Annotated in this window: 52 protein-coding genes; 7 read left to right on the forward strand and 45 right to left on the reverse strand. The window is 65.6% G+C overall.

Going from position 1 to position 44,966, the window contains the following annotated elements:
- Nucleotides 1-72: 72 nt before the first annotated feature.
- The 15 genes from DES43_RS18355 to DES43_RS18425 all read right to left on the reverse strand — a co-directional run bounded on the left by DES43_RS18355 (nucleotide 73) and on the right by DES43_RS18425 (nucleotide 13,356).
- Nucleotides 73-912 (reverse strand): hypothetical protein, encoded by an 840-nt coding sequence (locus tag DES43_RS18355; protein ID WP_245514600.1) that lies wholly within the window; start codon nucleotides 910-912, stop codon nucleotides 73-75.
- Nucleotides 909-1,136, reverse strand: coding sequence for an ABC-three component system middle component 6 (locus DES43_RS18360; protein WP_082206179.1), 228 nt, complete (start codon nucleotides 1,134-1,136; stop codon nucleotides 909-911). Before DES43_RS18360 ends, DES43_RS18355 begins: the two co-directional genes overlap by 4 nt.
- Entirely contained in the window at nucleotides 1,133-1,882 is a 750-nt protein-coding gene (locus DES43_RS18365) for an HNH endonuclease (protein ID WP_245514601.1), read from the reverse strand. Before DES43_RS18365 ends, DES43_RS18360 begins: the two co-directional genes overlap by 4 nt.
- Nucleotides 1,883-2,011: 129 nt before the next feature.
- Nucleotides 2,012-2,206, reverse strand: coding sequence for a type II toxin-antitoxin system Phd/YefM family antitoxin (locus tag DES43_RS18370; RefSeq protein ID WP_050475404.1), 195 nt, complete (start codon nucleotides 2,204-2,206; stop codon nucleotides 2,012-2,014).
- 231 nt (nucleotides 2,207-2,437) lie between these two features.
- Nucleotides 2,438-2,695 (reverse strand): hypothetical protein, encoded by a 258-nt coding sequence (locus DES43_RS18380; protein WP_133675910.1) that lies wholly within the window; start codon nucleotides 2,693-2,695, stop codon nucleotides 2,438-2,440.
- A gap of 121 nt (nucleotides 2,696-2,816) precedes the next feature.
- Nucleotides 2,817-3,893: a DUF2793 domain-containing protein gene (locus tag DES43_RS18385; protein WP_133675912.1), complete on the reverse strand. Its 1,077-nt coding sequence runs from the start codon at nucleotides 3,891-3,893 to the stop codon at nucleotides 2,817-2,819.
- An 8-nt stretch (nucleotides 3,894-3,901) separates the two neighbouring features.
- On the reverse strand, nucleotides 3,902-7,867 hold the full coding sequence (locus DES43_RS18390) for a baseplate multidomain protein megatron (protein WP_133675914.1): 3,966 nt from the start codon (nucleotides 7,865-7,867) through the stop codon (nucleotides 3,902-3,904).
- A 2-nt stretch (nucleotides 7,868-7,869) separates the two neighbouring features.
- Nucleotides 7,870-8,346: an NlpC/P60 family protein gene (locus tag DES43_RS18395; protein WP_133675916.1), complete on the reverse strand. Its 477-nt coding sequence runs from the start codon at nucleotides 8,344-8,346 to the stop codon at nucleotides 7,870-7,872.
- Entirely contained in the window at nucleotides 8,343-9,227 is an 885-nt protein-coding gene (locus DES43_RS18400) for a DUF2163 domain-containing protein (RefSeq protein WP_133675918.1), read from the reverse strand. Before DES43_RS18400 ends, DES43_RS18395 begins: the two co-directional genes overlap by 4 nt.
- Nucleotides 9,224-9,433, reverse strand: coding sequence for a hypothetical protein (locus DES43_RS18405; RefSeq protein ID WP_055456531.1), 210 nt, complete (start codon nucleotides 9,431-9,433; stop codon nucleotides 9,224-9,226). The genes DES43_RS18400 and DES43_RS18405 overlap by 4 nt, the downstream gene beginning before the upstream one ends.
- Nucleotides 9,430-10,104 (reverse strand): lysozyme, encoded by a 675-nt coding sequence (locus tag DES43_RS18410; RefSeq protein WP_133675920.1) that lies wholly within the window; start codon nucleotides 10,102-10,104, stop codon nucleotides 9,430-9,432. The genes DES43_RS18405 and DES43_RS18410 overlap by 4 nt, the downstream gene beginning before the upstream one ends.
- A gap of 4 nt (nucleotides 10,105-10,108) precedes the next feature.
- Entirely contained in the window at nucleotides 10,109-10,240 is a 132-nt protein-coding gene (locus DES43_RS23230) for a hypothetical protein (protein ID WP_280960265.1), read from the reverse strand.
- Nucleotides 10,233-10,583 carry a hypothetical protein gene (locus DES43_RS18415; protein ID WP_133675922.1) on the reverse strand — a complete coding sequence of 117 codons (351 nt, stop codon included), beginning with the start codon at nucleotides 10,581-10,583 and terminating at the stop codon, nucleotides 10,233-10,235. The genes DES43_RS23230 and DES43_RS18415 overlap by 8 nt, the downstream gene beginning before the upstream one ends.
- A complete protein-coding gene (locus tag DES43_RS18420) occupies nucleotides 10,580-11,206 on the reverse strand; it encodes a DUF2460 domain-containing protein (protein WP_133675924.1) in 627 nt (208 codons plus the stop codon). The genes DES43_RS18415 and DES43_RS18420 overlap by 4 nt, the downstream gene beginning before the upstream one ends.
- Nucleotides 11,206-13,356 carry a tape measure protein gene (locus DES43_RS18425; protein WP_133675926.1) on the reverse strand — a complete coding sequence of 717 codons (2,151 nt, stop codon included), beginning with the start codon at nucleotides 13,354-13,356 and terminating at the stop codon, nucleotides 11,206-11,208. Before DES43_RS18425 ends, DES43_RS18420 begins: the two co-directional genes overlap by 1 nt.
- Before the next feature lie 70 nt (nucleotides 13,357-13,426).
- Here DES43_RS18425 and DES43_RS18430 point away from each other — a divergent pair, with 70 nt between their 5' ends.
- Nucleotides 13,427-13,567, forward strand: coding sequence for an AbrB/MazE/SpoVT family DNA-binding domain-containing protein (locus DES43_RS18430; RefSeq protein WP_245514602.1), 141 nt, complete (start codon nucleotides 13,427-13,429; stop codon nucleotides 13,565-13,567).
- Between the two features lie 44 nt (nucleotides 13,568-13,611).
- On the opposite strand, the gene DES43_RS18435 is transcribed toward DES43_RS18430, so the two are convergent.
- From DES43_RS18435 to DES43_RS18500, 14 genes are all read right to left on the reverse strand, one after another.
- Complete coding sequence (locus DES43_RS18435) at nucleotides 13,612-13,809, reverse strand: DUF7697 family protein (protein WP_166647780.1); 198 nt, start codon at nucleotides 13,807-13,809, stop codon at nucleotides 13,612-13,614.
- Nucleotides 13,810-13,889: 80 nt separating this feature from the next.
- The gene (locus DES43_RS18440) at nucleotides 13,890-14,327 is read right to left on the reverse strand and encodes a hypothetical protein (RefSeq protein WP_133675930.1); all 438 of its coding nucleotides are present in this window, start codon (nucleotides 14,325-14,327) and stop codon (nucleotides 13,890-13,892) included.
- A 2-nt stretch (nucleotides 14,328-14,329) separates the two neighbouring features.
- Nucleotides 14,330-15,274 carry a phage tail tube protein gene (locus DES43_RS18445; protein WP_133675932.1) on the reverse strand — a complete coding sequence of 315 codons (945 nt, stop codon included), beginning with the start codon at nucleotides 15,272-15,274 and terminating at the stop codon, nucleotides 14,330-14,332.
- A gap of 23 nt (nucleotides 15,275-15,297) precedes the next feature.
- Nucleotides 15,298-15,717: a hypothetical protein gene (locus DES43_RS18450; protein WP_055456523.1), complete on the reverse strand. Its 420-nt coding sequence runs from the start codon at nucleotides 15,715-15,717 to the stop codon at nucleotides 15,298-15,300.
- A 31-nt stretch (nucleotides 15,718-15,748) separates the two neighbouring features.
- Nucleotides 15,749-16,093: a type II toxin-antitoxin system RelE/ParE family toxin gene (locus tag DES43_RS18455; RefSeq protein ID WP_113453635.1), complete on the reverse strand. Its 345-nt coding sequence runs from the start codon at nucleotides 16,091-16,093 to the stop codon at nucleotides 15,749-15,751.
- Nucleotides 16,093-16,350 carry a type II toxin-antitoxin system ParD family antitoxin gene (locus DES43_RS18460; protein ID WP_113439575.1) on the reverse strand — a complete coding sequence of 86 codons (258 nt, stop codon included), beginning with the start codon at nucleotides 16,348-16,350 and terminating at the stop codon, nucleotides 16,093-16,095. Before DES43_RS18460 ends, DES43_RS18455 begins: the two co-directional genes overlap by 1 nt.
- A gap of 65 nt (nucleotides 16,351-16,415) precedes the next feature.
- Nucleotides 16,416-17,045 carry a DUF6441 family protein gene (locus DES43_RS18465; protein ID WP_113439574.1) on the reverse strand — a complete coding sequence of 210 codons (630 nt, stop codon included), beginning with the start codon at nucleotides 17,043-17,045 and terminating at the stop codon, nucleotides 16,416-16,418.
- Nucleotides 17,042-17,353 carry a head-tail joining protein gene (locus tag DES43_RS18470; protein WP_055456520.1) on the reverse strand — a complete coding sequence of 104 codons (312 nt, stop codon included), beginning with the start codon at nucleotides 17,351-17,353 and terminating at the stop codon, nucleotides 17,042-17,044. The genes DES43_RS18465 and DES43_RS18470 overlap by 4 nt, the downstream gene beginning before the upstream one ends.
- Entirely contained in the window at nucleotides 17,353-17,688 is a 336-nt protein-coding gene (locus tag DES43_RS18475) for a DUF2190 family protein (protein WP_055456519.1), read from the reverse strand. The genes DES43_RS18470 and DES43_RS18475 overlap by 1 nt, the downstream gene beginning before the upstream one ends.
- A gap of 77 nt (nucleotides 17,689-17,765) precedes the next feature.
- Nucleotides 17,766-19,820 carry a prohead protease/major capsid protein fusion protein gene (locus DES43_RS18480; RefSeq protein ID WP_133675934.1) on the reverse strand — a complete coding sequence of 685 codons (2,055 nt, stop codon included), beginning with the start codon at nucleotides 19,818-19,820 and terminating at the stop codon, nucleotides 17,766-17,768.
- Between the two features lie 4 nt (nucleotides 19,821-19,824).
- The gene (locus DES43_RS18485; protein ID WP_133675936.1) at nucleotides 19,825-21,345 is read right to left on the reverse strand and encodes a phage portal protein; all 1,521 of its coding nucleotides are present in this window, start codon (nucleotides 21,343-21,345) and stop codon (nucleotides 19,825-19,827) included.
- Nucleotides 21,345-21,554 (reverse strand): phage head-tail joining protein, encoded by a 210-nt coding sequence (locus DES43_RS18490; protein ID WP_055456516.1) that lies wholly within the window; start codon nucleotides 21,552-21,554, stop codon nucleotides 21,345-21,347. The genes DES43_RS18485 and DES43_RS18490 overlap by 1 nt, the downstream gene beginning before the upstream one ends.
- Before the next feature lie 43 nt (nucleotides 21,555-21,597).
- Complete coding sequence (locus tag DES43_RS18495; RefSeq protein WP_208110851.1) at nucleotides 21,598-23,604, reverse strand: phage terminase large subunit family protein; 2,007 nt, start codon at nucleotides 23,602-23,604, stop codon at nucleotides 21,598-21,600.
- Nucleotides 23,552-24,112, reverse strand: coding sequence for a hypothetical protein (locus tag DES43_RS18500; protein WP_113439569.1), 561 nt, complete (start codon nucleotides 24,110-24,112; stop codon nucleotides 23,552-23,554). Before DES43_RS18500 ends, DES43_RS18495 begins: the two co-directional genes overlap by 53 nt.
- Before the next feature lie 114 nt (nucleotides 24,113-24,226).
- On the opposite strand from DES43_RS18500, the gene DES43_RS18505 reads away from it, so the two are divergent.
- Both DES43_RS18505 and DES43_RS18510 read left to right on the forward strand, forming a co-directional pair.
- Nucleotides 24,227-24,451: a hypothetical protein gene (locus DES43_RS18505; RefSeq protein ID WP_045449885.1), complete on the forward strand. Its 225-nt coding sequence runs from the start codon at nucleotides 24,227-24,229 to the stop codon at nucleotides 24,449-24,451.
- A 99-nt stretch (nucleotides 24,452-24,550) separates the two neighbouring features.
- Nucleotides 24,551-25,096: a DUF3489 domain-containing protein gene (locus DES43_RS18510; RefSeq protein WP_113439567.1), complete on the forward strand. Its 546-nt coding sequence runs from the start codon at nucleotides 24,551-24,553 to the stop codon at nucleotides 25,094-25,096.
- Nucleotides 25,097-25,148: 52 nt separating this feature from the next.
- Here DES43_RS18510 and DES43_RS18515 read toward each other — a convergent pair whose 3' ends face one another.
- The 16 genes from DES43_RS18515 to DES43_RS18590 all read right to left on the reverse strand — a co-directional run bounded on the left by DES43_RS18515 (nucleotide 25,149) and on the right by DES43_RS18590 (nucleotide 39,026).
- A complete protein-coding gene (locus tag DES43_RS18515) occupies nucleotides 25,149-25,373 on the reverse strand; it encodes a DUF7220 family protein (RefSeq protein WP_133675938.1) in 225 nt (74 codons plus the stop codon).
- Nucleotides 25,370-26,695 (reverse strand): site-specific DNA-methyltransferase, encoded by a 1,326-nt coding sequence (locus tag DES43_RS18520; protein ID WP_133675940.1) that lies wholly within the window; start codon nucleotides 26,693-26,695, stop codon nucleotides 25,370-25,372. Before DES43_RS18520 ends, DES43_RS18515 begins: the two co-directional genes overlap by 4 nt.
- A gap of 392 nt (nucleotides 26,696-27,087) precedes the next feature.
- Complete coding sequence (locus DES43_RS18525; RefSeq protein WP_133675941.1) at nucleotides 27,088-27,519, reverse strand: DUF6362 family protein; 432 nt, start codon at nucleotides 27,517-27,519, stop codon at nucleotides 27,088-27,090.
- A complete protein-coding gene (locus DES43_RS18530) occupies nucleotides 27,516-28,049 on the reverse strand; it encodes a crossover junction endodeoxyribonuclease RuvC (protein ID WP_245514603.1) in 534 nt (177 codons plus the stop codon). Before DES43_RS18530 ends, DES43_RS18525 begins: the two co-directional genes overlap by 4 nt.
- Nucleotides 28,050-28,483: 434 nt before the next feature.
- Nucleotides 28,484-30,772, reverse strand: a complete 2,289-nt coding sequence (locus tag DES43_RS18535) for an AAA family ATPase (RefSeq protein ID WP_208110853.1) — start codon at nucleotides 30,770-30,772, stop codon at nucleotides 28,484-28,486.
- Nucleotides 30,769-31,551 carry a hypothetical protein gene (locus DES43_RS18540; protein ID WP_133675945.1) on the reverse strand — a complete coding sequence of 261 codons (783 nt, stop codon included), beginning with the start codon at nucleotides 31,549-31,551 and terminating at the stop codon, nucleotides 30,769-30,771. The genes DES43_RS18535 and DES43_RS18540 overlap by 4 nt, the downstream gene beginning before the upstream one ends.
- A complete protein-coding gene (locus DES43_RS18545) occupies nucleotides 31,551-31,757 on the reverse strand; it encodes a DUF6511 domain-containing protein (protein WP_045449869.1) in 207 nt (68 codons plus the stop codon). Before DES43_RS18545 ends, DES43_RS18540 begins: the two co-directional genes overlap by 1 nt.
- The gene (locus DES43_RS18550) at nucleotides 31,750-31,968 is read right to left on the reverse strand and encodes a hypothetical protein (protein ID WP_133675947.1); all 219 of its coding nucleotides are present in this window, start codon (nucleotides 31,966-31,968) and stop codon (nucleotides 31,750-31,752) included. Before DES43_RS18550 ends, DES43_RS18545 begins: the two co-directional genes overlap by 8 nt.
- Nucleotides 31,965-33,668, reverse strand: a complete 1,704-nt coding sequence (locus DES43_RS18555; protein WP_133675949.1) for a DEAD/DEAH box helicase — start codon at nucleotides 33,666-33,668, stop codon at nucleotides 31,965-31,967. Before DES43_RS18555 ends, DES43_RS18550 begins: the two co-directional genes overlap by 4 nt.
- 7 nt (nucleotides 33,669-33,675) lie before the next feature.
- On the reverse strand, nucleotides 33,676-34,266 hold the full coding sequence (locus DES43_RS18560; protein ID WP_133675951.1) for a hypothetical protein: 591 nt from the start codon (nucleotides 34,264-34,266) through the stop codon (nucleotides 33,676-33,678).
- Between the two features lie 17 nt (nucleotides 34,267-34,283).
- Nucleotides 34,284-35,171, reverse strand: a complete 888-nt coding sequence (locus DES43_RS18565; RefSeq protein ID WP_133675953.1) for an ATP-binding protein — start codon at nucleotides 35,169-35,171, stop codon at nucleotides 34,284-34,286.
- A complete protein-coding gene (locus DES43_RS18570; RefSeq protein ID WP_133675955.1) occupies nucleotides 35,171-35,467 on the reverse strand; it encodes a hypothetical protein in 297 nt (98 codons plus the stop codon). The genes DES43_RS18565 and DES43_RS18570 overlap by 1 nt, the downstream gene beginning before the upstream one ends.
- Nucleotides 35,464-35,952, reverse strand: a complete 489-nt coding sequence (locus tag DES43_RS18575; RefSeq protein ID WP_133675957.1) for a hypothetical protein — start codon at nucleotides 35,950-35,952, stop codon at nucleotides 35,464-35,466. Before DES43_RS18575 ends, DES43_RS18570 begins: the two co-directional genes overlap by 4 nt.
- 10 nt (nucleotides 35,953-35,962) lie before the next feature.
- Complete coding sequence (locus tag DES43_RS18580) at nucleotides 35,963-36,172, reverse strand: helix-turn-helix transcriptional regulator (protein ID WP_133675959.1); 210 nt, start codon at nucleotides 36,170-36,172, stop codon at nucleotides 35,963-35,965.
- A 206-nt stretch (nucleotides 36,173-36,378) separates the two neighbouring features.
- Nucleotides 36,379-38,241 (reverse strand): 7-cyano-7-deazaguanine synthase, encoded by a 1,863-nt coding sequence (locus tag DES43_RS18585; RefSeq protein WP_133675961.1) that lies wholly within the window; start codon nucleotides 38,239-38,241, stop codon nucleotides 36,379-36,381.
- A complete protein-coding gene (locus DES43_RS18590) occupies nucleotides 38,238-39,026 on the reverse strand; it encodes a hypothetical protein (protein ID WP_133675963.1) in 789 nt (262 codons plus the stop codon). The genes DES43_RS18585 and DES43_RS18590 overlap by 4 nt, the downstream gene beginning before the upstream one ends.
- A gap of 160 nt (nucleotides 39,027-39,186) precedes the next feature.
- On the opposite strand from DES43_RS18590, the gene DES43_RS18595 reads away from it, so the two are divergent.
- The 4 genes from DES43_RS18595 to DES43_RS18610 all read left to right on the forward strand — a co-directional run bounded on the left by DES43_RS18595 (nucleotide 39,187) and on the right by DES43_RS18610 (nucleotide 44,877).
- Nucleotides 39,187-40,350: a Fic family protein gene (locus DES43_RS18595; protein WP_133675965.1), complete on the forward strand. Its 1,164-nt coding sequence runs from the start codon at nucleotides 39,187-39,189 to the stop codon at nucleotides 40,348-40,350.
- Between the two features lie 220 nt (nucleotides 40,351-40,570).
- Complete coding sequence (locus tag DES43_RS18600) at nucleotides 40,571-44,209, forward strand: AAA family ATPase (RefSeq protein ID WP_166647781.1); 3,639 nt, start codon at nucleotides 40,571-40,573, stop codon at nucleotides 44,207-44,209.
- A gap of 90 nt (nucleotides 44,210-44,299) precedes the next feature.
- The gene (locus DES43_RS18605; protein ID WP_133675969.1) at nucleotides 44,300-44,584 is read left to right on the forward strand and encodes a hypothetical protein; all 285 of its coding nucleotides are present in this window, start codon (nucleotides 44,300-44,302) and stop codon (nucleotides 44,582-44,584) included.
- Entirely contained in the window at nucleotides 44,581-44,877 is a 297-nt protein-coding gene (locus tag DES43_RS18610; protein WP_245514604.1) for a DUF2924 domain-containing protein, read from the forward strand. The genes DES43_RS18605 and DES43_RS18610 overlap by 4 nt, the downstream gene beginning before the upstream one ends.
- Nucleotides 44,878-44,966 lie beyond the last annotated feature (89 nt).

The raw sequence follows: 44,966 nt of genomic DNA on the forward strand, positions 1-44,966 counted from the left end.
GCCGCCCCTTGACCAAAACCTAAGACCCAAACCATACATGAAGGCGGGTCACTTCTCGGCGAAAATCCCGGGTCAGCTCTCAGCGGAAATCAACAGACTATGGATCTGAGTCGTGAGCGCATTCGCCTGCCCTTCGATTTCCCGGTACTGCGGAAGCACTTGAAAGTTCGAAAGAGCCGAGCGCTCACGCTCGAGCTGGGTAGCCAGCCGCAAACGCTCCGCTTCGAGCTCGCCCAGCGATCCGAGTTCGCCATCGACGGCACCGGTTTTGATTGCCTGCTTGAGCGCGACTAACGCGTTCTTCTGATCCTTGAGCTGCTGCCAAGTCGCGGCCTTTTCCCAATCCAAGCCGAGAAGGAAGGCGTTGTGAACTTGAATGTCCCAGGTCTTCTGGTTGTCGAAATGCTTGAAAGGTGTGTTGTATGCGGCCGCTTGGTTGCGCACGAAATAGGAAAGCAGCGATCGCACGGATGGTTTGTAGCCGGTTTCAGAAGCCGGTTCGCTGAGACCAAACAACGCCCAACCGAGCACTGACCTCCATTTCTTTGTGTCGAGGCCGATGATGCCTTCCTTGTTGGCGGCAGGCTGGACGGGCCAGCCAATGGTCGGGCCTTCGATGGCAAAGAAACCGGGCTCATCGGTGGACCGGGTGACCGCGACATCGTTGCCACCGACGGCCAACTCAAGCGTAAAAGCCCATCCCTCTAAGGCTTCTATGCGAAGGCCCTTTCCAGCAGGCGCATTGCTACCCAAGCAGTAGTCGATGATTTCTATGAGGGTGGATTTGCCCAGGGCGTTGGTCGTGTCTTTATCACCCGCTTTGGTAGAGCGATCCGCAAGCAAAAGGTTCACGCCCGCTGTGAACGTTGTGTTGTGGAAGCCTCTCCGGCTTGCGCATACAGCTCGAATCATGTGTCGCGCCGGGTGATGAGCCCGTCTCTGATGTCGACAGCGCCGATGAGGAAGAGGAGATTGGTCGCGAGGACGAATCGTTCGAACGTGCCAACATTGCGCTCCGAACGAAGACGCTCCCAAAGACCGGAGACGGTCATTGGTCCGCTGAGGTGGGCAAGCACGGTTGCGCCGACACCGATCAGCGCTTCATTTTGCGGGATGTGTTTAGTCGGTAGGATCATTTTTCGAACACATCGCAAATTTCGAAGAGATAGATCAACACGGCGATCCCGGCGGTCCTATCAGCCTGACGCCGCATACCTCGTTGTGCGAAATCGCACATCAGTTCGAATAACTCATCCCCTTTATGACCCTGTTTCCGCAGACCATAATATTGCTCAAGAAAACCTGCCTTGAGGCGCTCGGGAAAATCAGAGTCCAGCTGTGCTTCCGCTTCGACATAAGCCGCGACCGTTGCACGCGAGGTCAGCCCAGCCGCGATGATGTGCCGAGCGCCATTTGAAAGCTCGTTCTTCTTGATCTTCTCGTCCGGAGCCGTGAGATCAAACGATCCGTTTCCGGCGGGCGTTTGGTTAGAAACCCAAGACACAGCTGTCTGAAGCTCGGGGAAGGCAACGTCTGCGAAAGCCTCTTCCATTGCCTGGCGCACCTGCTTCTCGTGTGACTCCTTGAGGGCCTGAAGCTCCGAGACAGGCCAGTCAGCCTCAACCTTGTCGATAATGGTGTGATGATCGGTGCACAGGTAGATGAGGTTGCGCACATTATCGCGCTGTTCGTCCGTCATCGACGCGTCGTAGCGTGCCGCTCCGGGTTTCTCACCGCAGATGTGCGCGGCTTCGCCGATATGGGCGTCATCTCCCACTTTCGCGTCGTACGTAAGGTGCTTGCCGCATTTCGGGAACGCGCAAATGCCTCCACTCCGAAAGGCCAGGATGATTTTTGTCGGATAACTAGCGCCCACGGCCACCACCGATCTGCTTGAGGCTTTGGAAGCGGGGTGTCAGCTTCGCAGTCATAATCTGGAAGTTTGCAAGCTGGTGATTGCTCAGCCTCGGGCACTCCAGCAGTTTGACAGTCACTTTGAGCCCCCGCCGCGTTATTGCCTTTCGATTGAACCGCGCGCTTTGGCACTGTCCGCCGATTCGATTGCCTTCAGTCGCTCGTATTCCTCGACGGCGATCACCACAACGACGGCCCGCCCATGTTTTTCGACCGTCACGGGCTCGGCGCGGGCCGTGTCGATCAGCCGACCGAAGTTGTATTTCGCGTCTCTGGCCGATAGCGTTTGCATGTCCCGCCTGAAGCAGCTTGTTTGTCTTATTTGTGGCCAAAATGGCCGAAACTTCAAGCGTTTTCTCAAGGCCGCGAGCACGCCCGAGCCTGATCCCGCATGACGCTATAGTCGGCGAGCATTTCGGCGATAGCCGACCCCTCTGGCAACAGATCGAGCTCGTCGGCTGCGCGTGCCTGGAACTCGCGGCTATACTCGACAACCGGTGGGCAGACGGTGGCCATGCGAGGTTCAGAAGTGGCCGTTGCGCAGGCGGTCAGCGAGATCGTCGCGATCGCGAGGACGCCGAGCTGCCGCATCGAGCATCTGGCGTTGGACGTCATTGACCTTCTCCGAGGTTTCGAGGCGTTCGGCGAGCCGGCCAGCACGCTCTCCGGAGCGCCGGAGTGAGAGCAGGAACAGTAACACCGCGAGTGCGATGGCGCCGTAGCGCAGCGCCGCCCGCACCCATGGGGCGGAGGCAATCCCGTCAACGCTCGTGAGCGCCACGGCGATGCCCCCCGGCGCAGGGTGTCGAGATTAGGGTACGAGCGGCAGGATGGCGGATCGGGTCTCGGCTAAGGCGAACCCCTGGTCGGATCGGGGGGGCTTCGACATCTCCCACCGCCGCTCACCCCACCTTCACGCCCCAGAAGGACGTATGGTCGGCGGCGAAATATCCATCTGCCGCCCGAAAGGTGCCCTGCAGCTCGACAGTGTCGCCTTGGGCGAGTGACGCCATGGTCTGCAGCCAGAGCGCCGTCGCCTCGGAGGTGTGCGCCCCGGATATCTCGCCGAACGATCCTCGGATCTCGGTCGAGCCGTTCAGCACGAGTCGTCCGCGCATCCGCGCCGTGGTGCTGGAATTGACCTTGTAGAGCAGCGTGGCGCCGAAGAGGTAGGTGCCGGCAACCGGTGCGACGAAGCGATTGTTGCCGGCATCGAATGCGCCCTGATCGTTATAGTCGGTGTTGTTGATGCCGATCTTCGTCCAGGTGTCGACAGCGACATAATTGTCGTAGTTCGTATACGCCTTGAAGCGCGGCAGCCGAGGCTGATCGACGATCCCGCTCGTGTTGTCGACAATGAAACCGTCGAAGAAGGCGCTGCCGTCAGCGGACACAGCGAGCCGGAACAGGTCCGACCCGAAGAGGCCGACGAGCGCTTTGGTGACATAGCCAGTCTGGAAGACATAGCCGAGGTCGCCGCCGGCAGCTTCCTTGTTCATCGTATAGAAGAGATCTCCGGTCCCACCCTCGCCAGCGGTCTTCGCAGTCCAGAGCGCGGCATTGAGCTTGGCCGAGAACGGATTGGCCGCATCGGCGGTCGTTCCGATACCGAGCAGCGCCATGTTCTGCAACTCGCCGGGCGTCGTGCCGACCCAGACGGAGCCGTCGTAGACCAGCAGCAACCCTTCGTCCTCCACCCACGCCCGCCAGCCGGTTCGCGGCGGAAGGCGAAGCCAGGCACCGTCGGTCCAGAGCGCGACGTTCAGATCCCAGCCCGCCCACGCCGCGGTGGCGCCAGAGCCGACGATGTAGCGGTCGCCGTCGGTGGGGCTGCCGGGCGGCGCCGTCAGATCCCGATCGAGGACGGAGAGCTGGACGAGTCCGTCGAGCAGCCGCAGCGCCTCGTTGTGGGTGACATGCTTCTGTGCCTGCGCCGCCAGGATGTAGGGCAGAAGCAGATGGGTGGTGGCATCGGACATGGGCGTTCTCAGAATGTCAGTGTGACGGTCTTGGGCATGCCCCGCCCGATCAGGGCGGAGAGCTGGAAGATGCGGACGGTCAGCGTGTCGCCAGACCCGAGCGGCGCGCCCCAGTCTGCGGACTGCTGGGCGGCGGTGTAGACCACGCTGGTGCTGGCGGCGGCCAAGGTTCGCTTGACGGCCGGGCCGTCGAGGATCTCGACCTCATAGGCTTCGACCTCCTCGGCGAGCGGCACCTCGCCGGCGCCCCAGTTGTCGGCCGAGAGGGATCGCGAACGGCGCGTCCAGTGGATCGTGAGATCGCCCGGCGTCTGGGGCTTTCGCCATGGCTGTTCGACATGAGCGACCGAGAACGGCCGGAGCCCCACGCCCTCGGGCGTGAAGCTCGTGGCAACATAGGTCTCATCGCTGACCGGTCGGCTTGCCGGGCCGATGCGCCAGTTCCACGGGATGCCGAGATCGGCCTCGGCGATCGGCAGCGAGGCAAGGCTGTCGTCGAGCAGCACCACCCGCGCGCTGGCCGGAGCTGGGTTGCCCATGGCGCCTTCCGTGCCGCGCTGGCCGCGCAAAAGCCGGGTCAGGCGGTAGCGGCCCGGCGCGATCAGCTCGGCCGCACCCGCCTGCACGATTTCCCAGATGCCTGGTGCGCTCTCGACGGCGAGTGCATTGGCGCCGCCGAACAGCGCCAGATCGGTGACGCTCTCCAGCGTGCCCGAAAGCAGGTCTACCACCAGCACGTTGCCGAGATCGAAGCGTGAGGTCGGTCCCGGCCAGAAATCCGAAACCAGGACGCCGATCCGTGCCCGACCGCCGAAGGTGGTCAGCAGCTCGAAGCCATCGGACGAGCCGCTGCGGAACACCGCCATCTCGCCGGGCCATGGAACGGCATGGGCTGCGACGAAGGGACGATGCGCAGGCTGATCCTCACTCAGTTGCGGCAGGTCCATCAATATCGCGTCGGGCGCTCCGAACACGACCGGGCGCGTCAGCGAGGCGGCACGCGGATCGCCCGGCGGCAGATCGTAGGTCGCGCGGTCCTGGCGGATCGCCTCCACTCTGCGCGCCTCGGCATCTGCGACGGAGACGAGACGGAACTCGACCTCCCGCCCGTCATGTGCGAGCCGGATCACGTCGGCGGGATCGAGAGCCAGCCGCGAGGGTGGAAGGCGGAAGGCTGCGCTTTCGCGCCCGGTCCAGGCCTCGAGTAGCGCACGACGGCAGCGGCGTTCCGCCTCTTCGGGCGGCACCGCCATCGGAAAGCTCTCCGATGTGATCCGCGTCGTGTCTACCGTGATGCGCCGCGCCTCAACGAGCGCGGCGTCGTAATCCTCGTCGGCGCGGGCGATCTGCCACTTCAGCGCCTGCGGCAGCTCGGTTTCCTGGCTGCGGGTCAGCTCCAGCACGTCACCCTCGCGGGTAGCTACGAGGTGATCGGGGTCGATGGAAGAGACCGACGCCCGGCCACGCATCACGAAACGAATGATCCCTTCGGTCTCCACGGCGTCGAAACCAAAATGCCGCGACAGCGTGGTGATGGAGGCGCGTGGGCTTTCCAGTGCGCCGATGACATATCCCTCGACCGCGCCCCAGAGCCCGGAGACATCAATCCGATCCTCGGGCATGCCTGCCCGCAGGCAGAGGTGCCGCACGAGGGCGGCCAGCGAGACCGCGCCAAGGCGTCCGGTCAGCCAGTGGCCGAGCCGCCAGTTCGGACCGTCGGTCCAGACGCCGGTCAGTTCCGGGAAGAACGGATAGGGCCGTGCATCCCAGGTCCAGGCGGCGCATTCCGGGACATGAACCATCCGGTCGCCATAGACTGAGGACACCGGATTGTTCGCAGCCTCGCCCCACCAGAGATAGCTCGCCTCGAGATAGGCGCGCTGGATCGCATCGTCGCGCCAGCCCCGTGAGAAATGTGGCGTGAAGCTCTCGGAGGACTTCGGATCGAAGAAGACGTTGGGCTGGTTGGTGCCACGATCGATGGCGGGGCAGCCGAGTTCGGTGAACCGGATCGGCTTCGACTGCGGGACCCATGCCGTCGGCGTCGCGCTCTCCACCCCGCCCGGGCGGTTGTAATGCTGGTTCGACCACCAGGCGCGCAGATCCTTGTAGCGGAAGACCCACGGCTTTCCCGCTGCACCATCGGTGATCGGCGTTCGCACCTGAGCCGACCGATCGGCGGCGCTGGCGTAGAACCAGTCGAAGCCTTCGCCACCCGCGATGTTCGCCTGCAGATACGCCCGATCGTAGATCGCGGGCCAGCCATCGGCGGCGTCGAGATGGTCGAACCCGTCCCGCCAGTCCGACAGCGGCATGTAGTTGTCGATCCCGACGAAATCGATCTCCGGATCGGCCCAGAGCGGATCGAGGTGGAAGAACACGTCGCCGCTGCCATCGCTCGGCTGGTGCCCGAAATATTCCGACCAGTCGGCAGCGTAGCCGATCTTCGTGCCAGTGCCCAGAATGGACCGGACATCAGCTGCCAGATCCCGATAGGCCTGCACGGCCGGATAGGTGGATACGCCCGAGCGGATGGTGGTGAGCCCCGGCATTTCCGAGCCGATCAGGAAGGCGTCCACACCGCCTGCGGCGGCGCAGAGATGGGCATAGTGCAGCACCATCCGCCGCAGGCCCCAATCGCCCGATGGGCCGGTCCAGACGACCGATTGGCCCGAGACGCTGAAATTCGCTGGCGTCGCCGTACCGAAAAGCGCCGAAACCTGTGCCGCGCCGGCGGCGGTCTTGTCGACCGATCCCACATAACCCGCTGCGGGGGAACAGGTGATCCGCCCCCGCCAGGGGAATGCGGGCTGGCCGGTCTCGGCAGCATTGTCGGAATACGGGTTCGGCAGCGCGTTGCCGGGCGGCACGTCCATGAGAATGAACGGATAGAAGGTGACGCGCAGCCCGCGCGCCTTCATCTCCCGGATGGCCTGCACGACGGCGAAGTCGGACGGCGTGCCGCCATAGACCGGGCGATCCTGATCGTCGCGGCTGACGAGGAAGGCATTGGCGCGGCTGACGCCGTTGACCGACCAAGACAGAGGCGTGGTCGACTTGGCGGACACCTCGACGCCGGGCCGCACCTTGCAGGATCCCGCGCGCAGATCGTCGCCGAACCAGGCGACGACGAGGCTCACGCTCTCGACCGCCGGGACCATGGCCTGCAGCCGGTCGAGCGCCACCACGATGTCGGTGGCATCCGGCAGCGCGTTCAGGTTTTCGGGTTGTGTCGCACCGCCTGCGGATTTGCGGATGGCCTGCGTGGCATAGGTGAACTCACCCGAGGCCGGGATCATGGTGACGGCGCGGGTCAGTCCTTCGGCCGTGTCGGGATCGGCGAGCGGCCGGAACACCTCGAAGGAAAGCTGCGGCAGGCGGTTGCCGTAGCTGGAGAGCGGCAGTTCCTCGAAGACGACATAGGCCGTGCCGCGATAGGCGGGCGTGCTCAAAGCTCCCATCTTCGTGGCCATGAAGGGATCGGCGGTCTGCATCTCGTCGCCCGGATACCAGCGCCAGGTGACGCCCGAGAGGTCCATCGGTTTGCCGTCGGTCCAGATGCGGCCGATACCGGTGATCGGCCCCTCACAGAGTGCGACCGCGAAGCTCGCATAGTAGAGATATTCCGTGGTCCTGACCTTGCCGCCTCCGCCACCCTTGCCGCCGCCCTGCGTGGTGGTCTTGGTTTCCTCGCGGAAATCGGTCGCCCAGATGATGTTGCCGCCCATGCGCATGCGCCCATAGAGCCGCGGGATGACGGCGCCCTCCGTCGAGGAGGTGATGCGCAGCGTGTCGAGACGCGCGCCCTCGATACGCTGGGTGGGCGCGAGCGACGAAATGATCCAGCTGTCGACGACCGAACCGATGCTGGAGCCGATGAAGCCGCCGATGGTCGCGGCGCTGACACCGAGGATCGCACCGCCGATGGAACCGCCGATGGCGGCGCCGGCGACGCCGAGCACGAGAGTGGCCACTGTCAGGACTTCCTTTTGCGCCGCGCCTGCTTGCGTACGGAGGCGGACGGACGGGGAAACAGGAAAGCGAAGGCGATGCGCCGCCGCCAGACGGAGGAGAGCGGCTCCTCGATGACGCCGAGCCGCTCATAGGCGTGGATGAAGCTGCCGGGGTCGGAGATGATCCCGACATGCTTGGCGAAGGCGCGGGGCTTCATGCGGAAGAGGACCAGCGCGCCGGCTTCGGCCGCCGCGGGGTCCACTTCGATCATCATGCGCCGTACGCCTTCGGCCAGCACCTCGCGCGGGCCGATCTCGCCCCAGTCCCGACTGTAGGGCGGGATCGGGGACGGCTCGGGGCCGACCACCTCGCGCCAGACGCCACGGGCGAGGCCGAGGCAGTCGCAGCCCACGCCGCGCAGGCTGGCCTGGTCGTGATAGGGCGTGCCGAGCCAGGACCGCGCCGCCGCGATCACCCGCTCCGGATCGGCGGCTCTCACAGCACGCTCCCGTCGTGCCCGCCGTCCTTCGTCGCGTAACGGAGAACGGCATCCTGGCCGGGGATATGCGGGAAGCCCCGGAAACTGGCGACATTGGCGAACTTCGTGCCACAGGTCTCAATGCGCTTGTCGCAGCCCGCGCGGACGATAAGACCATCTCCCCCGGCGATGGGCCTCACTGGCGCTTCGAGCAGCGTCAGCACGGCGATGCCGTCGGTCAGGTCATGCGCGACGATCTCTGCACGCCGCCCGGCATTGGCGCCGCTGGTCCATTCGACCGTACCGAAGGTGAACCAGCCGGCGGCAAAGCCACCGAGGCCGGACGCCGTGAACGTCCGGTCACGCAGGAGGTCGATGACGGCGCCCGTTCCCCTGAAGGCCGATGCGTCCAGATCGACGCCGCAACGTCCGTCACCGAGCGCCGCGTCGCAAGTGGCCTGAAACGTCCGTCCGACCGTTTGTCCGAGGACATGTGCGAGCGAACGAACTTCTGCCACGAAGGCAAGCCGTCCCCGCCGGATCTGGCCGATCGCCCCGCGGCGCATCAGCACACGCTGCGCCGGATCGCTCCAGTTCACCCGCCAGACCTCGACCTCGGCATTGTCCCAGCGACCGTCGAGGATGTCGGTCTCGGTGATCCGGTCGGAGGTCAGCACGCCCTCGGCGTCCTGCGCATCGACGGAGAGATCGGATCCCGAGCGGACCTCCGATGCCGTCAGCCCGCTCTCCGGCTCGAAATCGGTGTTGTCGAAGCTGAGCGTCCGGTCGTGGTCGGTGAAGCCAAAGGTTGCGCCATCCGCGCGCACGATCCGCCACACCCAAGCGAGCGTCGTCGTGCCTTCGTCGAGATGGGCCTGAAACGCGGGCGAGAGAGACTTCACTTCCGCCCCCAGCCGCGCAGGAGCGCCACGGATGCCAGAAGCGAAGACACCACGCCACCAGTCGCACCGGTCAGGGCATAGAGATTGAAGGGCCGGATATCGAGGGTGCCGGTGGCGAGGTCGAAATCCGCCAGCCCGGCCATGGCGAGGCCGGAAGCGGCAAGGCAGGCCAGATAGACGAGGCCGCGTGCGAGATTCCAGTTCATGGACGTCCTCCGATGAGAGTGGTGAGGAATGCAGTGAGACGAGACAGCAGCGTGGGCGCAGCGGGCACGGCCGGGACCGGCATGGGGTCAGCGGCCGTCGGAACCGGCGTCGCCTCCGGGCGCAGCAGCGCCAGCGCCTCGGCCTCGGTCAGCCGCCGCACGGTTCGCGAGAAATCGACTCGGCCATTGCGGTCGACCGCCCAGACCGGGATGGTCCCGGTGGGGTAACGGCCATGGCGGAAGAGGTCGCGCTCGGCCTCGCGCCGGGGGCGGATCGCGACGGGTTTGAGCCAGCCCATGAAGGCGTCGCTTGCCGCCGCGCGGTTGCCCGCGTTCAGGTGTCTCGTCAGCGCAGCTCTCGCGATGCCGCCGGTGTTGTAGTGGAAACTGACCAGCGCATCGAATTCGTGCGGCTCGAGCGGCACGATCACGGCCCGTCGCACCGCCGCCTCGTAGGCAGCCAGATCGGCCCGGAATACCTTGAACGCCTCGCGGACGCCGGCCTCGAGATCGGCGGGCATGCCACGGGGCATCCTGGACGGATCGGGCGGTCCGGCTGCGGCCGTGTGGCCGATGCCGAAGGTCCAGACCTGTTTCACATCGAGATAGGGTCCGGGCACGAGTCCTTCGTGCCGGACGAGGGCCAGAAGGCCCCGGTCGGTCATGCGCATGGGATCACCCCAGAAGCGAGAGGGTCAGAATGAGAACTGCGACGGCGAGGCCGATGCGCAGGCGGTGGGCGAAAGCCTGACGCGGGGCGGTGGGGTCGCAGCGAATGAAGCGCGCGAGGCGGAGAAGCTCATGCATCGCCGTCGCCTTTCTTCGCCCCACGTAGCCGGGCGAGGACGAGTTCGATGAAGGCGGGGCCGAAGACGCCAACGAGATAGGCCGCCGAACCTGCTGCGCCCCCGGCCGGGATCGCCTCGGGCGGCAGGCCCAGCCAGCTGGTGACGAGCGCCATGGAAAGGCTGCCCATTCCAGCCGCGATCAACCCGCCTAGCAGGATGTGCCGCAGCGCATCGCGCAGGCGCATCCTCGTGGTCAGTGCGTTGGTCGCCCCGCCGAGCGCACCCCAGGCGGCCAGGATCACCGCCGTCGATGTTGCGAGTTCCTTCAGCACCGCGGCGAGAAACCGGGTCTCGTCGTTCATCTGCGGATCTCCAGGAGCGGAATAGAGGTGATCGAGCCGAGGCGTTCGAGGTCGAGGGTGACGTCGAGCGCATCGGTGTCGAAGCGGACGGGCACGTCGAACGCGAAGCCCGCCGTGACGGCGACGCCTGCACCGGGTGCGGAGCCGAAGGTGACGAGGCCGGTCGTGGTATCGACCGACCAGCCCGACATCTGTTCGATGCCCGCCAGCGCGACACGCACGCTGCCCGTGACCGGCTTGGCGATGCTGCGTGTCCAGGACTGCGCGCCGGAGGTGTAGCACTTAACCAGCTGGAACTGCGTCCTCGACCCGTCGCCGGTGCCGATCTGCTGGTCGGTTGCGCTCGGCACCTGCGATGGCAGGCAGGACTTGAAGTCGGCCCAGTCCTTGAAGCGGAAGCCGTGAAGGCGGCCGTTTCGCGCCTCGAAGAAGGCGACCACTGCCGCGAGATCGTCGGCACGACGGATGCCATAGGCCACGTCATAGCGGCGGCGCGAGTTCGCCCAGCTGGCGTTGCGTTCCTCATCGCCCGAGGCCAGCTCCACGATCTGGGTGCGCCGTTCCGGTCCGCCGCGCGCACCACGGCTGATGTCGTCCGGGAACCGGACCTCGTGGAAAGCCATTACATCCCCCTCCGCCCCAGCGAAACGGCCCGGGCGATGTCCGCCGCGATCTGCGTGCGGGACTGCCGGAAGCTCTCGGCATCGCGGGCATTGATCGTGACGTTGACGGTCTGCGCGGCGGTGGCGCCGTAACCTGCTGCCTCTCGCCGCGAGAGTACCCGCTCGCCACGTTGCAGGATCGCAGGCACTTCGTCGGGCCTGAGCCCCGCCCAGCCCCCGGAATGCATGCGCGGGGCATTGACGAAGGCGTGCGCGGGCACGATGCGGCCCGGTCCCGCAGAACCGACCATGCCGCCGGCGTGCAGGATGTTGGCGAAGATCCCGCCGCCGAGATTGCCCAAAACACCGGAAAGCACGCCTGCCAGCGGGCCGAGGATGAAACGCCGGGCTGCTAGCTTTGCCAGATCGGCGATCAGCGAGGTGACCAGGTCGCCGAACTTCAGCTTGCCGGTCTTCACGAACTCGCCGATCGCGTTCTCGGCGCTGCGGAACGCTCCGACCAGGGCGTTGCCGATGTCGCCGCCGATCTCTCGCGCCTTCGTGGCATAGTCGGCCAGGGTCTGGCTCACTGCCGCCCATCCGGTCGCGGCAGCCTCGGCCCCAGCCTTCGTCTGCTCGCCGGCACTGCGCCCGGCGGCTCCGGCACGACCGGCAGCGGTCGTGGCATCGTTCAGAGCCGCCGTCACCCGGTCCGCCGATGTGGCGGCCTCGTCCAGCGGGTTCTCGGCGTCCCCGCCGCTCAGTGCATCGCGCAGCGCCTGCATAGCCGCGCCCACACCATCGAAGGCTCCGGCCCTGGTCTCGGCCGCGCGCCGGCGGTAGCGGTCGGCCATCGCGCCGGCATTGCTGGCGGCGTGATCGAGCATCGAGGCATAAGACTGCGCCCCGAACCAGTCGATCCGCGCGTCGGCACCGATCGTCTCGGCGACCGCATTGAATGTCGGTCCGATGGTGCCAAGGAAATCTGCCCATTTGTTCGACAGGAAGGCCATCAGCCGCAGCCAGATCGCCTCGATATCGGCGCGCAGGGCGCGGAAGTCGTCCACGAAAGAGCCGAGCGTGGCCTTGATCCCGTCCCAGACGGCAAGCGCCACATTGCCCATCAGCTCGAGCGCCGAACCGAAGCCGCCCGCGCCCTTCACGAGCTGGCCGAACCAGTAGATCAGCTCGCCCGCTCCGACGATCAGCGCGCCGATCCCGGTCCGGATGATAGCGCCACGCAGCAGCATGAGCGCGCCCGACAGGCTGAAAGTCGCGACACGGGCGGCGACGAACGCCGCGACCCAACGCCCGGCCATGAAGCCGGCGAAGGCGATACCGATGGCGGCAAGCCTCTCGAGGTTGTCGGCCAGCAGGATCAGCCCCTCGGCCACCGTCGAGGAAGCGCCGGCCATCTGGTCCCAGGTCCCGACCAGCTGCAGCGCGCCATTGCCGACCAGCGTGAAGGCATCGCCGATGGTGGCCGGCATGCTGTCGGCTTCCTCGCGCAGCAGTTCGAGATTGCCGACCAGCGCCGTGCGGATGACATCGCCGGTGATGGCACCCTGCTGACCGAGGGCGCGCAGGCCCGAGACGGTGGTGCCGAGCTCGGACGCCAGCAGCTCCGCAAGCCGTCCGCCGCTCTGGATCACGGTATTGAGGTTGTCTCCGCTGAGCGTGCCGAGGGCCATGGCCTTCGACAGCGCGTTCTGCACCGAAGCGGCGCGCTCGGCCCGCGCGCCCGAGACGACCATGGCGTTGTTCAGCGCCTCGGTGAAATCCAGCGATTCCGCCGTCGTCAGCCCCAGTTCGCGGAGGGCCGTGGCATTGGCGAGCCAGGACTCCGTGGTCTGCCCGAGGCTCGAATAGGTCCGGCGCGCCATCGAGGCGAGCCGATCCATGACGGCCGCGCCCGCTTCCTGCGAGCCGGTAGCGAGATCGACCCGCGAGCGCAGGTCGGTCCACTGGTCGGCATAGGCGACGAGCTGGCGGGTGCTGATCGCCGCGCCGAGGACGCCCATGACCCGGCGCACCACCGCGCCGGTGATGTCGGCCTGCCGCTCGATCCGCCTGAAACTGTTCTCGCCCGCGTCGCCGATCCCCTGGAACTCGGCCTTCACCTGCCGGCCGCCTTCGGCGACGAGGCGGACGGAGACTCGTTTCTGGGCCATGGGTCATCGTTCCCGAAAGGGCTGCAGTGTTCGCCTTGCGCTGAGGCATAGAACGAGGGAGACTCGGCCCATGTCCGAGACCGCCGTCCTGTTCCCGAAGTTCCAGATCACGATCCCCGCAACGGTCCGGGCGGACCGGGGGTGTAAGGCCGGTCAGGTCTTCGCTCTCATCCCGAAGGGGACCGGCATTCTGCTGGTGCCGGTGCCGTAGCGAGACGAGCTTGCGGGCATTGCCAAGGCCGCGTCGGCGGGCGGTTACCGGGACCGGGCGGATCGGATCTGATCTTCCGGTCCTGGCCGATCACGGGCCGCCATCTGCTCGTTGAGCTTGCGCACCATCACCGCCTCGATCTCGGGCAGGCATTCGGCGGCGATCAGCGGATCGACCCCGAGCGCGCTTACCATGGCCAGCGCCGCCGTCATGTCCCAGCCGATGACGGCACCACCGCCCATGCCGGTAGCGATGCGGAGCTGCCCGGTCAGGCGCTGCGTCAGATCCCAGACCTGCCAACCCTCGGGCGTCAGGGGTCGGTTTAGCCGCGCCGGGCAGTCCGGGCACGGGCCTTGGCAGGCCGCGCAGTAGCTTTCGCCCCCACCGAAGTGCCATTCGGCAAGGGCGCGAAGGCGTTTTTTTCCGCATCCAGCATCAGGTGCGGTGCGAGGCAGCGGGTCTGGAAGGCCTCGAACACCGGCCAGATGTCCAGAAGCGCGTCGATCCCTTCCGGTGTGACGGGAACGGGATTGCCATCGGCATCACCGACACCTTGCCAGCCGGTGACCACGCGGCGGGCAACCGCCTTGGCCATGACAAGCGCCTGTTCTTCCTTGCTCGCCCCTTCGGGCAGCGCCTCGACAACCGGGTCGTTGCGTGCGGCGACCATGATCGCGGTGGTGACGGGCAGGACATGCAGGCGCAGGCCAGCTCCGAGATCGAGCCATTTCGGCGCGCTGGAAAGGTCGAGACGGATCATGGTCAGTAGCTTTCGATGTCGTTGACGAGAACGGCGGTACACATCCGCCCCAACACTGCGTCGCGCGCGGCCTGCCAGTCGAAGCTGGCTTGCACGCCCTGCGGGCCGGAAATCTCGATCCGCGGGCGCGGCAGATAGACGGCGTGGACGGTGAAGGTGAAGCTCTGGCCCGAGGTCAGGCCGTAGGCGAATTCCAGTTCGCAGGGCGTGCCGCTGATCGCCTGACTGACGAGCGTGCTGTCTGCGAAGCGCACCTCGGTGCGTCCGGTGAGCGCGGCGATCGAGGGATCTGCGCCGTCGATCATGCCGTCGGCGCGGATGGTCTCGATCCGGTCGAGATTGTTGGTATAGGTGATCTCGGTCGAGATCACGTTGCCGAGTGCTGTGCCATTGCGTTTGATCGAGCCGTTGAAATGCCCGAAACGGATCAGGTCGAGCTCCGTCGGTGTTCCCGCGCCACTGGTCGTGGCCACCGTCTCGCCCTGCGCCACCAGCCGCGCGGTGGCGGTGAGCAGGCCCGAACGCTGCATCTGCCAGCTGAGCTGGTCCAGCACCACGCCGGAATACATGGCGTAGCGCGGCACCTCGGGCATGGCGGTTTCGATCGCCATGCTGGGCAGCGTCCAGCTGCCGGACTGGAACGTATGGGTATATGGACCGGGCGAGCTTCCGGTGGTGGTCGGCGCGCCGAAGGCCGCCTTCAGCCAGAAGCCGAACGCCTCGGCGTCGATCGGCACCACCACATCGCCATCGGCGGTTACCGCGTCCTTGATGGGCGCGAGAGGATCGCGGCCGTAGCCCAGAAGCTCCGAGTTCAGGAGCGGCTGTTCCGCCCCGAGCGTGGCGCTGGCAAAGGGCATCCTCGTATAGCCGCTGCCGGGCGGCGTGCCATAGGTCGTCTCGAACGCGAGCGCCATCCGCGCCCGCGCCCCTTGGGCGCGTGCCATGTCGGTCTCCTTGTCGAAGGGGTTCAGCCGAGCGGGTCGGCCGTGGAATAATGCAGCACCACCGGAATGACGGCCGCCTTCAGGCTGGCCGCGCCGTCCACCGGCAGATCGACGGGCTGCGGGGCCTCTGCCTCGACCCAGTCGCAGAGACCGCCGAGCGTGCGGTCCGCGGCGAGCGCCGCGCCGATGCTGGCGCAGAGCGTGTCGAAACCCGTGTCCCGGCTCGCGCCCTGCACCACGGCTTCGATCTCTGCACGGTGCTGGTAGTGATAGCGCAGGGGTGACAGCGTCACCTCGGGCTCGCCAGGTTCGCCGTCGCGCAGGATCAGCAGCCCGGCTGCCGGCACACGTTCGGGCAGCACCTCGCCGCGGAGGGCGGTGGCGGGCAACGCCGAAAGCCGCGCGTGCAGCGCGGCGAGGACGGTTTCGCGGGTGGTGGGCATGGCGATCCCGGTTTCCGGGACCGGCCCGGCTTTAGCGATCCCTGTCGGGTTTCGGATCCGTGAGAGCGGCCAGCCGTCGCGGCAGGTCCGAGCGAGCATGCAGGAAATCGACGATGATCACCTGCTCGGCGTCCTCGACGAAGATGACGAAATGCTGGCCGCAGCGCGCGAAGCGCAGATCCTCGGGCAGATCCGGATCGATGATCCGACGGCAGTCCTGCGACATGGCCGTACCGGCCGCGATCTCCGTGCAGCGGACGATCAGGTCATCCTCATAGGCCGCCGCCTGTCGAGGGCCGAAGGTCTCAAGGGTCCAGTTCGCGATGTCGACAAGTGAGGTTTCAGCCTGTCGCGTCAGGCGCCAAGGCTTCGGCATCAGGACGATTGGCGCGCCGAAGCAAAGGCACGTCGGATAGCCTCCTCGCCGCTCCCCTCGGCCAGATCGCCGCGCCGGGCCTGTTCCAGCCCGGTCGTCAGCCGGTCGCGCAACGCGCCAAGCTCGGCTTCCTCGCGTTCGAGCAGCCGCAGGCCGGCCCGCATGGCTTCCGAGGCATTCTGATAGCGCCCGGAGGCGACCAGGCGGTCGACCAGAGCGGATTGGGTTTCGGTCAGAACGACGTTTCGGGTGGCCATCCACGGTCTCCATCAAGGATGTTGGCAATATATGCCAATAGTCCCTGAATGTCGACCTCCTGCTGTCAGGAGCCGGGCTCCACCCAGTTTGCCACGATCAGCCCCGGCACCGCATCACGCACCCGCTCCGCATCCCGCTCGAGGTCCAGCCGCTTCGGCAGTCTCACCTGCGGGACCAGCAGGAAGATCGGAACGGTGGTCAGCCCCCGGCCGGTCTTCGACCGTGATGCCACGGCACGGCCCTTCTTGTTCAGTCGCCCCTCGGCGACCAGCAGGCTCGGACCCATCCGGCGATAGACGAAGCGCAGGCGCAGGCCGGTGCGACGTTCCCATTCACCGGGAGTGATCCGCCCGCCGCGCAGGGACTTGCCCGCCGCAGGCGTCGGGATCGCCAGCCAGAACCCGTTCTTCGAGCGGATCAGCGGGCCGGTGTCGTGCGCGCCGACGATCACCGGCGCCTTCGACCAGACCAGTGCCGCCGCATTGAGGCTGGTCCTGCCTTTCGGGAACTGCTCCGACCGGATGGTGCGGGCAAGCCGTGCTCCGAGACCCGCGCCGGTGATCTGCGCGCGCCAGGCGGTCTTGAGGCCGGTCCCGGCGTCGCGCATCGCCGTGGTGACGGCCTTCTCCCCGGCCTTCACCTCTGCTTCCATCAGGCGGACGATATCGCCGACGATGTTGACGCCGAACCTCATGCGGGCCTCAGGTCCACTGTCCAGACGAGCCGCTCGCGGTCGCGGACGGGTTCACCCTGAATGAGGAAGGTATCGCCACCAATCTCGATGCGATCGCCAGGCCGGGGCTCGGCTACTTCCGTCACGCGCAGGTCGACCCGCGTCGTTTCCGACCAGAGCCGCGCATCACCGAAGTCGGTAATCGTATCGGCCCGTCGGGCGACGATGCGCACCGGAACGGGCACGCCGCCGTCAACGATGTAGACAGCATCCCGACCGATGTTCGGATCGGCGAAGAGCGCACTGAGCGCGGCGACGAAAGCACTCATCAGAAGCTCGCGTTCAGGCGCACCCTGCCGATGGTGTCGCTCGCGCCGCTCGCCACGGCCTCGACGGCCACACCGATGAGCGTGTTATCGGTCGAAACGGTCGTGGTGCGCTTGTTGGTATCGTCCCAATAGACCTTTGCGCCGACGGTCCAGGCCTGGCTGCCGACCTTCGTCAGGTCGAAGACGCCGACGAGCACGGTCTCGACGGGCTCGCCACTGGCGGCAGTTCCTGCGGCCACGCCGAAGATCGAGCCGACGAGCAGGCCCTCGCCGGAGACGACGGCATAGGGGGCGGTCAGGGTGATGGTGTTGCCGGGCTGGACGTAATTTTTCATGGAGAGGGTCCTCGTGGAAAGACGAAGGGCGGCCCGTCAGGACCGCCCGGATGTCAGGGGTCGGGATGGGATGCGCGTTACGCGCCCGGGTTCTTGTAGAGGCCACGCCAGTCGATGGCCTTGGCGCCGAAGTCGAGGCGGCACTTGATCTCGACACCGTCGACATCGAAGCCGTTGCGCGTCTCGATGTAGGCGCCCTGCTGACCCTCGAGATAGGCGTATTCGATGGTGTCGATCTGGTTCGGGCTCGCCGCCAGATACCAGGCGGTTTCGCTGGCGGCATCGAGCCGGGGCTCGCTGATCGGTGCCAGCGTGCGGATCGACTGCGGCACGACGTTCCCGCTCTGGGCGGGCACGAGGTTCTGGGCGACCAGTTGCTCGGCCTTCAGTTCCAGCGCTGCGGGCACGATCAGGAAGGCGGGGCGGATGTTCAGCACCGTCTTCTTGTCGAGGCCAGTCTGCTTGGCCATCGCCGCGCGAGCTGCACCGACGCTGCCGACATCGAGCGCAGCACCAGTGCCCGCGAGGTTCTTGTGGTTGGCGTGGAACAGCGCCGTGCCATCGGCCATCGCCGGGTTCGCGGTGATGATCCCCCAGACGACATCGCTTTCCAGCTGGGCGATGGAGTTGCCGTACATCGCCGGGATGCGCGTGAAAGCGTCGAGATCGTCGTTGATCAGCGTCTGGCGGGTGATCGCGACCACCCGGCCATAGGTCTTGACCTTGTAGCTCTCCTTGCTCTCGCCCAGCGTCCCGCGCTTGAACTCGCCGCTCTCGCCGACTTCCAGCAGTTGCGGCGCTTCACCGAGCTGCACTCGGTGCATCGCCTTGAAGTCGGTCGCCAGCACCTGACGGCAGAACAGCGTGAAGGTGCGGGGATAGGCCTCGTAGGCCTGGCGCAGGGTCTTGTTGGTGACGGCCGACAGGATCTCGGGGAAGTCCGAGGTCGAATGCAGCGCCCGCGTCGCGACCTCGTCGCGCGAGAGGCCCCGGGTGTTGACCCCGGCATTGCCGAGGCTTTCGCGGGCGAGCTCCAGCAGGGTCATGCCGCGGTACTGGCGCGCGGCGTCCTCCAGCTGGAACAGCGTCGGGCTGTAGCGGTGCAGCAGCGCGTTCGCCACCGCGTCGCGGCGGGTGATGCGCTCGTCCCGGCCGCCGAGCGGGACGGAGACATGGGGGAAAGTGCGGGTCTCGTCGGACTTCGCGGCGACCTGATCGAGGATCAGGCGGCGGGACTCGTCGACGCTGACGCCGCGCTTGACCAGATCCTCGGCGAAACCGCGCTCGAGGTTCAGCCGCCCGGCCAGATCGTAGATGGTAGAGACGCGGTCGCGCTCCGCCTCGCGGGCGCGGGTCGCGACAGCCTCGGTGTCGGGCGCTTCCGGTTTCGCTGATGCGGACCCTTGGGTCTGGGATTTGGGCTGGTTGCGCGTGTCGGCGGCGTGCGCCTGCGTCTCGGCCGCGCCGGTCCTTTCGTCGGTCATGGTGGTCTCCTCGGTCGCTGCCGTCTCGTTGGTCTGGTCGGCCGGAGCGGCCGGGGTCTTGTCGGTCATCGGGGATGCTCCTTGCTCTGTGAGGGCGTCCCGGCGATGGAGGACGCAATCGTGTTGTTCGCCCTTGGCGCGGAAGCCCGCGGCGGGATCGGCGCCGACCGGCACGGCCGAGATCTCGAACGGGGTCCAGTCGACCGCCCGCCAAAGCTCGCGCTGGCCATCGGGCTTGGAGATGTCGAAGCGGTGGACCTGGTAGCCGATCGAGACGGCCCGGATGTGCCCGGCCTGGATGTCGCGCCAGATCGGCTCGACATCGGCGCGCTCGCTGATCCGGACCAGCGCAATGCCGCGGCCATTCTCGATCCGGGCGGAACCCGGCACGACCGAGCCGATCACCGCGTCGAGCGTGTCGAGCTCGTGCACCTTCAGGAACGGCGCGCCCGCGTTCAGCCGTTCTAGCCGCACATGGGCAGGGTCGAGGCTCAGCTCCTCGTCATAGGGATCGCCGAAGAACCTCGCCCGCCGGACGCGCGCGCCCGCCGACCAGATCACCTCGACCGTGCGTGCGTCGTTGTCGACAGTGTTCGGCGCAAGCTCCGCCGACCGGCGAAGCGCCGGCAGTTCGATCATCGTGTCCATGAAGTCAGTCCTGTTGGGCGGAGTCCGGCTGCCCCGGGTCGGGTTCCGGATTGGTTGCCGGGTCGCTCGCCTGCGCGCTGCCGGTCTTGGTGACGCGGCGGGGATCGCTATCGAGCACCAGCCCGAGCGCGTCGAGCTTGGCGTTGGTCGCGGCGATCTCGGCCAGCACGGCGTCGGGATTGCGGCCCTGCTGTGCGATCACCTCGGCCAGAGTCATGGTGCCCGAGCGGATCGCCAGCAGGTTCGCCATCGCATCCTTCTGCGGATCGACTGCCTCGAATTTCGGCGGCGACCATTCGACCGCGACGTCCGGCGTCGGAATCTGTCCCGCGGCCCATGCGGCTTCGGTGAACCAGCGCCAGACGGGGGCGCAGAGCATCGGGATGAAGAGCTGCCACTGCACCGCGTCGATCATCCTGCGGAACTCGACCAGCCCCGCCCGGATCGAGGAATAGTTCACCTGGGACAGATCCCCGGTCAGCAGCTCGTAGGGTACCCGGAACCCGGCCGAGATCGTGTGCAGGCTCGCGCGCTTGTATTCGCCATAGCCGCCGGTCGCCGCGGGCTGGTTGAAGCGAATGTCCTTGCCGCCACGGGCATAGGCGATCAGCCCCGGCTCGAACTGCTCGACCCGGTTGCCATCGGCATCGACCACGGTGGGCGCGATGCCCTGCTGCGCCTCGTCATCCCCGAAGACGATGGCGGTGACGCAGGCCTCGGTCTTCTTGCGCACGATCTCGGCCACCTCGTAATCGTCGAGATCACGCAGCGCCCGGATGACCGGCGCGCCCCATGGAACGCCGCGCGCCTGCGTGCGCTGCTTCTCGTAGACATGGGCGATATCGGTCGCCGGGACCGGGCGCGATCCGAGCCCACCGTTCAGCGCACCCCACGCGTTGCCCGGGTGCTCGGCATGGAGCCAGTAGGCCCGTCGCTTGCCGACCGGGTCGAACTCGATCCCCTGCACCAGCCGCCCGGCGCCGAGGGCGCCGGATTTCGTGGCATCGAGGAAATCCGCCTCGAGCACCTGAAGCTGCAAGGGCACCGGCAGGCCGTCCGAGGATCGCCGCAGGCGACGACGCACCAGCACCTCGCCCGCTTCGATCATCTCCCGGCAGATCAGCGTCTGCAGTCCGTAGAAATCGAGCTGGCCATCCGCATCGCAGGCCTCGGCCCATCGCTCGAAGAGATCGTCGACGCGGCGGTCCAGCGCCTCGTCGCCACTGGCGGCGCGCGGCATGATGCCCGCGCCGACGATATTGTTCACCAGCACCGCAACGGCCTTGGCCGCATGCGGGTTGTTGCGCACGAGATCGCGCATCCGGTCGCGCAGCAGCGCCCCGGCCATGCCGATCTCGGTATCGGCCGAGGATGCGGGCGCGCGCCAGCCATCAGTGCGACGCCCGCGCGCAGCGCCGTCATAGCCCCGCGCGAGCGTTTCGAAGGCCTGCCGCGCCAGCACCCGACGAGCAGCAGTTCGTGGGGCGACCGACGCGATGGCGCGGTCGAACCAGTTCACGGCCATCACCTGTCCCCGCGCGAGAAGCCTGCGAGACCGGCCACCGGCAGCGGCCGGCCGACACCCGCGATGGCGCGCTCGATGATCCGGATGCGGGCGAGCAGATCCTCGGCCGAGCCGTAGTCGACGGACTTGCCGTCATAGCTGACCCGGGTGGTGCCGCTGGCATAGGCCCGGCGCAGTGCCGAGAGCTCGGTTTCCGTCCAGTCGGTCATTGCCTGTTTCCCTGTCGGGCCATCGGCCCTCCACGCCTCTTGTTCAAAACCATCCTCCGCGCCGCCCAAGCCAGTCGGAGCGGCGCTTGCCCTGCGGGGCCTGTCCCGGCCGGTTGATCTGCCCGGCGGGATCGGTGTCACCGAAAGGAGCGGCCCCGAGTTGATCTTCGAGGTCGCGCCATTTCGCCTCAGACCACCGATCCGCGCCCGCGATCCAGGCGGCGGCGCGGGCGTAGACCCGGCAATCCAGCGCCTCGTTGCGTTCGCGCAGCTTCTGCCATTCGAGCTTCGCGAAGCCGCGCTTGGTGCGGACGGTCACCAGCTGTTCGGCCACGAGCTGCTTCAGCCATTCGTTCTCGACCCAATGCGGCAGGTGGATCGTGCCGGGCGGAAAGGCCGCACCCTCGGCCCGTTCCTCGGTCGTCGGTCTCTCCAGCCGCAGGAAGCGGTAGGTCTCGGCCTTGAAGGTCGAGACGGCCACCGTCCAGAGCCGGGCGCCGCGACGCAGGCGCTTCCCGCCCTCGGTTGCATCCACGAATGTGGGGCCGGAGACCGGGCTGGAGCGATTGAAGCCTTCGAGCCCCTTGACTGGCGCGACCTGTGCAAAGCCGACTTTGCGCGACCAGGCATAGACGGCCGGGGCTTCGTAGCCCGTGTCGATGGCGAGCCGCGCGATCCGAAGGTGCGCTCCGTTTTCATGCGGCCACGACCGGTCGAGGAGTGCCGTCAACTGGTCCCAAGCATCATGCCGATCCGGCCCGCCCTCGATCACGACGTGATCGACGAGCCAGCTCTCAAGCCCTCGGCCCCAGGCCCAGACATCGACCTCGATGCGGTCCTTCTGGACATCCGCGCCCGCCGTCAGGAACAGCCCGCCCGCTGGCACCGTGCCTGGCTGCCACTCCTCGCGGCGATCGTATAGCCGCTGCCAGTCCGGCGCCTCTCCGGTTTCGATCCATGTCTCGCCGAGGATCGTGTTGCGGAACGCCTTGATCGCCTCGTCGGAGCCTTGCGCCGCCTCCCAGCTGCGCGCAATCCGTGACCAGCTGAGCCAGCCGACAGGTGAATAGAGCGCCGAGAGGTGGTAGCCAACCGTGGTGGGATCAGCGGCGACAGCGGTCGCCCGCCATTCGCCGCGCTCCAGCATCGCCGTCTTGTGGTGCTCCGCGATGGGTTGATCGCAGCTCTCGCAGAGATACTCCGCCGTCTCCGGCTTGCCCTTCTGCCAGCGCAGCCGATCGAACTTCATCCACTGCATCGCCCGGCAATGCGGGCACGGGACGAAGTAGCGCCGCTGGTCGGACGCCTCGAACTCGCGCTCGATGCGGCTGAGCCCCCGGATCGTCGGCGTCGAGATCAGGAACACCTTGCGCCGGTGGGCGAAGGTCAGCGACCGTGCCTCAGCCAAGGTCACCGGGTCGCCTTCCTCGTCGGCTGAGGCCGGATAGGCGTCGACCTCGTCGAGGAAGATGTAGCGCGCCGGGGTCGAGCGCAGCCCGACCGCCGAGTTCGCGCCCGTCATGATCAGGATGCCGCCCGCGAATTCCTTGGACAGCATCGTGTTCCCGGCATCGCGGGATCGGGCCGGTTTGACCCGCTCCCGGAGCTCGGGACTTTCGTCGATCAGCGGGTCGATCCGCTGGCGCGAGTTGCGCTTGGCCAGTTCGACCGTGGGCTGGACCGCCAGCATCGGGCCCGGGGCCTGATGGATGGCGAAGCCGATCCAGTTGTTGCCGGCTTCCGTCGCGCCGACCTGCGCAGCCTTCATGAACACGACCCGTTGCGCCGCGTCGCCGGGTGACAGCCGGTCCACGATCTCCCGCATGTAGGGCGTTCGCATTGTGCGGTAGCGCCCCGGTTCGGCCGAAGCGCGGGACGCCAACATCCGGTGCCGGTCCGCCCATTCCGAGACGGTGAGGTCGGGATCCGGTCGGATCCCGTTGCCCCAGGCGCGCAGGATCTCAGCCGCGCCTTCGAAATCCCTCAGGCCATCTTCATCACCGGAATTCGGGCCGGACCTCGGCGAGTTCGTCGAGGTGGGCGCGTACATGTTTCTCCAAGGTCTTCTGCATGGCGGCCGCCTCCACGCCGAGTTCGGCCGCCATCAGCGCCGCCGCGCGAGCCGGCCAGTTCACCCAGGCATCGCGCTCCTCGCGTGCCAGCCGGAACACGACCGCAACCGCCCGGGCGCGGTCGACGAGTTCTCCCTTGAGCTTCTGAAGCCGGATGCGCCGCTCCTGGGCCTTCAGCACCTCATTCGCGGTCTTGGCCTGCAGGAAGGTCGTGCCGCTGCCGACGGGCGGCGCGGCAAGCCCTTGTTCCCGCAGAGTGTCGCCAACGGCGGACACGGCTGCGTCGGGTACCGGCTTGAGCTTGGGCGCCGTGGTGCGCCGGGACTTCGACGGGTCCGTCATCGCCGCCCGGCGTGCATCGCTCGCCTCTGCGTCGATGCTGCCGTCTTCATGGAGGACCAGCCGTCCCGCCGCCTTCGCCTTCTGGATCGCGCCCCGCGAGAGACCGACGCGCGCGGCGTACTGGCGCTCGCTCAGCCCCTGCATGGCGTTCTCCGATTATTGTTCAGATTCAGGCGTTTATCGAGTTGATAAGCGGTTCGGACAGAGCGAACGTGGCTTTCAAGACCACGCTGCAACTCGCCACGAGGAGCCACAGAGATGACCCGACGCGCCACCGACAACTCGAAGGCACTCGACGCCTTCATCGCCGCCAAGCTGGAGATCGACAGCATGCTGGAACGCCTCAAGGCGCTCAGCGACGACCACTTCGAAACCAATCCCGATGAGATCAACTGGGGCCATGTCGGCTCCCTGAGCCACTACCGCGACAAGCTGCGCGAGATCACCGACATGGCGTTCCGCGAGGGCGAGCACGCCGGGTGAAATCCTGCACCTGCCCGAACTCCGACCGCGCCGTGCCGCGCGGCTTGAGGTCGTAGAGGGGCCGCGACCGTCGCGGTCCCGACCATGGAGACGACCCCGATGACCCAGCTTTCCGATACGCAAGCCGTGATCCTCAGCGCCGCCGCGCAGCGCGACGACCGCAACGTCCTGCCGCTCCCCGGTTCCCTGCGCGGAGGCGCCGCCGCCAAGGTGGTGGAAACGATGATCGCCAAAGGCTTCATCGAAGAAGTCGATGCCGACGTCCGCAAGGGCGAGCTTGTCTGGCGCGAGACCGGGGACGGTCACGGCACCACGCTGGTGGCGACCGACGCAGGCCTCGCCGCCATCGGCATCGAGCCCAAGGATGCGAACACCGCGCCTGAGGGTGCGCCGGACACACCCAGTCAGCAAAGGGCTGCGCCCACGACGCGAACACCGCGCGAAGGCACTAAGCAGGCCGCGCTGATCGCGATGCTCCGTGCGCCGGGAGGTGCGACCATTGCAGAGATTGTCGCGGCCACCGGCTGGCAGCCGCATACAGTGCGCGGCGCGATGGCGGGCGCTCTCAAGAAAAAGCTCGGTCTCGAAGTGGCCTCCGAGAAGATTGATGGCCGCGGGCGGGTGTACAGCCTCCCGCCGGCTTGAAGGCGATACATTCTCCAAGCTTGATACCGCCGCCCGATCCGGGCGGCGGTTTTCATCTGGCATGGCGCAACCGGATTTCCTCGAACAGCCGACGCAGCGCGTAGGAACGTCCAATGCTGACCACCGTGAAAATGCCACCCATCATGAGATTCTGCGCCAGTGTGGTGTGCAGCCCGAAAATCGGGAAGATCAGGATCTGGGTCACCACCGCCACGCCGTAGCCAACGGCGACATTGGCAAGGGACTCGATGAGAGACATGGCACGGCTCTGTTTCATGCTGCATCCGTTTCGGCTGAAGCAGGACTGAGCCGCTCGTCCTTCACCTGCGCGAAGGTCCGACCGTCGCTGTCGAGGACCGCGTCGCGGCCGGTTTCGGCCTGCCAGCGTTCGACGGCGACGTCGACATAGGCCGCGCTGATCTCCATCGCGAAGACGCGCCTGCCATTGGCTTCGCCCGCCATGATCTGCGATCCGGAGCCCGAGAACGGCTCGTAGCAGAGGCCGCCGCGGGCGACGTGCTGGCGCATCGGGATGCCGAAGGCATCGAGCGGCTTCGGTGTCGGGTGGTCGGGGCGCTCGTCCTTCGCAAAACTCGGCAGCAGCCAGGTCGACGGCAGGGTTTCTTCCGCTACCTTGGGCGGACGTTTGCCCTTGATCCAGCCCATGAAGCAGGGTTCGTGCTTCCACAGGTAATGCGACCGGGTGAGCACCCCTCGGTCTTTTACCCAGATGATCTGCTGATGCACGAAGGCACCGGCCTTTTCCCAACATTCCTCCAGCATCGCCTGGCGGCGGGACGCGTGCCAGCAATACCATGCGGCATCCTCCGCAATCGCCTCGGCGACAGCTGCGGCGATGAAACTGTCGTAAAGCTCGGCGCCCTGTGAGCTGTCGTCCCAGGTGGTGCCGTAGGACGGCGACCAGTCCTTGTTCTGCGTCGGATGGTTGGTGCCATCGTAGTCGACGAGGTACGGCGGATCGGTCGCGAACAGGATGGCGCGCTCGCCGTTCATCAGGCGGCGTACATCGTGATGGTTCGTGGAATCTCCGCAAAGCAGCCGGTGGGTGCCAAGGATCCAGAGATCGCCCGTCCGCGACGCCGGATTGCGCGGCGGCTCCGGGATGGTCACCGGCGGCACCGAGCCCCCGGCGCCAGCTTCCTCGCCGTCCCCCTCGGGCACGAAGGCCAGCATCTTGTCCAGCTCGCCATCGGAGAACCCGACCAGCGACAGGTCGAAATCTTCCGCCAGCAGGTCGTTCAGTTCCGCCGACAGCAGCGCCTCGTCCCAGGTGCCGAGTTCGGTCAGCTTGTTGTCCGCGATCCGGTAGGCCCGGCGCTGCGCCTCGGTCAGATGCCCCAGAACGATCACCGGCGCCTCGCTCAGCCCGAGCTGCGAGGCGGCCAGCACCCGCCCGTGACCGGCGATCAACTCGCCGTCCTCGCCGACGAGGCAGGGCACCGTCCAGCCGAACTCCGCCATGCTGGCGGCGATCTTCGCGACCTGGTCCGCCCCGTGCAGCTTGGCGTTCTTCGCGTAGGGCTGCAGGCGCGCAAGCGGCCAGGTCTCGATCCGCTCGGGAGCGAAGGCGAGGGTCATGAACGATCCTGTCGATGATGGTGGTGGCGATCAGTGGTGCTGACGCAGTGGATTCCGTCTGGCGGCGTCCAGCGGCTTCCGGCTGGATCCCGGAGTCCAGGGTATCCACCCCGGAGTCCACCGGCGAAGGCGCTGTTATTGCGCGGTTATTTCAAGATGCGGGGTGGCTTCTGGCCGGGGTGGCTTCCCAAAATTTTCGGCCTGCCGCTGGCGATGCGCCGCGCTTCGCCCGCCAGCATACGATTTCCGCCAGGAAGGACCCGCGAACGCGTCTGGAAGCGGGACCAAGGCCGCGACGCGCGCGCCTCTCCCGAGGATAGCCAAAATCCTAGCCCGATCCGCCGTTTCTGTCCGTTCGAAAACTGTCCGCCGGACACCTTCCTCGCCACCGCTCACCGCTGCGACGCGCCAGCCAGCTCGATCACTTTCCGCTTCGACAGGGTGCGGTTCAGCCGCCGCCCGTTGAGGCGGAACGCGATCACGCAGAGCGCGTAGAGCCAGTGCTCGTGCGCCGCCGAGCGCTGCAATCCCACGGTCCAGCAGATGGTTTTCCAGCGCTCACCATATGCGCGCAACCAGACGATCTTGCCGTCGATCGGATCCAGTCCCACCGTCCAGGTCAGCGTCTCCTCCATCCGGCTGATCGCCGCCGGCGATGGCACGACGCGCATCGGCCTCGGCTCCTGCCCGACCTTGTCGGCGAAGCTGTGAATGATCTCCGGCCAGACGTTGAAGTAGCCCTGCCGTCGGGGCTCCGGCAATCGTTTCAGAACCGATGCGGCTTCCGCAAGCCGCTCCTCGACCAAGCTCGGCGTCCACTTCACAGCACGCCTCCTCGGGTCTCCATCGCCCAGAGCAGGATGGCGATGGCGTCGGCCTCATTGTCGTCAGCGGGCTGGTAGCCCCGCTGGCGAATGGCGGCGACGACAGCATCCTTGCCGGCATTGCCCTTGCCCGTGGCGAAGCGCTTGATCGTGCCGACTGGGACGCCCTGGTAGGCGACGCCCTCCCTTTCACACCAGGCGCTCAGGGTGGCGAGGAAGCCGCCGTAGAGATGTGCGGCATCAGTGCCGACATGTCGCCGGACCTCCTCGAAGTAGACCGAGGCCAGGCCGCCACAGTCGTTCGCCAACTGGCCAAGCCAGTGCTGGAAACGCAGGTACCGCATGCCGCCGCCGTCGAAGCGGCCGGAGCGGAAGCTGGCGGTTCCGCTGTGCACGATCCCGCCCGCCAGGCTCGCCCAGCCCGTGGTGGTGCCGAGATCCAGGGCGAGAATGGCGCTGCCCGCGGATGTCGCGATGACCGGGGCCGGATGGGGCGCGCTCCTGGGGATGGGTGACGGGCACTGGCTCATGGTGGTGGGTCCTTCTCGTCTGATGTCGGTGAGGGGCTGGACGGCACGGCGACCGCGCGCGCGAAGCCCCTGGGGGTGGGAGTGGGAGAACCCGCTCGGCGCGGTTCTCCCCCACCCCCGAAGGGGGTGGCTTTCACCCCCACAACTTCGAGAGCGCATCAACGCGTTGAATCTCTTGGAGAAATCGAAGTTGGGACGGCCTATGGCGTGGGTCGCGTTCCCAACTTGAATCTGCGAAAGGCCGCGCAGCGGAGCGCGCGGGAGCCAAGGTAGTTGGGACGAGCTTTCCCAACTTGAATGTGCGCGGGATGGCTGGGCGGAGCGCGGCGGCGCGAAAAGCAACGAAAGTAGTTGGGGAGCTGGCCGCCCAGCTCGCCGCAACTTGCCACAACTTGATCCTGCGTAAGTCCGCGTAATCGGGATGAGCTGGCGCATCACGAGGTCTCCTCCGTCTGATAGACCCAGACCAGGGGGTTCTCGACCGGCAGCGCCGCGCCGCTCTGCGGGCATTTGTAGGTGCTGGGAAGGACCGGGATCCGGACGGGCACGACCTCGCCGGTGTCGGGGTCTGCCGTCTCTTCTCCGGTCGGGAACGTCATGCCCTCGACGCAGAGATAGCCGAACTTCGAGCGCGAGGTTGGCAGACCGAACGGCGCGCCATCGCGAACGAACTTGATGAAACCCTTCGTGGCCAGCACGCTGATCCGTTCGCGGATCGTGTCCTTGCCGCCGAGCCCGGCCTGGTTCTCGAAGCTCTCGGCGAACTGCAGCGCGGTGTAGAGCCGGCCGGCCTCGGCCTCATCGAAGAGCAGTTGAAGGATCACGTCGTGTTTGCGCGCGCGCTCGGCGTCGAGCTTCTCGCCGAACTCGCGACGCACGAGCCTTGTTTCCGAGCGGTCGATCGCGATCCAGCGTCCGTCCACCTTGTCGACGATCATCGGCTCGATGCCGGGGCCGTTGCGCAGCTCGAAATGCAGCATCCGCTCCGGTCGGTCCTCGTCGGGCCGGTGCATGATCACGCCGGAGGTGTAGAAGCTGCGGAGGCTGCCCGCGCCCGAGAGCGCCATGAACGGGTCCTCGACGAGTTGCTTCTTGGTGATCTTGCGGGTGTGATGGCAGAGGATCAGGCCGGCATCCGGGGCTACGGCGTCCCGCAGGGCCTCGACCCGCTCCTGCAGGAAGAAGAGCATCGCGGTGTTGTCGTTCTCCCCGCCGCCGTCGGGACCCCCATCGAAGAGATTGCGGATCGGGTCGATGCAGAGGATGTCGGGCGCGCCATGGCCGTAGTGGGCGCGAACCGCGGCGATGGTCAGGCCCACGCCGCCGGCGTCGAGCAGCATGCGGACCTTCGGCGTGGCGACGAGATTATCGCGCGCCGCGGCCAGGAGCGCCGGCTCGATCCGGATGGCCTGGAGGCGCTCCCGGAGGTAATGGTACTGGATCTCCGCCTGCAGATAGAAGATCCGCAAGGGCCGGCTCGGCGCAAAGCCGAGGAAGGGCACGCCCGCCGCCATGTGGACAAGCAGACTGATCAGGAAGTCGCTCTTGCCGACCTTTGGGGCGCCGCCGAGCACCAGCATCCCGCCGGGCGTCAGCAATCGCGGCGCGATGATGTCCTCTGGCATCGGGCTCACATCGTCGAGCAGCGCGCCGAGCGTGAAAACCGGAAGCGCGGACATCGGCGGCACGGCGATCCGTTCGAGGGCCGGTCCGTGGCGCTCTTCATGCAGCCGCCAGAGGCGCTGTGCTTCCGAGGCGAGACGTTCGAGCGGCCAGCTGGGACGGAGCTGGGCGGCGTTGTACTGGCAGATCGCCTCCCAAGCGTCGTCGCGGCTCATGCGGCCCTCATGCGCCATGCGGACGTAGTGGCCGATGGCGGCGCTCGCCCCCTGGAAGCGGGTCCAATCGTCTGATCCGCCTTCGCGGACCGGCGTCGTCAGGACATCGGTGATCGACGGTTTGTCCGTAGAGGGGCCTGGCTCGGATCCGACCCCGGCAAGCGGCGGCATGTCGGCGACGAGCTCGGCGAAGTCGCGCAGATGGACCTCGACGCGCGGGCTGTGGCGGCGGATGTTGACCAGGCGCTTGAACCCGCCCTTGTGATAGACTGAACCAGCCAGGCGGATCGGCTGGTGGGCCGATCGGAAATGCGTGTCGCCGCCGACCTTTACCGCGATGTCGCCGCGCAGCCGACAGAGAAGCGCGATGTCCTCGCCCTCGGCCGGTTCGCTCAAGCGCCACCAGACATGCAGCTTGTCGAGACCGTCGGGTGTGCGGCCGCCGCTCTCGACGATCAGCGTCGGTTCGCCGAGATGACGGACGAGGTGGTCAAGCTTGGCCGCAATGTCTCCGGCGTCGAGGTCGACCAGGACCGTCTGCATCTGCTGGACATCGGCGGCCTTGGCCTTGCCGGTCTCGGCGACCGTTCCCGGCACCACATAGAAGGCCGCCCCTTCGCGTGCTGCCCAACCGGCGAAGGAAACCGCCTTCTCCAGCAAACTGTCGTCGATCTCGATCCAGGCGTTGTGGGGTCGGCCGTCGATGCCTTGGCCCTTGTCCACGAACCCGCGCAGGGGCACCCAGCCCTCGCAGTAACCGAAGACGACGTCGAGAAAGACGGCGATCTGCTCTGGATCCGGCTCGATGTCGAACGGATCGGCCTGCGGCGCGGCGTCGTTGAAGTCGCGCCAGGCATCGAGGGAGATGACCTTGTTCCCGCTCATGCCGGCAGCCCCCAGCAGCGTTCCGCCCACGGGCACATTCGGCACTCGTGGAAGTCACGCGTCGTGGCGATGCGCGGCAGCAGATCCCCTGCATCCGTCGCCTGAAGGATCCGCACGGCGCGATCGCTCATGCGTTGGGCGAGCCCCGCGTCGAACGGCACGAGTTCGTGGTGCAGTTCGGCGGTGTCCTTGTTGATGGCGGTGAAGAGCGCGGGATTGTCGGAGATGCCGGGGACCTGCGCTTCCATATAGGCCTGGTAGAGGGCGATCTGGGACGCATAGACGGGCTTCGCCACGACCACGCCCTTGGCCACGGTCTCGCGCCAGTTCCTGGCGTTCATCGTCTTGCATTCCCAGAGCGCGGGAACGCCGATGCCCAGCGACCCAGTTCTTAGCGTTCCTGGAGCGGCGGCGATGATCCCATCGACATGACCGCGGATGCGACCGCCAGCGACCGAGAAGCCGAATTGCTCGCCGTCCGGACGGTTGGCCTTGCGGGTATAGAGATCGAACCCGGCACCGCGCAGCCAGCGGATGGCAAGATCTTCGAGCGCGTGTCCGATCTCGAAGATCCGCAGCGTCTGGCCGGAGAACTCCTGGCCCTCATCCTTCGGCGCGCCCGCGAACTCGAATTGCAGAGCGCGCTCACAGCCGTGTCCAAGGCGGGAGCCGCCGAGGTAGGTCCTGGGCGCAACCGCCGCGCGTTCAGCGGCGATCGCCTTGTCGATCACCGCATTGATGCGTTCGGCGCAGGTGGGGCGGTGGTTGTAGTCGAGCATCAGAACGGCACCTCCGCGTCGGCGTCGGCTGCCATGGCGTGCATGGCGTCCTGGAAGCCGCCGACGGCGACCTCGATGAGCGTGAGCACCTGCGCCTCCGTGAGGTCGGAGAAGCGCGCCTGCCAGCCGATCTCCTCCATGATCTCGGCGACCGGCTTCATGGCGGCGCGGATCGCCGCCTTCTCCTGTTCGGTGAGATCAACCATGGCCCAGCGCTCCCGCGCCAAGCGCGTCCAGAAGCCTTGGCAGGCCATCGAGCAGAACCAGACCGAGGGGCGCGGTTGCTTCGACCGCACCGGGTCGAACCAGCCAAAGCCACGGGTGGGTCGCCGGCAGACAGCACAGAGCGTTCCACGCGGATGCCAGAGCCGCCGCCGGTCCTCGGCCGTGGTGGGGGTAGGACAGGCCATGGCTCATGCCGCCCTCCCGATGGCTGCTTCGGGCGCGGCATCGGCCGCGCCGAAGACGAGGGAGCGGATGGCGTCGCGGTTGAAGCGAAAGGCCAGCAGCGCCGAGGCCTGGTAGCGGGTCAGCCCGAAATCCTGTCGGTACTCCGGCGGCAGGAAGGCAAGCTGCCGGTCGGTGGGCGGCTGGTTCAACCAGCGGCGCGTCTTGTGGGCGCTCTCGTCGCTCTCATGCTCGTTGAGCCAATCGTCGGCCGCCGCGAGGCAAACGGTACGTTCGCCCACGGCCAACAGATGAGGGCGCTGCTTCTGGAGGCCCCCGATGCCGTACCAACGGCCTTTCAGGAAGAAGACACCGCCCCAGGCATTGAAGCCATTGGCGATGAGCGCGGCATCGTCGCCGAAGAGATCGCACCAGCGGAAACTCGACCGCTTCAGGAGGTCGATCTCGGACATCACGAAGTCGCCGAGCGGCGCTGCTTCGCCGCCTTCGGGACGCTCCCAGACATGACCGCACAGCGGGCATTCGATAGTGGCGAGCGGCACGATGGCGCCGCAGTCCGGGCAATCCTTGGTGGGCGCTTCGCCGGAGGGCTCGCGTCCGTCCAGGTCGACGTCCTGCTCCAGCGAACCGTGCAGCAGGGTCGAGGTGCCGAAGTCGAGCACGATGCAGTCGGTCTTGATGACGCCTGGATGTTCCTCGGGCGAGACCGTGCGCAGACCGCGACCGACCATCTGGATCATGGTCGACTTGTAGGAGCTCGGCCGCAGCAGCACGACGCAGCTCGTCGGCGGGTGATCCCACCCCTCGGTCAGGACGGCGACATTGACGACGACCCGCAGCTCTCCGGCGGCGTAGGCGTCGAGGGTCGTCTTGCGGTCGGTATCGGCCATGTCGCCGTGGATCAGCCCGGCGGCGACACCGGCCGCGTTGAAAGCGGCGGTCACGTTGCGCGCGTGGTCCACGGTCGAGCAGAACACCACCGTCTGGCGCTCGCCCGCCTTTTCCCGCCAGTGGCGGATGACGGCGTCCGTGACCGGCGACCGGTTCATGATCGCGTCAACCTCAGTCATGTCGAAATCGTCGGCCGTGCGGCGCACCTTGGTGAGCTGGTCCTGGACGCCGACATCGATGACGAAGGTGCGCGGCGGCATGAGATGGCCGGAGGCGATCAGTTCGCCGATCCGGATCTGATCGGCGACGTTGGAGAACACCGGGCGCAGACCGCGCTTGTCGCCCCGATTGGGCGTCGCGGTGACGCCGTAGATCCGGCACATGGCATTGCGCTGGAGCGCGGTGTCGATGATGCGCCGATAGCTGTCGGCTGCCGCGTGATGCGCCTCGTCGATCACCAGGAGGTCGAGCGCGGGCAGCTGGCCGAGATTACCGGCGCGCGCCAGCGTCGGCACCATGGCGAAGGTGACCTGGCCAGCCCAGGACTTCTCCTTCGCGTCGACGACCGAGGTCGTGATGCGGGGATTCACCCGGCCGAACTTGCTGCGGTTCTGCGCGGTCAGCTCGTCGCGGTGGGCGAGCACGCAGGCCTTGGCGCCCGTGCTCTTCGGGGTTTCGCCGACCATGCGACCGACGACCCCCGAGAGCATGATCGTCTTGCCGGCTCCGGTCGGGGCGACGCCGAGGGTGTTTCCGTGTTCGTCGAGCGCGCGGACGCTGCGCTCGACGAACTGCTTCTGGCGGGGACGCAGCAGCATGGCCGCCTCACTGCGCCCAGGAGGGGCGCGTGCCCGCCGCCGGTGCTGAAGATTGCGGCATGGAGGGCTGAGCCTGCGGCTGCTGTGCCGCACCGGGCACGCCACCCATGAGAGCGGCATACTCCTTGTGATCCGGCGTCACGGCCGCGCGGATCTCGTTCTTCTCCTCGCCGTTGGTGTCGGTGCCGATGTCGATCCGCGCCACGAACTCGAGCCCGTCGAGATCGGCAAAGCCGCTGATGCGACGCGCGGCCTGGGCCTGAGCGGACGTGTCCTTGTCCGAAATGCCGCGCGCGGAATTGAGGATGCCGCGGATCAGGCTGCGGCCCATGTTCGCCCAGTCCGGTCCCTTGGGGCTGTAGAGCCCGATCAGGGTGAAGATCTTGCGCCGGGCGTAGGGACCTTCGAGAACCGTGAACTCGCCCGAGAGATAGACCGAGCCGGTGGTCCCCCGCGTGGCGTATCCGCCGGTCCAGCCCTGCGCCGGATCGTCGAATCCGCCCGGACGGATCGTCAGGCGCACCTTGGCCAGCGTGCCCTTGGGGATGATGTTGCTGTTCTGCTTGGCGTCGTTGAAATCGTTCCAGGATCCAGACATGGCTGAGCTCTCCTCGTTCAGGCGTTTTCGGAATGGGTGGGTGCGTCGGAGGTCGGCGCCGTCGCGGCCGGGGGCGGGCTGCGATAGGCCAGCCGCTCGGAGGCGGGCTTCACGGGGCCGCGGATCTTGGCCATCAGGCGGCCGAGATGCGGCTCCTCGATCAGGTCGAGACGGCCGGATCGATCCTTCGCCGGGAAGTTCCAGGGGTTGATCGTCTGGCAGACGAAGGCCCGGTACGGCCTGCCGGACTCGTCCTTGATCTCCGCCATTGTCAGGACTTCATCGACGATGCCCGGCAGCTCGAGGCCGGTCTTCGAGCCGTCGATCTGCGGCTGGAAGATGCGCCGATTGAAGTCGTCGAGCTTCTCGTCGAGGATCCCGACAAACCAGACGTTCTTCGCCCGCGTGTGCTGGAGATGCGTGAGCCACGCGATCATCTCGCGGCCGTGCAGGCCATAGGCGCCGCGGACATCGGGCTTGCCGGTCTTCTCCGAAAACGCCTCGGGCTGCCCCTTGCACCATTGGAAGCAGAGCCGCCCGGCGACGGTGATCGAGTCGATGAAGACCGTGTGGTAGCGGTCGAGCGAAGCCGGATCGCCGAAGCGCTCGCACACCGCCGCGAAGTGGGCCTCGCTGTAGACCTGGTCGTCCCGCAGCGCCGGATTGGGGCCGCCGATGAAGACCGCGAAGTCGCGGCACTCGGCCCATGTGCGCGGCCGGACGCTGTCGCCGGACCATCCCTCGATGGCCAGGTCGCCCGCTTCCAGGTCGATGAACAATGTAGTGGCGGGGTCGAGCGTCCAGAGAAGCGAGGTCTTGCCGATCCCGGACTTGCCGAAGATCGAGCCCTTGATGCCGCGCGGCTCGGCGAGCCGCTGATCGGCGGAGATGATCGGGAGGGCCATCACTTGCCTCCCTTCGCCGCGATCAGAGCGTCAATCGCGACATCGGCTCCGAACGCGCCGGCCTTGCGGGCCTCGTCGTGGAGGGTGCGCACCGCGTCGATCTCGCGGTAGAGGGCCGATGCCCGCTCGTTCAGCCCGATGAGGGCGAAGGCCAGGTCGTCGATCGAGGCCGCCCCGACCGGCTTGACGGTCTCGTCACGACGCTCGCCAAGGGCCGGTACCCGGATGGTTTCGGGCAGCTTGTCCAGCCCGTAATGGTGCTCGCGGAGCACCGCGAGCTTCTTCGTGATGCTCATGACGTCACCTCGGTGTTCAGGGAAAGACGGAAGCTGGGCTTGCCGGTGCGGACGGTGCGCGCGTCCTCGAAGGCGGAGCGGATGTGGCTCGGCCAGGCCGCGAACTTGCGTTCGGGCACCTTGATCGCGACATCGACGTATTCGGCGGGATCGTCGCCCTCCGCCCGGATGCGTTCGACGAGAGCGGTGAGCTTGTCCTGGTCCCAGTCGACGCGCTTCGGCAGATCGGCGATCACGGTGACCGCGCCGTCATCGAAGCGGACCGTTCCAGTATCCTTGCCGGCGGCTTGGCGCGCTGCGTGGGCGCGGTCGGCGTACTTGAGGACGACGGCGCCATCGAGCCAGTCGCAGACGGTCTTGGCGTGGCGCAGAGCGTCCGCGGCTTCGTCCTGCAGGAGGGCGAGCTGCTCGGCGGGCAGAGCGGCGATGTCGCCGACGGCCATGCGCCGGAGCTCATCGAGGGAGATGCGGTTGGAGATCGTCATCGCCACCCCCTCACGCCGCAGGCTTGCTGGGGTGGTCGGCAGTGCTCGCGCGGATCTGCTCGCGCTCGTACTCCTCGACGTCTTCGAGGCGATACACGACGCGACCGCCGAGCTTGACGAAGCGCGGGCCTTCGCCCGTCCAGCGCCAGCGCTCAAGCGTGCGGTGGCTGATGTTCCAGCGAGCGGCGAGCTCGATCTGGTTCAAATGCCTGATTGACATAGGTGTAACTCCGTTGATGTGCCTTTCGCTTCATCCAGCCGCTCTGGAGCGCCTGGATATGCGAGCATTTTCAACGTGTTACCGAGGGTTCGATATAATCAGACCCCGTCTTTCTTGTGACGTTCGCGCACGAAAAAGCCCCGGAATCCGGGGCTTTCAGTGGGCGAGTTGTGACGTCGGGTAGGTCGGGCCGTGACGTAAGCGGCTCAGGCTTGTGACGTGACCTCGCCCTTGACCCGGATGTCCCCGACCGAGACCTCCCGCCATTCCGGGTTCAGGCGATAGCCAGCGCGTTCCTTCGTCTGGACAAAAGAATCTTGGTCCAGTGGGATGCCGAGCGTCACGGTCAGCGGTTCGAGGGTCTTTCGCAATCGCCCAAGTTGCTGACGCATCGACTGATCGCTGACGCCAAGTCGGTCCGCCAATTCGGTGGCGGGAAAGAACGGGACGTCTGCTCTTTGCCTCTTGGCTTCCCGAAAGTTCTCGATCAGCGCTGCGACCACGCGGAAATTGGCGCCATCCAGATGATGGCCGCCATGAAACAGTACGCGCTTGGCCGCTTCGTCGAAGGCGAAGTCAAGAATTGGGCTGCTGAGGCGATCGATGAACGCCTTGGCCTGTGCGTCATAGTCGGGGGCCGGCGCAGCCTCGACATGCCCGCGGCTAAAGCATGTTGCCAGCAGCGAGCCAGACGGCAGTTCGTTCCGGTACAGGCGGGCGCCGTGCTCGGAAATCGCTGCTGTGATGACGTCCTCGACCGCCTTCGCATGGCGCTGAAACAGGTTGTAAATTCGTTCTCCTGCATCGTCAGGTGACAAGCCAGGAAACTGGTCGAGCGCGGACACGACTTCGGGGAAGTCCACAAGGAACCTTTCCTTCGGCGTCGCTGCGACCTTCTGAAAGAAGGAGACATAGCTAAGCGCCATCCGCAAATCATCATCGGCGCTGCGGTCACCGAGGAGCAGGTCACGCATATAGTTACTTGAAGGCTCGTGATCTTCCATGCCTGCGGCGAGAACGGCGAAGCGCCGGTCTATGCATTGCGAGCAGACGCCGCAATGCTTCTGCCGCTCAGTCCAAATCCGCGGTCGGGTGCAGCTGACCGTTTGGCCGAGCATGTCGGACATGTCGGCTTCCTTAATCTTCTGGGTGACCTCCTTCTTGGTCAGCCAATGAAGTGGCGTCTGAATCTCGATTTGATGATCCAAGAGGATTGAAAACAGTGCCTCCAGCCCGCGCAGCACCTTGGGGTGCGTGGTGCGCGTAGCTCGGCCGCCGATGACATCGCCCGCCAATGGCGGATTGATACTGATGACTCCGTTCTCGTAGAAACTGAACCTGTCCTTGCCGGACATCCTCGCGACGACGAGCCCAAGGCAGGCAAAAAGGAATGAACGCGTTCGCTGTGTGAATTCTCGGGCCGACACCCCCTGATTGCTAACCCACACGGGAATATAAGAAATGCGCCGATCGAAGCCCTTCTGACTGAGGCCCTCAATTAGGCTTTCCTGGACATTCCGGACCTTGCTTGAGGAATAGTGCCCCACAAGAGTAATCGATTTCCCGAGAGTGACGACGTCATTGACCACTCCCGCGAACGAGTCGATGCCGCCCGAGAACAGGGCGACCTCGTCGTGCTCCGCTGACGCATCGATGAGATGCGGAAAGTATAATTCCTTTGGCTGGACCGGCGTCTCGGCCCTGCGAAAGTCGAACTCATAGCTGTCATCCGATAAAAAACCGAGCGTGCCAGCTAGGACCTCATGGACTTCAGGATTCTGCCAGATTTCCAGCTGACGCACAGGGACGGAAAAGTGCAGGCTGCGCCGCCAGTTCTCCCCGAAATTCGTCAGTTTGTCCGAGCCCCGACCGAGCCTCTGATCCGCACAGTAAATGTAGGCCGCCAACTCGAGTAGGTCGATCAGTAGGTCGGGCACATTGCCAAGCATCGTCCGGCTGATGTAGTCGATGCGCAGATTCACGTTCTTGGCGTCGCCATGGACATCCATGGCAATTGCGTCTGAGCCTGAGGGCTGTGAAACCCCGCATTCGACAAAGAACCGTTTCACGGTGCCCCCTTTCTGATACCGAGTTCGATGCGAATCTTCTCGACCGCATGAGCGGAAAAGCGACGAACGTCGTCCCTCGATATCTGCTTGCCATCTTTGTAGTGGTTCTTCCCCAGCCAATCTTTGGCGAATGCGCGCATGATGAGCGCGGACTCTTCACAGTGGCGACGGATGGAGTCGTTGAAAGCCCGGAGGTCGTGCACGGAGCGAGCGACCCTGCCAGCACCAACCATGTTATGGAGGTTGCGATCCACATAGTAGTGGATCACGCGCTCGACGAAGCTCGCGTAGAATCGTTGGGAAAGAGCAGCAAACTTCTCGGTCCCCTTGAGCGCTGCGACCGAGGCCCGCACATCAGCCGCAGTCGGAGCCCACAGGGTCGGCAACGCCTGTCGAACTTCTGCCCCCAGGGCCGAGAGGCCGGCACGGCGCGCGATTTCGCCAAGGTCAGTCGCTCCGGCGTGCAATCGCCGCTGCACCTTCTCCAGTGCTCGGTCATAACTTACGAGCACATCCGACAGGGAAGCCGGAGCTATACCCGCCATGCCAAGATTTTCGAGGCTGATCGGGAAGTCTTGCGAAGCCGCCGCCTGAGGCATTCTGATAAGAAGCCAAAGTGCCTCGATGAACACGGGATCCTTCAGGGCAAGCTTCAGCGCGTCCCGGCCGACCTCGGTGACTTGGTCGACCAGATCCTCGGTAGGAGTACCGCCCGTCACCAAGTACCTGACGATTTCAGGCAACAAGCGATGAGCGGGTAGCTTTCCGAGGCGCTGATGACCCATCGCGCGCCTATCCGCCGCTCGCTCGGATCGCCCTCCCTGGGGCGTTCGGGCAACGATCCCTCGACATCAGACGGAACCTTTCATTAGGATCGAGACAAAGAAAGGATTTCAAGGTATCCTTTCTTTCTCAGGATGCCAAGGAAAGGATCCTTTCTCAACCATGGCTACGGAACAGGAGCCCTCACGGCTCGGGCGAAAGGTGGCCATCTCAACCGCTGGGGAGAGAGCAGAGGCCTTCGTGCCCCCGGGTTTCCCGCCGATCCCGGCCGTGCAAATGGACGCGCTCTACCGGCGACTCGAGAGCGCGAACCGCGCGCTCGGACGGCTTGACGGGGTGACGTCGATCCTGCCCGACACCCCGCTGTTCCTCTACATGTACGTGCGGAAAGAGGCGCTGCTCTCGTCGCAAATCGAGGGCACGCAATCGTCGCTCTCCGATCTCCTGCTCTTTGAAAGTGAGGAAGCGCCTGGCGTGCCGCTGGACGACGTGCAGGAGGTGTCGAATTACGTCGCCGCCATGAACCACGGCCTCGCACGGATTCGAGAGGGCTTCCCGATCTCGCTCCGGCTCATTCGTGAAATCCACGACATCCTTCTGTCAAAAGGCCGGGGCAGCACCATGCAGCCCGGCGATTTTCGGCGATCCCAAAATTGGATCGGAGGGACCCGGCCCGGAAATGCCCTCTTCGTGCCGCCGCCCCCTGAACGCGTCCTGGACCTAATGTCCGATCTGGAAACATTCATTCACGCTGAGACCTTGGCGATCCCATCCCTCATCAAGGCGGGGCTGGTGCACGTCCAGTTTGAAACCATTCACCCGTTCCTCGACGGCAATGGGCGATTGGGAAGGCTCCTGATCACTTTTCTTCTCTGCGCGCAGGGAATCCTGAAGGAGCCAATCCTCTACCTCAGCCTCTATTTCAAGACGCATCGTCGGCAATACTACGACCTACTTCAGGGCGTTCGAGAGCGCGGCGACTGGGAAACCTGGCTCGAATTCTTTCTGGATGGCATCACCGAAACGTCGCTGCAGGCAGCCGAAGCTGCGCGCGAGATCTTGAGCTTGTTCGAAGCTGACCGGCAACGGATCGAGAGCCTAGGCCGCCCAGCCGCGTCAGCGCTGCGTGTCCATCAGCTTCTCCAGCAGAAGCCGATTGTCGGAATCCCCGACGCCGCGCAGAAGCTAGGAATTTCGGCCCCGACGATCGCCAAGTCTATACAGCACCTGGAAAGGCTTGGGATCATCCGCGAGATCACAGGAAAGCAGCGCGGCCGGATGTTCGTTTATGGAGATTACTTGAGCATTCTAAGCCGAGGGACGTAACCACTTTGACCAAACGACGCAAGGTTTTCTGTCTAACGCCAGCGTTGGTGAGCGAGGCCACTGATGCGCCTCGGATGACTTACGCTTTCGACAGGGGGAGGGTGTGATGCACAAGGGCGCGCGACAGTTACCGCTACGGCACCTCTCGGTACGGCTGCCTTGGCACGACACCGGGTGGTCTGGGACAGTGTGCAATCATCCTTCCAAGAACAGCTGGTGCATGGTCCTAAAACGGATCCGCGAGGAAAGGGAAGATGCTGCCGAGGAGGTTGTTGCCGGCCGCGCGTGGTCTGATCTGAGCGAGGCCGAACTCCCAGCATGCCTGACAGAGCGCGGGGCAGTTCTGAACGCCAGGGCCTATTCCCTTCGCAGCCGCCATCCGTTCGCCGATTCCTCGGTTGAGACCCATGGCCATTTCGCCGAGAACGAGTTTCGCCTGCCTCCATACAGCGTGCAGACCATTCCCTTTCGTTGGACCCGCAAGGACGACGCACAAACCATCGCCGATGAGCTCGCACTGCCCTTCGACCTTGCGCGAGAACCGGAGTTGGCATTCGAGACTGTCTGGATCAATGACTTCGTCAATCAACAGATCATGCTAGACACGTTCTTTAGTGCGCTAGCACCGGAGAAGTCGCTCGTCTTTCTATACGCCAAACGCACACCATTGACCGATGACCCTCGCCGCGTGCTGGTGGGTGTCGGACGCATCACCTCTGTCGGACCCGCTCAAGAGCATGCTTATAGCGACGATGCGGCTGGAAAGCTGCGCGGCCTCATGTGGGAACGGGCAATTTCTCATTCGATCCGTCCTGACGGATTCGACGGCTTCGTGCTTCCCTACCAGGAACTCCTGGCTTTGGCGGAACGCGACGGAACCATCGACCCGTCGGAATTCGTCGCCTTCGCGCCCGAAGAAGGCTTCCAGGCGTTCAGCAACGTTGCAGAGCACGTCGACCACGACCTCGCCATAGCGAGCCTTCTTTCGCTGGCAGACAAGGTGCGCGTCATCGCGAAGCACATCCCTGGCGCATGGGATCGTCACCTTGAGTGGATCTCCGAACGGCTTTCGGGGCTGTGGCATCTGCGTGGAGCGTTTCCCGGGCTCGGCAGCGCCCTACATGCGTTCGAAATCCGCTACGGGACGCTGCTCGCGATGGACCTTGCGCAGCGATACTGCGTCGATGGACGATGGACGGAAGATCCGTGGGCGCTCGTTTCGCGCGCATTCGACGATCCAACCGGTGTTCTGTCTCCTCAGGTCGCTTCCCAAGTACAGCCGTTCGACGGGAAACGGCTCGCTGCTCTGCCAAGCGAGCGGCTGGAGCTCTTGAAGCTCTTGTCCCGTTTCAGCCTGACGATCGAACAGGCGTCTCGCTTCTTCAACACCGAGGGCCGAGAGGGACTGACCGACGAGGAAATCCTCCATAACCCTTACCGGCTTTTCGAGACCGACAGACACCGACTCGAAGCGGTAACGATCGGAACCATTGACCGTGGCATGTTTCCCGACCAGTCGGTGCGCGAGGCGTTCCCCTTGCCGGAGATCAGCCGCCTCGAAGGCGATCAGGACCCCAGGAGAGTCCGAGCGCTTGCGGTTCACGTGCTCGCAGATGCAGAGGCGAGGGGCCATACTCTGCTGCCTGTCGATCAGGTTCTGCAGGGAATCCGAGAGCTCGAACTCGACCCGCCTTGCCGGCCGAGCAAGGACTTGTTGCCGCTGTTGGATCAGGCCATGGTGCCAGAGATCGTCGACGCGTCGTTGTCAGATGGAACGCGCGCCTGGCAGTTCGGGCAGAGACACAAGATCGACGATCTACTGCGCCAGCAAGTGAGCCGACGCAGGAAAGGCCGGCGACATGAGACGGGTCACGCGTGGCGAGAGCTTGTCAATCAGTCGCTTGGCGACATGCCCAACGACCACGATGAGGCAGCGGTCGAGGAGTTGGCGCGGACGGAAAAGGCAGCCGCGCTCGAAGAGCTTTTCTCGGCACGTTTCTCGCTACTCCTAGGACCTGCAGGGACAGGCAAGACTCGGCTACTACAGATGCTTTGCGATCTGCCGGAAGTGCGCGGTGACGGAATCCTGCTCCTCGCACCGACGGGCAAGGCACGAGTGCAGATGCAAAGGAATATCGAGGGGCTGAAGGCTCTGACCATCGCGCAGTTCCTGCTGCCCGATCGCTTCGACCCGGAGACGCAGCAGTATCGACTCTCGAACGCTCCCAAGGTCGAGAGCGCTGGGACCGTGATCATCGACGAAGCTTCGATGGTCACGGAGGACATGCTTGCCGCAGTCTTCGACGCGCTCAAGGGCCCGAAGCGGATCATCCTTGTAGGGGACCACCGACAGCTCCCACCGATCGGCGCCGGTCGGCCGCTGGTGGATCTCGCGAGAGAGCTCAGGCCATGGGAAAACGATAGAGAGCCACCGTTCCCTCGTGTGGGGCCCGGCTACACAGAGCTAACGGTGCATCGCCGTCAGACCGGCAAAGGCAAAGCGGGTCGCGACGATCTGCTCTTGGCTTCGTGGTTCACCGACGAAGCGCCAGATCCCGGAGCCGACGAGATCTGGGCGCGCATGGCCCTCGGCGAGACCGATGGCCACGTCGAAGTTCGCCGCTGGCAGACGGATGAAGAACTTAAGGACCAGCTCTTGGAAGCGCTCGTCCGACATGTCCCCGAAATAGAACACCACGACGATGAGCGCGGCTTCGGTATCTCGTTGGGAGGCGAAGAAACCGACAAGGGTGTCTTCTTTAACTCGACGTGGGCTGAACGGAACAGGATCGGCTCCGCTGCGCGATGCGAAAGCTGGCAACTCCTTACGCCTGTTCGTGGCAAGGGACACGGCGTTGAAGAACTCAATCGCTTCCTGCACGAACGTTTTCGGAAGCAAGCGCTTAGGTTTTCGGATGGCCGTCGGCCCCGCACACCGCGCCCGAACGGCGCGGAGCGGATCATCTACGGCGACAAGGTCATTTCGACCACCAACAAGAAGCGCAGCGTTCTCGGTCGTCGAAAAGAGCTGGTTTCAAACGGTGAGATCGGGATCGTCGTTGGTCAGACAAAGTTCGGTAAGGCATGGGATGGCAAGACGCCTGAACGGCTCGACGTCGAGTTCCGCACCCAGCCGGGCAACACGTTCGTCTATTGGCCCGGCGACTTCGGCGACGACGGCACGGTCGTGCTGGAGCTCGCCTACGCACTCACCGTGCACAAGAGCCAAGGGAGCCAGTTTGACCAAGTGTTCGTCGTCATCCCGCAGCCGTGCTTCATTCTGGGTAGAGAGCTGCTCTACACGGCTCTGACGCGCCAGGTCGACAGGGTCGTACTGTTCGTGCAAGGACAACCGTCGGATCTAAGGGCATACACTTCATCGAAGTATTCGGAGGTGGCGCGGCGCTACACCAATCTCTTCACTGCGCCGGACATGCTTGTCGACCCGAGCGGAGCGTTCCTCGAACGTGGCCTGATCCACCGCACTGCGAGAGGCGAGCTCGTCCGTTCTATCTCGGAGGTTGTAGTCGCCGATGCGCTCAGCGCAGAGGGTATCGATTATCATTACGAGAAGGCGCTTCGCGGGCCCGACGGGGTCGAGCGCTACCCCGACTTCACGGCGGAAGACCCGGCGACCGGTGTGACGGTTTATTGGGAGCATCTTGGGATGCTTTCAGACTCGACCTATGCGAACAGGTGGGAGAAGAAGCTCAAGTGGTACAAGGAGGCGATGGACCTCGAACCGAACGGGCCTGAGAACGACAAAGGCGAGCGCCTCGTAACTTCAGAGAACCGCTTGGACGGCGCGATCGATTCCGCGAAAATCCGGCAGCAGGTACGCGATGTGTTCGAGCTGTGAGTATGGCACGAATGATCCGACTGGGAGCTCGTAAAGATTGCGCGGCCTTTCTAATGATTTCTCGCCCATGCGATAACTCATTGAAATCGCTTGAAAATCATCGTTTTGCGACTACCGTTTCGCCAGTCATCTTCTGTTGCGAACGGTCTCATGCAAGACGCCCGATCTGGCCCGAACCCGCTGCTGCCCGTCCGTCTGTCGACGGGCGAACGCCTCGATGAACTCGCGTGCATTCTTGCCGCGGGGCTGAGGCGTATCCTGCCGGAACAGTCCAGTTCTTTATCTGCACCTGGCGAAGACAGTTCATTCGACATTCTCGCCCTCAAACGCCGTGTTGGTCGTCGCAAACCGAGCAACCGAGTTGGAGGGCAATGATGCCAGGAACAAAGAGAAAGACTGACGCCGCGCCATGGCGGGCGGGCGACCGCGACGCGGCGGACGCGAGCGTGGTCACACAGCTTGCAACGCTAAAGCGAATGACGGTGGTCGAACTGAAGGCGAAGTGGGATAGCCTCTTCGGCACGCCTGCTCCGAACAACAGCCGCAGTTACCTCGAGCTGAGGCTCAGCTACCGGGTCCAGGAACTGACCCTTGGCGGCCTGTCCCGCGAGACGCGGCGGACGCTGGACTTGCTGGCCGACGAAATCGAGGGCCGGGTCGGGTGTTGATTTCCGCTGAGAGCTGACCCGGGATTGAGGGATTTTTCCATTGAGAAGTGACCCATGTTTGAACCCACCCCTGCTGGTTGATTGCAGGG

Source organism: Aquamicrobium defluvii, from assembly GCF_004363725.1.
Classification (GTDB): domain Bacteria; phylum Pseudomonadota; class Alphaproteobacteria; order Rhizobiales; family Rhizobiaceae; genus Mesorhizobium; species Mesorhizobium defluvii.

What these genes read in the sequence shown, in the direction of transcription:
- DES43_RS18355 (WP_245514600.1), bottom strand. Translation starts at nt 912, where the DNA reads ATGATTCGAGCTGTATGCGCAAGCCGGAGAGGCTTCCACAACACAACG.
- DES43_RS18360 (WP_082206179.1), bottom strand. Translation starts at nt 1,136, where the DNA reads ATGATCCTACCGACTAAACACATCCCGCAAAATGAAGCGCTGATCGGT.
- DES43_RS18370 (WP_050475404.1), bottom strand. Translation starts at nt 2,206, where the DNA reads ATGCAAACGCTATCGGCCAGAGACGCGAAATACAACTTCGGTCGGCTG.
- DES43_RS18385 (WP_133675912.1), bottom strand. Translation starts at nt 3,893, where the DNA reads ATGTCCGATGCCACCACCCATCTGCTTCTGCCCTACATCCTGGCGGCG.
- DES43_RS18405 (WP_055456531.1), bottom strand. Translation starts at nt 9,433, where the DNA reads ATGAACTGGAATCTCGCACGCGGCCTCGTCTATCTGGCCTGCCTTGCC.
- DES43_RS18410 (WP_133675920.1), bottom strand. Translation starts at nt 10,104, where the DNA reads ATGCGCATGACCGACCGGGGCCTTCTGGCCCTCGTCCGGCACGAAGGA.
- DES43_RS23230 (WP_280960265.1), bottom strand. Translation starts at nt 10,240, where the DNA reads ATGCATGAGCTTCTCCGCCTCGCGCGCTTCATTCGCTGCGACCCCACC.
- DES43_RS18415 (WP_133675922.1), bottom strand. Translation starts at nt 10,583, where the DNA reads ATGAACGACGAGACCCGGTTTCTCGCCGCGGTGCTGAAGGAACTCGCA.
- DES43_RS18420 (WP_133675924.1), bottom strand. Translation starts at nt 11,206, where the DNA reads ATGGCTTTCCACGAGGTCCGGTTCCCGGACGACATCAGCCGTGGTGCG.
- DES43_RS18425 (WP_133675926.1), bottom strand. Translation starts at nt 13,356, where the DNA reads ATGGCCCAGAAACGAGTCTCCGTCCGCCTCGTCGCCGAAGGCGGCCGG.
- DES43_RS18430 (WP_245514602.1), top strand. Translation starts at nt 13,427, where the DNA reads ATGTCCGAGACCGCCGTCCTGTTCCCGAAGTTCCAGATCACGATCCCC.
- DES43_RS18435 (WP_166647780.1), bottom strand. Translation starts at nt 13,809, where the DNA reads ATGGGCGGTGGTGCCGTCATCGGCTGGGACATGACGGCGGCGCTGGCC.
- DES43_RS18440 (WP_133675930.1), bottom strand. Translation starts at nt 14,327, where the DNA reads ATGATCCGTCTCGACCTTTCCAGCGCGCCGAAATGGCTCGATCTCGGA.
- DES43_RS18445 (WP_133675932.1), bottom strand. Translation starts at nt 15,274, where the DNA reads ATGGCACGCGCCCAAGGGGCGCGGGCGCGGATGGCGCTCGCGTTCGAG.
- DES43_RS18450 (WP_055456523.1), bottom strand. Translation starts at nt 15,717, where the DNA reads ATGCCCACCACCCGCGAAACCGTCCTCGCCGCGCTGCACGCGCGGCTT.
- DES43_RS18455 (WP_113453635.1), bottom strand. Translation starts at nt 16,093, where the DNA reads ATGCCGAAGCCTTGGCGCCTGACGCGACAGGCTGAAACCTCACTTGTC.
- DES43_RS18460 (WP_113439575.1), bottom strand. Translation starts at nt 16,350, where the DNA reads ATGGCCACCCGAAACGTCGTTCTGACCGAAACCCAATCCGCTCTGGTC.
- DES43_RS18465 (WP_113439574.1), bottom strand. Translation starts at nt 17,045, where the DNA reads ATGAGGTTCGGCGTCAACATCGTCGGCGATATCGTCCGCCTGATGGAA.
- DES43_RS18470 (WP_055456520.1), bottom strand. Translation starts at nt 17,353, where the DNA reads ATGAGTGCTTTCGTCGCCGCGCTCAGTGCGCTCTTCGCCGATCCGAAC.
- DES43_RS18475 (WP_055456519.1), bottom strand. Translation starts at nt 17,688, where the DNA reads ATGAAAAATTACGTCCAGCCCGGCAACACCATCACCCTGACCGCCCCC.
- DES43_RS18480 (WP_133675934.1), bottom strand. Translation starts at nt 19,820, where the DNA reads ATGGACACGATGATCGAACTGCCGGCGCTTCGCCGGTCGGCGGAGCTT.
- DES43_RS18485 (WP_133675936.1), bottom strand. Translation starts at nt 21,345, where the DNA reads ATGGCCGTGAACTGGTTCGACCGCGCCATCGCGTCGGTCGCCCCACGA.
- DES43_RS18490 (WP_055456516.1), bottom strand. Translation starts at nt 21,554, where the DNA reads ATGACCGACTGGACGGAAACCGAGCTCTCGGCACTGCGCCGGGCCTAT.
- DES43_RS18495 (WP_208110851.1), bottom strand. Translation starts at nt 23,604, where the DNA reads ATGTACGCGCCCACCTCGACGAACTCGCCGAGGTCCGGCCCGAATTCC.
- DES43_RS18500 (WP_113439569.1), bottom strand. Translation starts at nt 24,112, where the DNA reads ATGCAGGGGCTGAGCGAGCGCCAGTACGCCGCGCGCGTCGGTCTCTCG.
- DES43_RS18505 (WP_045449885.1), top strand. Translation starts at nt 24,227, where the DNA reads ATGACCCGACGCGCCACCGACAACTCGAAGGCACTCGACGCCTTCATC.
- DES43_RS18510 (WP_113439567.1), top strand. Translation starts at nt 24,551, where the DNA reads ATGACCCAGCTTTCCGATACGCAAGCCGTGATCCTCAGCGCCGCCGCG.
- DES43_RS18515 (WP_133675938.1), bottom strand. Translation starts at nt 25,373, where the DNA reads ATGAAACAGAGCCGTGCCATGTCTCTCATCGAGTCCCTTGCCAATGTC.
- DES43_RS18520 (WP_133675940.1), bottom strand. Translation starts at nt 26,695, where the DNA reads ATGACCCTCGCCTTCGCTCCCGAGCGGATCGAGACCTGGCCGCTTGCG.
- DES43_RS18530 (WP_245514603.1), bottom strand. Translation starts at nt 28,049, where the DNA reads ATGAGCCAGTGCCCGTCACCCATCCCCAGGAGCGCGCCCCATCCGGCC.
- DES43_RS18535 (WP_208110853.1), bottom strand. Translation starts at nt 30,772, where the DNA reads ATGAGCGGGAACAAGGTCATCTCCCTCGATGCCTGGCGCGACTTCAAC.
- DES43_RS18540 (WP_133675945.1), bottom strand. Translation starts at nt 31,551, where the DNA reads ATGCTCGACTACAACCACCGCCCCACCTGCGCCGAACGCATCAATGCG.
- DES43_RS18545 (WP_045449869.1), bottom strand. Translation starts at nt 31,757, where the DNA reads ATGGTTGATCTCACCGAACAGGAGAAGGCGGCGATCCGCGCCGCCATG.
- DES43_RS18550 (WP_133675947.1), bottom strand. Translation starts at nt 31,968, where the DNA reads ATGAGCCATGGCCTGTCCTACCCCCACCACGGCCGAGGACCGGCGGCG.
- DES43_RS18555 (WP_133675949.1), bottom strand. Translation starts at nt 33,668, where the DNA reads ATGCTGCTGCGTCCCCGCCAGAAGCAGTTCGTCGAGCGCAGCGTCCGC.
- DES43_RS18560 (WP_133675951.1), bottom strand. Translation starts at nt 34,266, where the DNA reads ATGTCTGGATCCTGGAACGATTTCAACGACGCCAAGCAGAACAGCAAC.
- DES43_RS18565 (WP_133675953.1), bottom strand. Translation starts at nt 35,171, where the DNA reads ATGGCCCTCCCGATCATCTCCGCCGATCAGCGGCTCGCCGAGCCGCGC.
- DES43_RS18570 (WP_133675955.1), bottom strand. Translation starts at nt 35,467, where the DNA reads ATGAGCATCACGAAGAAGCTCGCGGTGCTCCGCGAGCACCATTACGGG.
- DES43_RS18575 (WP_133675957.1), bottom strand. Translation starts at nt 35,952, where the DNA reads ATGACGATCTCCAACCGCATCTCCCTCGATGAGCTCCGGCGCATGGCC.
- DES43_RS18580 (WP_133675959.1), bottom strand. Translation starts at nt 36,172, where the DNA reads ATGTCAATCAGGCATTTGAACCAGATCGAGCTCGCCGCTCGCTGGAAC.
- DES43_RS18590 (WP_133675963.1), bottom strand. Translation starts at nt 39,026, where the DNA reads ATGGGTCATCAGCGCCTCGGAAAGCTACCCGCTCATCGCTTGTTGCCT.
- DES43_RS18595 (WP_133675965.1), top strand. Translation starts at nt 39,187, where the DNA reads ATGGCTACGGAACAGGAGCCCTCACGGCTCGGGCGAAAGGTGGCCATC.
- DES43_RS18600 (WP_166647781.1), top strand. Translation starts at nt 40,571, where the DNA reads ATGGTCCTAAAACGGATCCGCGAGGAAAGGGAAGATGCTGCCGAGGAG.
- DES43_RS18610 (WP_245514604.1), top strand. Translation starts at nt 44,581, where the DNA reads ATGATGCCAGGAACAAAGAGAAAGACTGACGCCGCGCCATGGCGGGCG.